55 protein-coding genes and 1 tRNA gene (1 of these 56 only partly in view) are annotated in these 56,607 nt (G+C 47.3%); 35 read left to right on the top strand and 21 right to left on the bottom strand.

The window, feature by feature from the left end:
• Window positions 1–152: 152 nt before the first annotated feature.
• Window positions 153–228 (top strand) — tRNA-Thr (locus ACSHX2_RS12790).
• Window positions 229–594: 366 nt separating this feature from the next.
• Here ACSHX2_RS12790 and ACSHX2_RS12795 read toward each other — a convergent pair.
• The 3 genes from ACSHX2_RS12795 to ACSHX2_RS12805 form a co-directional block, all read right to left on the bottom strand.
• The gene (locus ACSHX2_RS12795) at window positions 595–894 is read right to left on the bottom strand and encodes a hypothetical protein (protein WP_435693339.1); all 300 of its coding nucleotides are present in this window, start codon (window positions 892–894) and stop codon (window positions 595–597) included.
• 358 nt (window positions 895–1,252) lie between these two features.
• Window positions 1,253–1,717 carry a CYTH domain-containing protein gene (locus ACSHX2_RS12800; protein ID WP_435693340.1) on the bottom strand — a complete coding sequence of 155 codons (465 nt, stop codon included), beginning with the start codon at window positions 1,715–1,717 and terminating at the stop codon, window positions 1,253–1,255.
• A 439-nt stretch (window positions 1,718–2,156) separates the two neighbouring features.
• The gene (locus ACSHX2_RS12805) at window positions 2,157–2,582 is read right to left on the bottom strand and encodes a hypothetical protein (RefSeq protein WP_435693341.1); all 426 of its coding nucleotides are present in this window, start codon (window positions 2,580–2,582) and stop codon (window positions 2,157–2,159) included.
• Window positions 2,583–2,888: 306 nt separating this feature from the next.
• On the opposite strand from ACSHX2_RS12805, the gene ACSHX2_RS12810 reads away from it, so the two are divergent.
• The 8 genes from ACSHX2_RS12810 to ACSHX2_RS12845 all read left to right on the top strand — a co-directional run bounded on the left by ACSHX2_RS12810 (window position 2,889) and on the right by ACSHX2_RS12845 (window position 8,062).
• On the top strand, window positions 2,889–3,437 hold the full coding sequence (locus tag ACSHX2_RS12810) for a hypothetical protein (protein WP_435693342.1): 549 nt from the start codon (window positions 2,889–2,891) through the stop codon (window positions 3,435–3,437).
• Window positions 3,438–3,548: 111 nt separating this feature from the next.
• Entirely contained in the window at window positions 3,549–4,025 is a 477-nt protein-coding gene (locus tag ACSHX2_RS12815; RefSeq protein ID WP_435693343.1) for a hypothetical protein, read from the top strand.
• A gap of 69 nt (window positions 4,026–4,094) precedes the next feature.
• Window positions 4,095–4,619 (top strand): NADH-quinone oxidoreductase subunit NuoB, encoded by a 525-nt coding sequence (gene nuoB / locus ACSHX2_RS12820; protein WP_435693344.1) that lies wholly within the window; start codon window positions 4,095–4,097, stop codon window positions 4,617–4,619.
• A 4-nt stretch (window positions 4,620–4,623) separates the two neighbouring features.
• Complete coding sequence (locus ACSHX2_RS12825; RefSeq protein WP_435693345.1) at window positions 4,624–5,187, top strand: NADH-quinone oxidoreductase subunit C; 564 nt, start codon at window positions 4,624–4,626, stop codon at window positions 5,185–5,187.
• A 63-nt stretch (window positions 5,188–5,250) separates the two neighbouring features.
• Complete coding sequence (locus ACSHX2_RS12830; RefSeq protein ID WP_435693346.1) at window positions 5,251–5,877, top strand: rhomboid family intramembrane serine protease; 627 nt, start codon at window positions 5,251–5,253, stop codon at window positions 5,875–5,877.
• Window positions 5,878–5,934: 57 nt separating this feature from the next.
• Window positions 5,935–6,234 (top strand): Dabb family protein, encoded by a 300-nt coding sequence (locus ACSHX2_RS12835; RefSeq protein ID WP_435693347.1) that lies wholly within the window; start codon window positions 5,935–5,937, stop codon window positions 6,232–6,234.
• Between the two features lie 15 nt (window positions 6,235–6,249).
• Window positions 6,250–6,783, top strand: a complete 534-nt coding sequence (locus tag ACSHX2_RS12840) for a cob(I)yrinic acid a,c-diamide adenosyltransferase (protein WP_435693348.1) — start codon at window positions 6,250–6,252, stop codon at window positions 6,781–6,783.
• A 529-nt stretch (window positions 6,784–7,312) separates the two neighbouring features.
• A complete protein-coding gene (locus tag ACSHX2_RS12845) occupies window positions 7,313–8,062 on the top strand; it encodes a PEP-CTERM sorting domain-containing protein (protein WP_435693349.1) in 750 nt (249 codons plus the stop codon).
• A 91-nt stretch (window positions 8,063–8,153) separates the two neighbouring features.
• On the opposite strand, the gene ACSHX2_RS12850 is transcribed toward ACSHX2_RS12845, so the two are convergent.
• The 5 genes from ACSHX2_RS12850 to ACSHX2_RS12870 all read right to left on the bottom strand — a co-directional run bounded on the left by ACSHX2_RS12850 (window position 8,154) and on the right by ACSHX2_RS12870 (window position 14,060).
• Window positions 8,154–10,664, bottom strand: coding sequence for a M16 family metallopeptidase (locus ACSHX2_RS12850; protein WP_435693350.1), 2,511 nt, complete (start codon window positions 10,662–10,664; stop codon window positions 8,154–8,156).
• A 150-nt stretch (window positions 10,665–10,814) separates the two neighbouring features.
• Window positions 10,815–11,231, bottom strand: a complete 417-nt coding sequence (locus ACSHX2_RS12855; protein ID WP_435693351.1) for a YHS domain-containing (seleno)protein — start codon at window positions 11,229–11,231, stop codon at window positions 10,815–10,817.
• Between the two features lie 124 nt (window positions 11,232–11,355).
• The gene (gene arsJ, locus ACSHX2_RS12860; RefSeq protein ID WP_435693352.1) at window positions 11,356–12,588 is read right to left on the bottom strand and encodes an organoarsenical effux MFS transporter ArsJ; all 1,233 of its coding nucleotides are present in this window, start codon (window positions 12,586–12,588) and stop codon (window positions 11,356–11,358) included.
• A 120-nt stretch (window positions 12,589–12,708) separates the two neighbouring features.
• On the bottom strand, window positions 12,709–13,710 hold the full coding sequence (locus ACSHX2_RS12865) for an ArsJ-associated glyceraldehyde-3-phosphate dehydrogenase (RefSeq protein ID WP_435693353.1): 1,002 nt from the start codon (window positions 13,708–13,710) through the stop codon (window positions 12,709–12,711).
• Window positions 13,711–13,739: 29 nt separating this feature from the next.
• The gene (locus ACSHX2_RS12870) at window positions 13,740–14,060 is read right to left on the bottom strand and encodes an ArsR/SmtB family transcription factor (protein WP_435693354.1); all 321 of its coding nucleotides are present in this window, start codon (window positions 14,058–14,060) and stop codon (window positions 13,740–13,742) included.
• Window positions 14,061–14,181: 121 nt separating this feature from the next.
• Between ACSHX2_RS12870 and ACSHX2_RS12875 the strand changes: the two genes are divergently transcribed.
• Complete coding sequence (locus ACSHX2_RS12875) at window positions 14,182–14,706, top strand: hypothetical protein (protein ID WP_435693355.1); 525 nt, start codon at window positions 14,182–14,184, stop codon at window positions 14,704–14,706.
• On the opposite strand, the gene ACSHX2_RS12880 is transcribed toward ACSHX2_RS12875, so the two are convergent.
• From ACSHX2_RS12880 to xylA, 3 genes are all read right to left on the bottom strand, one after another.
• A complete protein-coding gene (locus ACSHX2_RS12880) occupies window positions 14,703–16,013 on the bottom strand; it encodes an MATE family efflux transporter (RefSeq protein WP_435693356.1) in 1,311 nt (436 codons plus the stop codon). The two genes, ACSHX2_RS12875 and ACSHX2_RS12880, sit on opposite strands and share 4 nt — an antisense overlap.
• A gap of 119 nt (window positions 16,014–16,132) precedes the next feature.
• A complete protein-coding gene (locus ACSHX2_RS12885) occupies window positions 16,133–17,692 on the bottom strand; it encodes a xylulokinase (protein ID WP_435693357.1) in 1,560 nt (519 codons plus the stop codon).
• Between the two features lie 88 nt (window positions 17,693–17,780).
• Window positions 17,781–19,094: a xylose isomerase gene (xylA, locus tag ACSHX2_RS12890; RefSeq protein WP_435693358.1), complete on the bottom strand. Its 1,314-nt coding sequence runs from the start codon at window positions 19,092–19,094 to the stop codon at window positions 17,781–17,783.
• A gap of 159 nt (window positions 19,095–19,253) precedes the next feature.
• Here xylA and ACSHX2_RS12895 point away from each other — a divergent pair, with 159 nt between their 5' ends.
• The gene (locus tag ACSHX2_RS12895; RefSeq protein WP_435693359.1) at window positions 19,254–20,381 is read left to right on the top strand and encodes a substrate-binding domain-containing protein; all 1,128 of its coding nucleotides are present in this window, start codon (window positions 19,254–19,256) and stop codon (window positions 20,379–20,381) included.
• Here ACSHX2_RS12895 and ACSHX2_RS12900 read toward each other — a convergent pair.
• Entirely contained in the window at window positions 20,378–21,589 is a 1,212-nt protein-coding gene (locus tag ACSHX2_RS12900) for an efflux RND transporter periplasmic adaptor subunit (protein WP_435693360.1), read from the bottom strand. The genes ACSHX2_RS12895 and ACSHX2_RS12900 overlap by 4 nt on opposite strands.
• Before the next feature lie 175 nt (window positions 21,590–21,764).
• On the opposite strand from ACSHX2_RS12900, the gene ACSHX2_RS12905 reads away from it, so the two are divergent.
• From ACSHX2_RS12905 to ACSHX2_RS12935, 7 genes are all read left to right on the top strand, one after another.
• Window positions 21,765–22,829 carry a phosphate acyltransferase gene (locus ACSHX2_RS12905; protein WP_435693361.1) on the top strand — a complete coding sequence of 355 codons (1,065 nt, stop codon included), beginning with the start codon at window positions 21,765–21,767 and terminating at the stop codon, window positions 22,827–22,829.
• A 15-nt stretch (window positions 22,830–22,844) separates the two neighbouring features.
• Window positions 22,845–23,273, top strand: a complete 429-nt coding sequence (locus tag ACSHX2_RS12910; protein ID WP_435693362.1) for a MauE/DoxX family redox-associated membrane protein — start codon at window positions 22,845–22,847, stop codon at window positions 23,271–23,273.
• Window positions 23,274–23,349: 76 nt separating this feature from the next.
• A complete protein-coding gene (locus ACSHX2_RS12915; RefSeq protein ID WP_435693363.1) occupies window positions 23,350–24,171 on the top strand; it encodes an undecaprenyl-diphosphate phosphatase in 822 nt (273 codons plus the stop codon).
• A gap of 55 nt (window positions 24,172–24,226) precedes the next feature.
• Window positions 24,227–24,829, top strand: a complete 603-nt coding sequence (locus tag ACSHX2_RS12920) for a murein hydrolase activator EnvC family protein (RefSeq protein WP_435693364.1) — start codon at window positions 24,227–24,229, stop codon at window positions 24,827–24,829.
• Between the two features lie 482 nt (window positions 24,830–25,311).
• A complete protein-coding gene (locus ACSHX2_RS12925) occupies window positions 25,312–25,959 on the top strand; it encodes a thermonuclease family protein (protein ID WP_435693365.1) in 648 nt (215 codons plus the stop codon).
• A gap of 42 nt (window positions 25,960–26,001) precedes the next feature.
• Entirely contained in the window at window positions 26,002–26,775 is a 774-nt protein-coding gene (hisF, locus tag ACSHX2_RS12930) for an imidazole glycerol phosphate synthase subunit HisF (RefSeq protein ID WP_435693366.1), read from the top strand.
• 576 nt (window positions 26,776–27,351) lie between these two features.
• The gene (locus tag ACSHX2_RS12935; protein ID WP_435693367.1) at window positions 27,352–27,768 is read left to right on the top strand and encodes a DUF2721 domain-containing protein; all 417 of its coding nucleotides are present in this window, start codon (window positions 27,352–27,354) and stop codon (window positions 27,766–27,768) included.
• Window positions 27,769–27,783: 15 nt separating this feature from the next.
• Here ACSHX2_RS12935 and asnS read toward each other — a convergent pair whose 3' ends face one another.
• From asnS to ACSHX2_RS12975, 8 genes are all read right to left on the bottom strand, one after another.
• The gene (gene asnS, locus ACSHX2_RS12940; protein WP_435693368.1) at window positions 27,784–29,139 is read right to left on the bottom strand and encodes an asparagine--tRNA ligase; all 1,356 of its coding nucleotides are present in this window, start codon (window positions 29,137–29,139) and stop codon (window positions 27,784–27,786) included.
• Between the two features lie 92 nt (window positions 29,140–29,231).
• Window positions 29,232–30,599, bottom strand: coding sequence for an arylsulfatase (locus tag ACSHX2_RS12945; protein ID WP_435693369.1), 1,368 nt, complete (start codon window positions 30,597–30,599; stop codon window positions 29,232–29,234).
• A gap of 104 nt (window positions 30,600–30,703) precedes the next feature.
• Entirely contained in the window at window positions 30,704–33,856 is a 3,153-nt protein-coding gene (locus ACSHX2_RS12950; RefSeq protein ID WP_435693370.1) for a PVC-type heme-binding CxxCH protein, read from the bottom strand.
• A gap of 112 nt (window positions 33,857–33,968) precedes the next feature.
• Window positions 33,969–35,174: a Tm-1-like ATP-binding domain-containing protein gene (locus tag ACSHX2_RS12955; RefSeq protein WP_435693371.1), complete on the bottom strand. Its 1,206-nt coding sequence runs from the start codon at window positions 35,172–35,174 to the stop codon at window positions 33,969–33,971.
• 87 nt (window positions 35,175–35,261) lie between these two features.
• Window positions 35,262–35,582, bottom strand: coding sequence for a Dabb family protein (locus ACSHX2_RS12960; RefSeq protein WP_435693372.1), 321 nt, complete (start codon window positions 35,580–35,582; stop codon window positions 35,262–35,264).
• Window positions 35,583–35,602: 20 nt separating this feature from the next.
• A complete protein-coding gene (locus ACSHX2_RS12965) occupies window positions 35,603–36,472 on the bottom strand; it encodes a phosphoenolpyruvate hydrolase family protein (RefSeq protein WP_435693373.1) in 870 nt (289 codons plus the stop codon).
• Between the two features lie 198 nt (window positions 36,473–36,670).
• Complete coding sequence (thrC, locus tag ACSHX2_RS12970; RefSeq protein ID WP_435693374.1) at window positions 36,671–37,960, bottom strand: threonine synthase; 1,290 nt, start codon at window positions 37,958–37,960, stop codon at window positions 36,671–36,673.
• 50 nt (window positions 37,961–38,010) lie between these two features.
• The gene (locus ACSHX2_RS12975; RefSeq protein WP_435693375.1) at window positions 38,011–38,970 is read right to left on the bottom strand and encodes a homoserine kinase; all 960 of its coding nucleotides are present in this window, start codon (window positions 38,968–38,970) and stop codon (window positions 38,011–38,013) included.
• 311 nt (window positions 38,971–39,281) lie between these two features.
• Between ACSHX2_RS12975 and ACSHX2_RS12980 the strand changes: the two genes are divergently transcribed.
• The 12 genes from ACSHX2_RS12980 (at window position 39,282) to ACSHX2_RS13035 (ending at window position 50,760) form a co-directional block, all read left to right on the top strand.
• Entirely contained in the window at window positions 39,282–40,838 is a 1,557-nt protein-coding gene (locus ACSHX2_RS12980) for a YHYH protein (protein WP_435693376.1), read from the top strand.
• Window positions 40,839–40,963: 125 nt separating this feature from the next.
• A complete protein-coding gene (locus ACSHX2_RS12985; RefSeq protein ID WP_435693377.1) occupies window positions 40,964–41,479 on the top strand; it encodes a peroxiredoxin in 516 nt (171 codons plus the stop codon).
• A 148-nt stretch (window positions 41,480–41,627) separates the two neighbouring features.
• Window positions 41,628–43,265, top strand: a complete 1,638-nt coding sequence (locus ACSHX2_RS12990) for a hypothetical protein (RefSeq protein ID WP_435693378.1) — start codon at window positions 41,628–41,630, stop codon at window positions 43,263–43,265.
• Window positions 43,266–43,311: 46 nt separating this feature from the next.
• Window positions 43,312–44,106, top strand: coding sequence for a class D beta-lactamase (blaOXA, locus tag ACSHX2_RS12995; protein ID WP_435693379.1), 795 nt, complete (start codon window positions 43,312–43,314; stop codon window positions 44,104–44,106).
• A gap of 86 nt (window positions 44,107–44,192) precedes the next feature.
• On the top strand, window positions 44,193–45,278 hold the full coding sequence (locus tag ACSHX2_RS13000) for a YHYH protein (protein WP_435693380.1): 1,086 nt from the start codon (window positions 44,193–44,195) through the stop codon (window positions 45,276–45,278).
• Window positions 45,279–45,457: 179 nt separating this feature from the next.
• Window positions 45,458–46,123, top strand: a complete 666-nt coding sequence (locus ACSHX2_RS13005) for a peroxiredoxin-like family protein (protein ID WP_435693381.1) — start codon at window positions 45,458–45,460, stop codon at window positions 46,121–46,123.
• 173 nt (window positions 46,124–46,296) lie between these two features.
• A complete protein-coding gene (locus tag ACSHX2_RS13010; RefSeq protein WP_435693382.1) occupies window positions 46,297–46,515 on the top strand; it encodes a hypothetical protein in 219 nt (72 codons plus the stop codon).
• Window position 46,516: 1 nt separating this feature from the next.
• Window positions 46,517–46,666, top strand: coding sequence for a DUF1328 domain-containing protein (locus ACSHX2_RS13015; RefSeq protein WP_435693383.1), 150 nt, complete (start codon window positions 46,517–46,519; stop codon window positions 46,664–46,666).
• 199 nt (window positions 46,667–46,865) lie between these two features.
• Window positions 46,866–48,116 (top strand): DUF2254 domain-containing protein, encoded by a 1,251-nt coding sequence (locus ACSHX2_RS13020; RefSeq protein ID WP_435693384.1) that lies wholly within the window; start codon window positions 46,866–46,868, stop codon window positions 48,114–48,116.
• Between the two features lie 62 nt (window positions 48,117–48,178).
• The gene (locus ACSHX2_RS13025) at window positions 48,179–48,907 is read left to right on the top strand and encodes a DUF6250 domain-containing protein (protein WP_435693385.1); all 729 of its coding nucleotides are present in this window, start codon (window positions 48,179–48,181) and stop codon (window positions 48,905–48,907) included.
• A gap of 99 nt (window positions 48,908–49,006) precedes the next feature.
• Window positions 49,007–50,380 carry a protein-transmembrane prediction gene (locus ACSHX2_RS13030; protein ID WP_435693386.1) on the top strand — a complete coding sequence of 458 codons (1,374 nt, stop codon included), beginning with the start codon at window positions 49,007–49,009 and terminating at the stop codon, window positions 50,378–50,380.
• 41 nt (window positions 50,381–50,421) lie between these two features.
• Window positions 50,422–50,760, top strand: a complete 339-nt coding sequence (locus ACSHX2_RS13035; RefSeq protein WP_435693387.1) for a tRNA-binding protein — start codon at window positions 50,422–50,424, stop codon at window positions 50,758–50,760.
• Between the two features lie 25 nt (window positions 50,761–50,785).
• Here ACSHX2_RS13035 and ACSHX2_RS13040 read toward each other — a convergent pair whose 3' ends face one another.
• A complete protein-coding gene (locus ACSHX2_RS13040) occupies window positions 50,786–51,295 on the bottom strand; it encodes a septal ring lytic transglycosylase RlpA family protein (protein ID WP_435693388.1) in 510 nt (169 codons plus the stop codon).
• An 89-nt stretch (window positions 51,296–51,384) separates the two neighbouring features.
• Here ACSHX2_RS13040 and ACSHX2_RS13045 point away from each other — a divergent pair, with 89 nt between their 5' ends.
• From ACSHX2_RS13045 to ACSHX2_RS13065, 5 genes are all read left to right on the top strand, one after another.
• Window positions 51,385–52,014 (top strand): hypothetical protein, encoded by a 630-nt coding sequence (locus ACSHX2_RS13045; RefSeq protein ID WP_435693389.1) that lies wholly within the window; start codon window positions 51,385–51,387, stop codon window positions 52,012–52,014.
• Window positions 52,011–53,021 carry an NAD(P)/FAD-dependent oxidoreductase gene (locus ACSHX2_RS13050; protein WP_435693390.1) on the top strand — a complete coding sequence of 337 codons (1,011 nt, stop codon included), beginning with the start codon at window positions 52,011–52,013 and terminating at the stop codon, window positions 53,019–53,021. Before ACSHX2_RS13045 ends, ACSHX2_RS13050 begins: the two co-directional genes overlap by 4 nt.
• Window positions 53,018–54,037 carry a type III polyketide synthase gene (locus ACSHX2_RS13055; protein WP_435693391.1) on the top strand — a complete coding sequence of 340 codons (1,020 nt, stop codon included), beginning with the start codon at window positions 53,018–53,020 and terminating at the stop codon, window positions 54,035–54,037. The genes ACSHX2_RS13050 and ACSHX2_RS13055 overlap by 4 nt, the downstream gene beginning before the upstream one ends.
• Before the next feature lie 166 nt (window positions 54,038–54,203).
• Complete coding sequence (locus ACSHX2_RS13060) at window positions 54,204–55,658, top strand: efflux transporter outer membrane subunit (RefSeq protein ID WP_435693392.1); 1,455 nt, start codon at window positions 54,204–54,206, stop codon at window positions 55,656–55,658.
• Window positions 55,655–56,607: the 5' portion of an efflux RND transporter periplasmic adaptor subunit gene (locus tag ACSHX2_RS13065; RefSeq protein WP_435693393.1), read on the top strand. The gene runs 202 nt beyond the window's last position; the window shows 953 of its 1,155 coding nt (coding positions 1–953); its start codon is at window positions 55,655–55,657; the stop codon falls past the right edge of the window. Before ACSHX2_RS13060 ends, ACSHX2_RS13065 begins: the two co-directional genes overlap by 4 nt.

The following is a 56,607-nucleotide window of genomic DNA, read 5'->3' on the forward strand; positions in this document are numbered from 1 at the left end:
CCGCTTTAGCTCAGTTGGTAGAGCAGTTGATTTGTAATCATCAGGTCGTCAGTTCGAGTCTGACAAGCGGCTCCATTTTCTTTCTTCACCAAAAGAGAGACTTTGGAGTAGATCTCTATTAAACATAAATGATTGAACCGTAAGGTTTAAAAGCCGCTTTAGCTCAGTTGGTAGAGCAGTTGATTTGTAATCATCAGGTCGTCAGTTCGAGTCTGACAAGCGGCTCCATTCAATCCCTGGATTTCTTTTGAAATCAGGGATTTGTTGTTTTAGGGGGGGGAGTGTTTCTAGTTGTTACAGAACACTGTTACACATGAACTAAATCACATACCGAGAAAAATCGATTGTGCGCATATTCGCAACGGTAATCAGAGGGTGCCTTGGTAAGTTCGTGTGAAAGCCCTCTTAACCAAACTACTCCGACGCTGCTAGGAAGTTACGTGGTAGCTACTCTGATAGGAATGCGGCCAACATAAAAGCGTTATGGGCTTCCACAGGCTGGCGTGTGAAAGCTACATTCAACGTTCTCCTCTAAATTCTCCATGATGCAGGGAATGGCGTGGGGCGCTCGCAGTCTATCTAGGAAGTGGACTTTTAAGTTCTCACGTTTTTACAGCCTTCTAGCCATTCGGTGAAAAAGGGTCCACTGATTTCAATGCTTCTTTCCCCATTATCAGAAGCTTCTAAGGATGGAATGGCAATGCGATTTTCACCATTATCGAGACACCAACCAGTCAATCCATTGGTTAAGACATCGAGACGCGTCTCTAATAAGAGCGATAGCTTAGTCTGAAATTCTATTTGTTTGGTTTGGTCGTGAGCTTCTTTAATGGTGCAGAGCGAGATTCTGATTATGTCGTGCTTAGGTGATCGTAAGCTTATTTGCTTGGGCATCTAATCAGTATGGCAGGGGTAGAGAAAAGTTGAAAGATGAATGAGTTCTTTAGGGGGAAGCTCTCTAGTGATTCCTTATGTTTCAAAGTAGAGAGAGGGTTATTATATTCTGTCTGCTAGTGCTTGGATAAAGATCTCTCAGAAAAACACGCTTTTCCAGATATAGGAATTGAGAGTAATTGGTGATAAACGGGACTGAAAATGGGTAATAGATGGCTATACAGTCAGTTTAGAGAAAGAGGCGTAACCCTTATGAAATCATGAGCTGAGCGTCACATTGATAGCTCCGAGATCTGGTTTCCAATCTCGTTTTTTTGCTTTCACCCTCTTGAGTATTGAGGAGAGTGAACACTGACGGCTACTTCCAGCCGGAATAGGGGTTTTCTGAGAGGTGGGAGTTGGCATAGCGGAAGTCATGAGAGACTTCAGCTCCGACCCATAAAGGTTTCTCGAATGCTTCATTTTCCGAGCTGAGTTCAATTTCTGCGACGATAAGCCCCTGATTACTCCCGTGGAATTCATCAATCTCCCAAGTGTGCGAGTCAATCACGAGGAGGTGACGGGTTTTCTCAATCGGAGGAGTGAGGCAAAGTGGTAGAAGTTCGCGTGCATGATCTATCGAAATGTTGAACTCGACCTCGGTTCTAGATATTCCACTGGCGCGGCCTTTTATTGTCAAAAATGCCTTATCATTATGAATCCGTACGCGAACAGTGCGATCAGGGTCACTTGATAGATACCCTTGTACGATATGTGTCGGTTTAGCGTCTGCTTTCCAGTCGTCAGAAGTGACTAAGAATTTACGTTCAATTTCGGTGGCCATGTTAGTGAGTAAACTTAAGGTTATTACTAAAGATAATGCAAGGTTCGCGCCAGTCTTGAGCAAGTCGGGCTATTTACCTGTTGCCTCATAAATAGAGCACACCCAAGCTCTTGATCAGTCTCGATAGGGTTGTCTCATAATTAGGACACTCTAAGCTTCGTTGTTTTTGGGTTAATTGTTGCCACGGAAGGCTGGGCGGAGCGTAGCGGAGTGCGGCCTTCCGTGGCAAGCGATTCGTTATACTCCTGTTTGATGAGTTGGTCTCGTTTCGTCCAAAAGTCGTCTTCTTTCTTTCGGATTTAGGATCTCATTTTAAATGGATCATTCGCCAACAATTGGTGCTCGATGTAGCTAATATTATCTTCTGATAATTTGCCGCTCATCAGCAATCACTGAGCCTCCGCAATGAGGTGCCGTATCAACTTCAGTCCATCCAGGCTCACAAGTGGACCAGCTTTCCGCCTGAACTTCGACCAGACTTTTGACTCCTGAGGCTGGTTTTGGTGGGCTCACTTTTTTTGCCAGGTGTCACCTTAGAATTCTTCAATGATCGATCGATGCTAGCCGCACTGATCGTCTTTAATTGCTGCTGAACTTCGTCTGACACTTCAAGATAGGAAACCCAAATGAGTAACATGTCTTTCATGCGTTTGGCACATGGCTGATCCATGACGAGCCAGCAGCTTTTTAGAGCCTCTATGGCGGCTCCATTATATTGTGCTGGGGCTCCTCGCTCTGACATTCTTTTCTGTCCAAGGATCACTTTATTGGCATGCTTTCGCTCCCAGCCAGTCACCTCCACGAACTCGTCTAGCAATTTAGTTTTGGCTCTGCGACCAGTCATGCGGATATATCGCTCCCGCATTTTTATCGTGTATTCTTCAATGCTTTTTTTTTTTCATAGCCTTGATTGGGCTAGAGTGTCCTCATTTATGAGGCAACGGGAGCTATTCGGAGCGGAATCAATATTTTTTTGGTATCCTTTTCAATAAGGCAACACGCGTCCAAAATCAATCTACAACTAGAGTTTGCGTACCACATGTACGGTAGTAATATGGGTACGCTTTCTGTCGATGTGTCTAGTGGTGGAGTGTGGAATAATTCGGTTTGGTAGATTTCTGGGCAGCACCAGTTTTCGGGGGCAGAAGACTGGCGTCGGCTAGTCATTGATTTGAGCGACTACGATGAGGTGAGTGATGCTACAATTAGTTTTAGAGGGCTGACAGGTCCCAGTTTCCGAAGCGATATGGCGGTGGATTCGATAAAGCTCTTAGGAGCTGATACTCCGTCTCAAGCTAGTTTTGCAAGCTGGAGCTCTGAGCAATCTCTCAGTGGGGAGAATACCGATGCGCTAGCTTCTCCAGAGGGGGATGGTATCGTGAATCTACTGAAGTATGCATTCAACATGAGTGTGCCTTCGTCTGGGCCGCGTGTTCTTATCCCCAGGACAGGGACTTCAGGCCTACCTTACTTTAAGTTCCCTACGCAAGATGGGGAGCGGTTGACTGTGGAGTATCTCCGAAATAATTCAGCGAGTGACTTGAGTTATCAGGTGGTCTTTTCGGATGATCTATCAGAGTCAGCAGATATTTCTAGTGGAGTGGAAACTTCTGTGACCGCGATCGACTCAGACTGGGACTGGGTGATAGTAGAGGATGATATTGGAGTGAATGAGGCTGACCGGCGCTTTGGGAGAGTTCTTGTTGAAATAGAAGAGTAGGATCACAGAGAATAGAGGTAAATGAAGAGCTTGAGGAGTGGATAGGTCGAATCATTTAGGTCGCTGAACTTACCACTTGAAAAGTCGGACGCTAGCTGTGAGTTTCTGAGCATGAATTCTGAGAAACGCGCCTTATTTATCTGCACTGGAAATACTTGTCGCAGCCCTATGGCTGAAGGCATTTTTCGCAAAGCGGTAAAGGATAAAGAAAATATGGTAAGCCTAGGCTCTGCTGGAGTATCAGCTTTCGATGGTGATCGGATCAGCCCAGATACAGATAAGGAGTTAAAGCAACGTGGTGCGGCATTAGAAAATTTCAAGAGCCGTTCGGTTACAAAGGAAATGTTAGCGGAAGCTAGCCATGTGTTCGCGATGACGAACTCTCACTTGGGTATGTTGGTTGGCAGCTTCCCTGAGTATGCTGATAAATGCTATTTGGTGTGTGATTTTTTGGAGATAGATGGCGAGGCTGGTCTCGATGTTCCCGACCCAATAGGAATGGGACCACGCGCCTATAAACAAGTAGGTGAGGTGTTTGAGCACGCGATTCCATCGTTGATTGCGTTCATGGAATCCGAGGAAGAGTAAAAGATTCAATATTTGGAGCTTGTAGCGAAATAGTTGCTTACTAGAGTGCTAAATAATTCTAAAAATCCTATGCTAGATCCTAACAATACCGACTTCGCCTACGATTCTAAAATCGAAGGTAATGTGGTTTTCACTCAGCTTGATTCAGCCATTAACTGGATGCGTAAGAACTCACTTTGGCCGATGCCCATGGGACTTGCGTGTTGTGCTATCGAGCTTATGGCGACAGCGTCTTCACGTTTTGATATTTCGCGCTTTGGTGCAGAAGTGATGCGCTTTTCACCGCGCCAGGCAGATGTAATGATAGTGGCGGGAACTGTGACCTATAAAATGGCACTTGCTGTGAAGCGTATTTGGGACCAGATGCCTGAGCCTAAATGGTGTATCGCTATGGGAGCCTGTGCTTCTTCTGGTGGCATGTATCGTTCTTACGCTACGCTTCAGGGGATCGATCGCTTGATTCCAGTAGATGTCTATATCTCTGGTTGCCCTCCGCGCCCCGAAGCCCTGATCGAAGGCCTGATGAAGCTCCAAGCAAAGATTGAGCAAGAAGAGTCAGCGAAAGATCTTAAGAAAGAACCTGTAAGAGTCTAAGTATATGGGAGCATTTATTTCAAAAATAGAGGAAACCTTCGGTGAGAAGGTGTTAGGTTCTAAAGTGTTTCGTGGAGAGGAAACTGTGTTGGTCGAGCTAGGCTCGCTGCACGAGGTGATGAAGCATTGTAAAGAGAATCTGGGGTTCGACTTCTTGATTGATATTTGCAGTGTGGACCACGAGTCAGTACATCCAAGGTTTGAGATGGTGTATGAGTTGGCGTCTCTAGATGATTCACAGCATCTTCGCGTAAAAGCACCTGTCGCTGAAGATGAGGATGTGCCATCAGTGGTGGATCTCTGGAAAACAGCTGACTGGCATGAGCGTGAGGTCTACGATATGATGGGGATTAAATTTACTAATCACCCTAATCTTAAACGTATTTTGATGTGGGAGGGGTATCCTTACCACCCTTTACGTAAGGAATTTCCACTTGCTGGGAAGCCGACTGAAATGCCTGATGTCGCATTTACTGGGGTGGCTCCGATGGAAGGTGGACCATTTGTGACGAGTTCTTCCGCAAAGGACACTGTTTCAGGTGAGCCAAGAGCGAAGGGCGAGAGCTAAGCTCGAAGAGAAAACCATTTGTACTCCGAGTCGAAGCCATTAGCTTTGCTCGGAGTTTTTTTTATGAAAGTTTTCAGTCTAACACTCGTCCTCATTTATGTGGGGCTGAGCTTATCAGGCCAGTACCTGAATGCTATTTACGAAATCTTTGGGCTTAGTCTCGAGGGTATAGAGAGTGGACGAGTCTGGCAGCTTTTGAGTTACGGGGTTCTACATGGAAGTTGGTGGCATTTAGGGGTAAATGTTGCTCTGTTGCTTTTGTTGGGAATTAAGCTACAGCATATTTTAGGTTGGAAGAAGGCTCTGGTTGTAACCGGCTTGGGTGTGTTTGTGGGGGGGCTCTGCCACTTATTATTAAATGTTTTTTTGCCAGTAGATCAGCAAGGAGTGTTAGTCGGGGTTTCGGGTGGAATGATGGCATTACTCATCTGTCTAACAACACTTGATCCGGATTATAGTAATGGGATCACACGTATTCGGGCGAGGCATCTAGGCATGGGTTTTTTTATCAGTTCCCTGATACTAACATTGTTGACTCCCAGTCTCGGAATCGTCGGCCTATCTCGTTTAGGTGAGTCGCTAGGAGGGGTTTTTGGGTATGAGATGTTTTATGTGTCACACGCCTGCCATTTTGGTGGAGGGATAGCGGGGCTCATCTATGGGCGCTATATTTTGCGAATGATCCGTTAGATGCGTTTGTCTAAAATTTTTCTTGGATTACAGAGGGGGGAAGGGCAAAACACTTCCATGCAACATCACGTATATTTTTGGATCAAGGAAGAGCATAAAAATGCTGAGACTCTCGCAGCTTTTGAAAAGGGCCTCGAAACAATGACGAATGTGGTTCATACCGCATCTGGTGGATGGGGTAAGCCTGCTAAAACTCTCGTACGTCCAGTGAGTGATAACACTTTTGATTACGCTCTCTACATCACATTCGACTCTCTCGAGAAGCATGATGCTTATCAAGTAGATCCTGATCACGATGTATTCGTCGATTCCTTTAAGGAAATTTGGGGAAATGTGCGCGTTTCTGACGTAGAATAGTAATTAACTTTTCCCATGAGCATTAGCACTCGTAGAGGAGACTCAGGAGAAACAGATTTACTGTTTAGTAAACGCGTACCGAAGAATCACCCTCGAGTCGCCTGCTGTGGTGCAGTGGACGAGCTCAATGCGCAGCTCGGAGTTGTTCGGGCTGCAGAGGTCTCTGAAGAGTTGAGTGAATGCATAGATAGCATTCAGTCTCGACTCGTGGGATTGATGGGCGAAGTAGCAACCGATACTGATGACCATCAAAAATATCAGGAGAAAGGCTACCAAGGCATTGCGGAGGCTGATGTCGAATGGCTAGACTCTATTGTTAGAGAACTAGAAGAGGAGAAGGGGCATCGTTTTCGTGGGTGGTCACGTCCAGGGAAAGCTGGGGCTTTGGCAGGAGCCTATCTAGATGTCGCTAGAACTACCAGCCGTAGAGCTGAGTTAGCGAGTTGGGAGATCGATGATGAGTATCTTACGATAGCTCGCCAATTTTTAAATCGCCTCTCAGATGTACTTTGGTTGTTAGCCCGAGCAAGAGAAGCGGACGGCGTGTAGCTTCATGGCAATACTGTCACTAGTAATTAGCATAGATTTGTTGATAAATTTCAATATATACGCAGTATAATAGTTGTGTTGAAAAAAATACCGACTGACTGGATTATCATTACATTTGTTGCCGTTATTGGCGTGTCATGCCTCATAGCATCGCATGAGCTGAAGGAACAGGTGGTAATGGTGGGACAGAAGAACGCTGCAAAGTAAAATCAAACCACTCTGTTGAGAGGTTTAGACAAGGTGTTGAACTAAAGTAAACGTGCGAAGTGAGCTTACTCACTTCGCTTTTTATTTTTTAGAGGGTAGTAAGATCTTAGGAAAAGATAGAGTGCCGCACCTTTTCTAAAAATGATCGCTCGGTTTTTTCCATGCGTTTTTCATCCTATTGGGAATTTTAGTATTATTCACCGCATGTTGATGATGAATATCTTAATATAAGGGTTGGCATGTTGTTTGCTCTATTTTTATTACGACCGCCGCCGTCATGTTGAAGCCATGGTAAGGCGTCTAAAGCTAAATTCTTTTAAAAATGAAAAAACTATTAATTCCCCTTCTGGCGCTAGCTGCAACAATGCCGTCTTATGGGTCACTCGTCCTCGATTTCAGTAACTTTGATGCAAATACCTCAGTAGTTACCTCAGGTGGGGTGGATACAGTAAGCTATGGTATCGTCGCAACTGATGGTGAAGGTACTGATATCTACGCGCGTCTTGTTTCTAACGCGAATGCCTCTTACTACGCTGCTGAATCTAATTTTAGTGAGATAAGAATGCCTGTTGATAATAGCATTACTTTCACACTATCGCTATATGGAGATTCGAGCTACAACAATCTTTATGATCCAGCAGCACTCTTTGACTGGTCACTCATGTTCGCTGACATTGAAGGAGGAGGTGCTGGTTCGGCTTATGAGAAACTAACGATTGCTACAGCAGGGACATACACATTGGCTAGTAATACGTTCTTAGCGGTAACTGTTGATGGGAATGGCACTACCTTTGATGCTCAGGGACAAGCGATTATCGACAATCCTACTAGTAGTACTACCTCTTTGACTGAATCTCAATCCCAAGGTGCAATTCGTTACAGTATCATTGATTCAGCTGAAATTGAATTTACATATACGGCCATAGACAACGCTCGTAGTGCATTTGTCTATGGTGGAAATTTGGCTTTCTTTTCAGAAGGCACCACTACAACAACTGCGGTTCCAGAGCCTAGCTCTACAGCACTGCTAGGACTAGGTGGACTCGCATTAATCATGCGTCGCCGCAAGTAAGCGGTAATTACACTTCAATAAGTTTTCGATACCTTAAAGCCCTCGCATTTTATGCGAGGGCTTTTTTATTATAAAATTCTGTAAATTGGTTTTATGGGGTGACTGTGACGACGGTTGGCTGTTGGTCGCTGAAGTATTTCTTGGCGGTTGCTAAGATGTCTTTGGTGCTCACAGCTTTAATTTTTTCTGAGGTTTCTTTACGGTGGGTGGGGGAGAAACCTAGAGCAGTATCCACTGAGCAAAGTCGTGCCATGGCGCTGTTCGATTGATTAGCGAGTGCTTGCTTTGAGAGCCAAGAATTCTTGACCGATGTGAGGGTGGTCTCGTCGATACCATCGGTAGCGATGGTTTGGATAGTTTTGAGGAGTTCGTCTTTTGCGAGTTCTAATTGCTCGGGTGAAGTACCTAGGTAGAAGCCAAAGAGGCCGGTGTCGTGGCCGTGGAACTGAGTGGCGCTGCAGTAATAGGCTAGGCCGAGTTCCTCGCGGATACGGGTGAAAAGTGGTCCTGCCATGTCTGCGCACCAAGCGTGAAGCAGGTCGAGAGCATGGATGTCATCAGCATGGATGGAGGCGCCTTGGTAGCCGAGCGCGAGAACGGCTTGTTGCTTGTCTAGATGGAGCTGGATTTCTTTTGCATCACCTAGAGCTTGAGTTGAGCTTTTGTGGGGAGTGCCTGAGCGGAGTTTGCTCAAGTACTTTTCTGCGAGGGCGATGACTTCGTCTTTATTGATGTCTCCGAAGATCGAGATTTTGGTATTTGCTGCAGTATAGTAGAGCGAGTGATGGGCGCTGAGAGCTAGACGAGTGATAGAGTTAAGCGACTTTTCAGTTCCGATACGGTTTATTCCGTAGCCTTGTTCCGCGAATAGGTTCGATCGCATGGTGCGGAATGCTAGTGATACAGGGTCTTCGTCTTGTTCTAACAATGCTGTAAGCTGAGTTTTACGTTCGAAGTCGATGTTCTCTTGGTGGAACGATGGGTTAGCGAATGCGTCTGCAAAAATTTCTAAGACAGTATCTAGATCTGGGCTGAGGCAACTGGCGGCGACAGCTGAGGTGTTGTTGCCAGAGTTTGCACTGAGGCTGGCACCGAGACTTTCTAATTCCGTGGCAATTTCAGCTCCGCTGCGAGAGCTCGTTCCTTTGGTGAGGAGAGCTGAGAGAAGAGTGGAAATACCAGCGGATTCTGGTGTCTCAGCAGTTAGTCCGCCGAGTACGGCCGCTTGGATGGAAACCATCGGCAGGCGTGGGTCCGAGCAGAGGTGTAGTTCGAGTCCATTACTCAGTGTGTGGCTAGTGATCTCTTTGTTCGAGCTGCTATGTTCTTTTTCAGAAGATACTTCGACCGTTCCTTCTGGATCGAGCGAGGTTACCGTGAGTTTACTGTGGTCTAGCAAGTATTTCTGACAGACGCGTCGGATGTCAGCTTCGGTGATGTTTTCGATGCTGGAGATGAAATCTTTAGTGAAGTTGAGGTTCCGTGATTCGTGCCAATTGCTGGCTAAGTCAGAGGCTCTACCAGATGCAGTAGTGAGGGTTTTGAACTGCGAAACCAGGGTCATGCGTTTGGCCTTTTTAATTTCCTCATCGAGTTGTGCGCCACAGAGCTTCTTAATTTCTAGATAGATAGATTGCTCTAATTCGTCACGTTGCTCGTTCGGAACTTCTGCTGAAACGCTGAAGAGGCCGGTGCCGTGTTTCGTGATCCACGCCCAGGAGGCAATGTGGAGGCAGAGACCTTGTTGCTCACGGATGCTCTGATAGAGGCGTGATGAGCGACCGCCACCGAGAATGGTAGAGAGTAGTTCTAGTGCTGGGGCGTCTGGGTGGCTGAGTCCAGGGACTTGCCAAGCGAGTGTGAGTTGGCTTGCAGGCACTGCAAAAGTGGCGCGTTGGAGGCGCTTACCTAATTGCGGTGGTTCTTCGCTGATCTGTGGCTGGTGAGTGAAGTTTCTCGGAATGCTGCCGACGAGTTTCTCTAGAGTCTCGAGGATCTCGGTCTTATCGAAGTCACCTGAGATGGAAATAAAGCAGTTCTCTGTGGTATAGCGCGCTTGGTGGTAGGACACCATGTCGGCGTGTGTGATCTTATTGAAGAGTTCTAAATGACCAATCACTGGTTGAGCTCTGCCATCGTTTGCGAGAGCTGTTGAGAAAAGCTGACGGGATCCACGGCTGTCAGGGTCATCAAGGCCCATATCGATTTCGCGACGAATGACATCTTTCTCTTTTTCGAATTCGTCTTCAGGGAAAGTGGGCTTGAATACCATTTCTGAAACAGCTTTAAGAAATGTCTCAGCAGATTCTTTCGGTCCATCGATATAGTAAACAGTTCTGTCGAAAGTAGTGTAGGCGTTCCATTGGCCGCCAGCAGCTTGGACCACTTGAGACAGTTCTTCACCGGTGTAGGACTCGGTTCCTTTGAAGACCATGTGCTCTAACAAGTGTGATATGCCTGCGCCCATCCAGTCGCCTTCATGGATGCTGCCGGATTCCACCCAGACTTGGGTTGAAATGACGGGGGCTGAGGAGTCGGCGTCGAGAATTATTTTGAGGCCGTTATCGAGAGTGTGGAGAGTTGCAGTAGTGTCAGGGAACATATTATTGTGAGGCGATTTATGCGCATGTATAATCGAATTACGATGAGAAAAAAACGATGAGAATACTTTTTGCCGTCTGAATATCATACTAAAAAAGCCATGGTCATCTGGGTGATGAACCATGGCTTATAGATAATTAGTAAAGTACGCTTATCTAGTGATATTTGGCCACTCTTTGTCGGCTTGTGTGATGAACCCTGCTTGGTCTTTGTTAAATTTCTCACCAACTTCTTCGTTGTAATTCAGGTAAAGCTTACCATTTATTACGCTGAAAACAGTTGGGTCGGATTTAAATTTCTTTCCTTTTGCGATTCCATAAGCACACCAGCCGTCATATTGGGGGAGCCATTTAGTAGGTTCTTTATCGAACATGGCTTTTACATCTTCGCTTACGAAGTAGTAGGTTTTACCTTTGTATTCAGAAGTGATTTCAGGGTTCCCTTTATTGGCTTTTCCTGCAGCTATGTAGCATACTGGGCAGTAGCCTTCGAGGGCGAGGGTCTTTGGTGCAGCGTGGAGGCTAGTGATGAGAGCTATGAGTACTGTGAATAGTGTTAGAATTTTCATAATGATGTTCTGTTGATATAGGATTTGTGAGTAATACATCTTACTTACATCCAACAAGAGCTCGTCAGGATAGAAACTATTCCAACTTTTTAAGATAAAGTTTTATGGGAATAAGTGGAGTAGATTAGCCCTCATTTGCAGAATTTTTAAGCTTCAATGAGCTTATTGCCGCAATGAATGTGAGCGCTGTTGCAGCCCAAAGGCAAGCTGGTAAACCAGCCAGTAAGTAGACGGTTCCGGAGAGTAAGGTTCCTAGTAGGCGTCCACAGGCATTTGCCATGTAGTAGAACCCTACGTTGAGTGAAACACTGTCTTCGTCTGTGTAGGCGAGGATGAGGTAAGAGTGGAGCGATGAGTTCACTGCGAAGATGAATCCAAAGACACAGAGTCCGCCCAAGAGGGTGATGGTAAGGTGATAATCGGCTGACACGGCAATTGCCATAGTGGCGCAGAGTCCACTGAGGGCGAAGATCCAGACTTTAGCTGATTTGACACACTGGGCGAGCGAGTCGGCGCTTTTTTGTGAGGGTTTGATTCCAGTGACTTTGGGAGCGAATGCTTGCACGAATCCATAGCCGATTACCCAGAAGGCCATGAATCCACCGACTTTCCAAAAGTCCCAGTGAAGAACATCATGTAGGAAGATGGGTAAGCCTACTACGAACCAGACATCGCGGGACGCAAAGAGAAATGCACGGGCGAAGGAAAGCCGATTAATAGCAGGACTTTTTGAGAAAAGCTGGGTGAACTTAGTTTGTTGTTTGGACTTTCCAAAGTCCCCCTTTACCCAAATGAGGCTGATGATAAGCACCACGATGAGCATGGCTGCTAGCCAGTAGAGTGCGTTATCGAAACCCTGAGTGGAGAGAAGCAGACTTCCGAGGAAGAAGCCGATGCCTTTGAGCGCATTCTTAGAACCAGTCAGTGCAGCGACCCATTTGAAGAGTTTTCCTTCGTTGTTTTCACTGTCATTGACAATGATTTTCACCGCACTCTTGGAGCTCATTTTTGTGAGATCCTTTGCGACGCCAGCTAGTGCCTGCACTGCCATGACAAAACCGACCGCAACAAATGGCTGCCACGTTATGTCAACAAAGGTGAGCGATGTGAGTGCAATGATCTGTAGAGTGAGACCTATGAACAGAGTTCTTCTGAGACCGTATTTAGAACCGACCCAGCCGCCTACTAGGTTGGTTACGATACCAGCGCACTCGTAGAGTAGGAAGAGAAATGCCAGCTGAATGGGGGAATAGCCGAGCTCATGAAAGTGCAAGAGCACGATCATGCGCAGGGCTCCGTCAGTGAGCATAAATGCCCAATAGGCAAACGTGACGAGTGCGTAGGTTCCTTTAGTCACAGTGTTAGAGTTGTAGGAATGATTTTGATTTACCGTGAAATGTTCGAAATTGGGGACTGATTCTATTACAGAAAATGTCTACACGATTTCGCGCATTTGCGGTTTTGTTAGTGGGGTCTGTTAGGAAATGGATTTCGCGACGATGGAGACGAGGTCCATGAGACGGTTCGCATAGCCGACTTCGTTGTCATACCAGACGTAGAGTTTGAGCATGGTGCCGTCGATCACCATGGTGGATGGAGCATCGATGATGCCCGAGCGGGGTTCGTTGGTGTAATCTGCTGAGACGAGAGGTTTTTCTTCGTAACCTAGAATTCCTTTAAGTTCGCCTTCTGCTGCTTCTTTGAGGAGAGCATTTACTTCTTCTACAGTGACCTTGCGTTTGAGTTCGAACACACAGTCGGTGAGTGACGCATTGAGAAGAGGAACACGCACAGCATGACCGTTGAGTTTTCCTTTGAGTTCAGGGTAGATCACCGTGATCGCAGTGGCTGAGCCCGTGGTAGTAGGGATCAGTGAGTTGACTGCTGAGCGTGCTCGGCGCAAATCTTTGTGCGGCGCATCGACAATGACCTGCGTGTTGGTGAGGTCATGAAGTGTGGTGATTGTTCCTCGCTCGATACCAATCTTTTCATGCACTACTTTGATTGCCGGTGCGATACAGTTGGTGGTGCAGGAGGCCGCGGTGACGATGCGGTGTTTCGCTGGATCGTAGAGATCGTCGTTACAGCCGATGACGACGTTGAGAACTTCGTCTTCTTTGACTGGCGCAGCGACTACAACTTTTTTTACTCCTTGAGCGAAGTAGGGTTCTAACTGTTCAACGGTTTTGAAAACGCCCGTGGCTTCAATGACGATGTCACAATCTGACCAATCTGTATCCTCGATTCTAGCATTTTGGCTAAATGCTATTTTCTGGCCGTCGACAGTGATAGAGCCCTCGCAGGAGCTGATGTCTCGAGCCCAGCGGCCGTGGACGGTATCATACTCTAGCAGGTGAGCCGCAGTTGCAGCAGGTCCGCCGAGTTCGTTGATCTGAGTGATGGTGTACTCTTCGCTGTCGAATCCAGCGCGGAAGCCGAGCCTCCCCATGCGGCCGAAGCCATTGATTCCAATTTTCATAAATGTTGTGGTGTTTTCAGGGTAAATATTTAGCAGCAATCGCTGTTAGGATTACAGAGTTCTGGACGGCCTTGGCAGCAGTCTTCTGTGAGAAACTGGATGAGGGTGCGCATGCCTGTGACGTTGAGGCTGTATATTATGCTGCGTCCTTGGCGCTCGCTCTGGATGAGTCCAGCAGAGGTGAGTTCTTTGAGGTGGAAGGAGAGAGTGTTTGGCTGAATTTGCATTTGTTCAGCAATATCTCCAGCGCTGATGCGTTGCTCACCTAGGCGCACGAGTAAGCGGAAGATCTCGAGTCGAGACTCCTGAGAGAGTGCTCCAAGTTTCACTACGGCTTCTTGCGTTTTCATATTTCGATAAATATTGAAATGAATAGTGAAAAGCAATGGCTAGTTTGTGACAAAATTGCCGAGGAAGGAATTGTAGAGAATTCAGTTTGAAGCAATCGGCGGAAAAGGGCTAATTACAGGTGTGGAATTTGAAGCGCGTATTTTATGGCACTCAGCAAGGTGGCTTTCTTTTATTAAGTGGCCGTCCTCGAACGAAGTCGACTTTGGTGACTTTGTTGTGAAATTCGATTTCAGCAAAGGTGTTGCTGAAAAAGTCTACGTCGGGGGGCGTAGAGAAAGTTTGGCGACGTATGCGCCTGTGGAGTCGAAGCAAGGGCTGTTAGGAATACGAGGAGCAATAGAGGTGAAGAATCACGTCCTTGAATTTCAGTTAAAAGAGGATGAGAGTGGTATCGAGCGTTGTGTGATCTCTGAGATATCAGATCCCGCAACGAGAGAGCAGTTAGAAGAAGTGTGGGTGGGTAAAGAGCGTTTTTTTCGTTTCAAAGAGCGCCTTATGATCACTCCAAGAAATGAAGCAGGCAGAGTTATTTTAAGTGCTCAGTGTGAAGAGAGTTATGCTTATCTGGCGATCGTATTAGCGTGCTTTTTGGTTTTCAATCGCTATGTGGAAGATGTGCCGCCAGCTGGTGGTGAGTTTGACTAAGCCGTTTTTTTCCAGACACGTGCGGAGAGAAAGATGCTAGCGACCCCTAATCCTGTGGCAAGTCCCCACCAGATGCCGCGTGCTTCCATGCCAAAGTGATGTGCAAAGATGTAACCTGAGGGGATGCCTATCACCCAGTAGGATAGAATGGCGATGGTAGCTGGAGTGCGAGTGTCGTGGAGTCCGCGGAGTAGACCTGTGGAAGCAACTTGGAGTCCGTCGACGATCTGGAAAACACCTGAGACGACGAGGAGTGATGCGGCTAGGCTGATGATGCCTTTGTTATCGATAAACCAGCTGGATACTGTGGTTCCTGCAAAAATAAAAATGGCTGCGGTGGTGCAGGAAGAAATGAGTGTGAGGACCCAGCCGGTGGTGACAATACTGCGCTGGCGATGGGTTTCCTTTGCTGTTTCGCCAATACGCACAGTGAGAGCCATGGAGATACCTAGTGGAATCATGAATGCCATGCCTGATGACTGAAGTGCGATTTGGTGTGCTGCGAGAGCTTCGGCGCCGAAGACACCAATCATGAGTCCTGCTGCAGCAAAGGTACTGACTTCTGCCAAAGTCTGTAAGCCGGCAGGGAAGCCTAGTTTGAGAAGAGTACCGATTTCTTTCCAGTCTGGTTTCTTGATCCAGCGTGCTGGTGTCCATTGCTGAAGGCTACGGTCTTTTGAAAGCCACCAGATCATGCCAGCGACGATGAAGATACGTGCAACGAATGTAGAAATTCCTGCACCTTCAAGACCAAGTTCTGGGAAGCCCCAGAGTCCGAAAATGAGTACAGCATTTAGCAGGATATTGAGTCCTACACCGCCCATGAAAATCCAGAATGCAGGCCAAGGTCGATCAAGGGCGTCGGCATGATTTTTGAGAGCTAGTGACATGATACAGGGAATCAACGATAGCATGATGATAAGGTAGTAGTTCCCAGAGCGTGCAACGACATCGGCTGGTTGCTTGAGTTGATCAAGAAAGGGAAAGGCGGCTAACGAGATGAGAAACATCACGATACCGACGAGGGTGCCGAGGTAGAGCCCATTGCGGCAGACATTTCGCGCCAGCGCGGGTTCTTTATTTCCTCGCGCAGAAGAGGTGTGCATAGAAACGCAGGTGAGAATACCGATGGCGAAAACGAAGGGGACGATCCAGAGACTATTGGCGAAACTGAGAGCGGCGAGGTCAAGGACGCCGACTTTTCCGACCATGATGGTGTCGACCACGCCTAAGAGCATTTGTCCTAACTGGCCGATGACAAGAGGGACGGCTAGCGTGAGTATACTTTTAGTTTCGCGGATATTCATGAGAATGGGCGTAGCCTCACTTAGTGCGTGTCAGAATGCAAAGAATAAACCCCAAAAACTCATTGCGAATTCTTGGGGTTTAGTCGAAGAGAGTGAATGTTTATTTACTGAGCTATTTTCTAGCTAGAATACTCAGAAATGAGCTGGGTTATTACTGAGCTGAGCTCAGGTTTAGCAGCCGTGTAGATATCCGAATTAGCTTCTGGATTGATGCAGGATTGTGGATCTGCTGGGCAGAATTTCTCGACTAGTGTCGGGTAGTCAAATCCTTGATCGATGGCAGCTAGGAATGCTCCACCGAGAGCGACCGAGCTCGAGACGTCGAGGCGCATGGTTTGCGCTTGGAAGACATTTGACGCACATTGGGCAATACCGGTGTTCTTGGAGGCTCCGCCAGTGAGAAGAACTGTGTCAGGGCTGAGTTCGAGCCATTCGGTGTTATAGCGAATATTGAGGAATTGCCCTTCGAGTACTGCGCGAACTTTTGTGGAGCTGTCTGCTACTTCAAACTCCCAAAAATTTGTCACCACCTTATTAGGTGAGACGCGTGGTGTGATTTCTGGAGTGAAAAATGGGAGGGCGAACTTGCCGTTATTGCCAACTGGTTGAGCTGCGATGGCTTCTCTTTCGAAGTCGTCCCAGCTAAGTTCGTAGTTATTTTTCACAGTTTCGCGAGCGAGCGAGCCATTGGCGAAACAGGTGAGAGTCATGAAACCGCCGAGCGGATTTCCGAAGACGTGACCGAAGCCGTTAGGATCGGTCAGAGCTTCAGGCATTGCTGCGAAAAGTGTGTCGCTGGTGCCGAGACTGATGATGAGTTTTCCTGGCTGTGCAGCCCCCATTCCGACGAGGCTGGCAGGGTTGTCGCCCGTCCAGCTTAGGGAGCGGCAGCTAGCGGAGAACCCGTATTTCTCGACAAAGTAGGAAGAGATTGTGGATACGAAGGTAGCTGATGGCTCGAGCTTCGGTAGCTTTTGCGCAAGATCAGGAGCTGTAGCATCGAGCAGTGCTTGATTCCAGCTTTCTGTAGCTAGCTCCATGAGGTTCATTCCAGCACCGTCACCAAAATCGATAGAGGATGATTTTCCGGCGAGAACGGAGGCGAAGAAAGATGAGTTGAGGTGAACAGTCGCAGTACTGGCATATCCAGCTGGGTCATTTTTTGAAAACTTGCGGATTTGTGGTCCAGAGAAGCGCTGTGTGGCATTCGATCCCGAGAGTGCGCAGACTTTGTCTTCGCCTCCGAGAGATACTGCGATTTCAGCACATTCCACAGCGGTCGAGCTATCCATCCATATAGGGGAAGTTCTGCGGGATAAGGTTCCTACGATTTGCTCGGAGAGCGACTTGTTAGAATCAAGGTTCGCGAGTGCGTGTTCGAATGAATCGTTAAGGTAGACTGTGGCGTGTTGTTGGCCGGCGCCTGAGATAGCAGTAATTTGAGAGAGATCGGATTGTTGCTGGAGCTGGCTGAGGAGGAGTTCGAGCGCGTCTAGCCACATGAGTGGGTTCGCGTGAACAACACCGTCTGTGTTGATTGGGATAAATCCAGAAGGGGCGTTGTACGTTGGTAAAGCTTTGCCAAAATTGACGCTCGATTCAGCGACAACGATTCCGGTAGCTGGATCAATGATCATGCCAGAAACGGATTGGGTAGAGGCGTCTAGTCCTAGAAACATAGTAGTATGAATGGTTGTGAAACAAAGGAGGGCAACTTATTTTACAATAAGTTGCCCCTTAGTAATCAGGATCGAGGTGTGGTCTTGATTAAGAGATGTAGTCGTTGAGAAGATTCTCAAGCATTTCCTGGCGGCCAGAAGTGAGTACTGGTGCTTCGATGGTCTTAGCGTAGGCGTCGAGGCTATCGAGCGAGGTCTTGCCTGCTTCCACGTCTGCTCCAATGCCGGAGTCGAAGGATGAGTAACGCTGAGCAACGAGTTCGTCGAAGCGTCCATCAGCAACAATTTTGGAAGCGATCTTGAGGCCACGTGCGAAGGTGTCCATGCCACCGATGTGTGCGTGGAATAGGTCTTCTAGTTCGTGAGACTCACGACGGCGCTTAGCATCGAAGTTAAGACCACCTGTGGTCAATCCGCCCATTTTCAGAATGCGAATCATGACATGTGTCGCCATGTAGATGTCTGTTGGGAACTGATCTGTGTCCCAACCGATAAGTTCGTCACCCTGGTTAGCATCGATGGAGCCGAGTGCGTTAGCTCCGAGAGCTACGTCCATTTCGTGTTGCATGGTGTGACCTGCAAGTGTGGCGTGATTTGTTTCAAGGTTGAGCTTGAAGTGGTCTAAGAGGTTGTATTCACGCAGGAAGTTAAGACAGGCAGCCGAGTCGGAGTCGTACTGATGTGTGGATGGCTCCATTGGCTTAGGCTCGATGTAGAATTGGCCTTTGAATCCAATTTTCTTGGCGTGGTCGACAGCCATGTGGAAGAATGCTGCGAGGTGGTCTAGCTCACGCTTCATGTCGGTGTTGAGTAGCGTAGCGTAACCTTCACGGCCACCCCAGAAAGTGTAGCCTTCACCACCGAGACGGTGAGTTTGCTCGAGAGCGTGCTTCACATTGGATGCAGCATAGGCGTAGACATCAGCATTTGGGCTGGTCGCAGCACCTTGGGAATAGCGTGGATGAGTGAAGAGGCTTGAAGTCCCCCAGAGAAGTTTGACTCCAGTAGCTTTCTGTTGTGCTTCGAGAGCGTCACAGACTGCAGCGAGGTTTGAGTGTGATTCTTCTAGAGTGGCACCTTCTGGAGCGATGTCACGGTCGTGCCAGCAGTAGTAGTCGATGCCAATTTTTTCGAGAAACTCGAAGAATACTGGCACGCGGTTGAGTGCGTTTTGGAGAGAATCAGATTGGTCGTCCCAAGGCATAAGCGCTGTGCCTGAACCGAATGGATCAGAGAGGTCATTGCGCATGACGTGCCAGTATGGAGCTGCGAAACGAAGCCATTCTTTCATGGACTTACCCGAGATGATTTCCTCTGGGTTGTAGTGGCGGAATGCAAAAGGATTGCTGGTGCCAGTACCTTCGTACTGAATTTTCGGGATGTTAGAAAAGTAGTTAGACATAAGACTGTTTCTTGATGAGGGGTAAGGTAGGTTGTAAATTGCAGTTTGTCCTGCTCATGTGCGTAGCAGTTTGGATATATTGCGGAAAATTGATTTGCCTAGAGTCGGAAAGTGTTTAGGTTCAGCTCTGTGAAAAAATTCTATCGCATAGGCATCTTTATGGAGAAAAATATAGGTTTCAATCGAAATGTGATTGAAGGCATCTATGCATTTAGCCAAAAAAAGAAAAATTGGGTGTTTTACGATACTTCACCAGATGCTGATCTTGAGCAAACTTGTAAGCATTGGAAGCTTGATGCAGCGATATGCCATATCAATACAGATGAAGTAGCCAAGGTAGCGGAGGAGTTAGCAATCCCGATAGTCAATACAACTGACTCATTAGTAGGTTGCAAATTGCCTCTGGTGGATGTGAATCATTTTAAAGTGGGTGAGATGGCTGGAATTTACCTGAAAAATTTAGGGGTGAAGAGTTTTGGATATTTAGGTCATCCGACATTGCAGTATTCAAAGCAGCGTCAGAGCGCATTTTTAGAAACTGTGAGTGATGTCAGTGAGGCGCATGTGTGCCATGTGGGATACACTCCTACTATTAAGAGTATGGAGGAGGCTCAGCAGGCGAGGGAAACCATGAAAAAGTGGATTCAGAGATTGCCAAAGCCGACAGCTGTTTTCTGCTCGAATGATATTCCTGCGAGGGATTTAGCTGATGTGTGTCTTGAAATGGGGGTTTCAGTTCCGAAAGATATTAGCATCTTAGGTGTGGATAATGACTTTGTAGAATGCAGACTTTCCCGTCCACCGCTCTCCAGTATTGATATTCCAGCCGCACGGGTTGGATATGCTGCAGCGGAGATGATCGATGATATGCTGCAAGGAAATACTCCTCGCTACGATGGACATTATTCGCCAGACCCAGTGAGGGTTGTTGAGCGTGAGTCGACTACACTCAATGCAGTGGAAGATGAGAATGTCAGGAAAGTGTTAGACTACATTGACTCTCATATTGGCGATGTTCAAAAAGTAGAACAGCTGGTGGCACTGGTACCTTTATCGAGAAGAAGTCTCGAGCTGCGAGTGCAGTCGTGTCTGGGTCGATCCTTATGGGACATTGTACTTGAGAAGCGTATTAACTACGCTCGCATTTTATTACAGCAAAATGAGCTCAGCTTACAGCAAGTTTCTGATGCATGCGGCTTTGCTAGCTCTAGGCGCTTTTATGCCATTTTCCGTAAGTACTGCGGCTGTAACCCAACTGCATTCCGTAAAATGAAAAACCTCAGTTAGGGTGATTTTGTGACGGTGACTGTAGGTTCGATGATACGCACAGCTGAGCCCTCTGGGGCGTAAGGTAGCTTTGTGGTCGAGAGCTGAGAGCTATCTAGACCATCAGTGTCGGTAATGACGCTATCGAGGGTAGACCAGACGATATTTATCGTTTGGCGTTGAATTACATTATCCGTAACCAAAATAATTTCGTCTTTGCCGTAGAGTGCTGAACGTGGGACTTCGACTACATTTCTTAAGGTGTTGGCCTTAATGTATGCGGTAACTGGCTGGTTCATCCGTAATGGTATTTTACGGTCTTTTTGTTCCATGCCGAATGGGTCTTCTATACGCGCAACGACAAACAATTCACGAGAATTTGGGTCGAGTTCACCTTCGACTCGGACGATCTTTGCAGTCCAGCTGATTTCATTGTTCGAGTTGATGGCATCATGTAGTTCGACTGGGATATATTCGAAATCGATTTCATTGATGTCGATTTGGCTAAGCTGGCGAATGGAGAGAGGGAGGCGAACTTCCGCATAGGAAGTAGCGTAGACCTCGCCCAGCGTGGTTCCTGTTCCAACAGTTTGACCAAGACCGATGTCGCGTGAGCGAACACGACCAGTGTACGGAGCTTTGATTTTAGTACGCTCTAGGTTACGCAACGCACGTTCTAGGTCTGCCTTTTGTGCTGCGACACTTGCTTCAGATTCTTTGAGTTGTGGTTTACGTAAGACGAGGTCGTTTGGTTTGTCTTCGAAGCCGATGTCTTGCCAGTTGCGCAGAGCTTGTGCTGCACGGGCCTTTTCTTGGATTAGTAAAGCTTCAGCACGCGCGAGGGCAGCCTCGGCGCTCGAGATCTGAGATTGGAAATCACTTGGGTCGAGTTCCACTAGGATTTCTCCTTTTTCAATAAAAGAGCCATTCTCAAAATGGCGGGAAATCTTAGTAATAATTCCAGCCACTTGAGGGGTGAGAGAGGTGATAGAGGGTGGCTGAACGATTCCGTGAGACTCGAGACGAATTGGGAAGTCTTTAGATTTTAGCTTCAGAACACTGGTTTGCTGTGCATTCTTGAGCTTTTTATCACGAAGCTCTTTTCCGCTGAGTTTTGGTTTTTTGAGTGCTTTCGCATCTGCGTCTTTATTAGAAATAAAGTGATTCCAGCCCCAGACTCCTGCTGCCAAGATAAGGATTGCTGGTAAGATACGTAAGAGTTTTTTCATGAAAGTGGTGTACTGTAACTCTATATAACGGATGCGAAAGTGCGAATTTTACGCAATATTGTAATTTTGTTACGTTTTTTTTGTGAGAGCAATTTGTTGGATCTTTTTCTTTTAGGATTGCGAGGTAAGAGATCTTTGTCTTAGTTATCCAACTGCACCTAGCGCAGCATTTTTTATGACGACACCAGATATTTCTTTCCCTGAAGCTAATGAATTAACTAAGCATCTTTTTGAGGTGCTAAAGAGACATCCCAAGAGGATCGTGTTCACTGAAGGGCAGGATGAGCGAGTGATTCGTGTGGCTGCAAAATTGGTGGAAATGGAGATCGTGGCTCCGATTTTGCTAGGTGACAGAAACCGTATTCGCGCAATGGCAGCAAGTATGGGGGTGTCACTAAAATTCGTGAATGTGCTAGATCCTAGGACAGCAAGTGATTTGGACTTGTTCTGTCGCAGATTAGAAAAGGTGGAGCGCTATAGAGGTCGTGAGGTGGCTGATGCGCGAGAAATGATGGCTCGTCCACATAACTTTGCGGCGATGATGATTCAGTATAGTCAAGCCGATGGTATGGTGTCAGGGAATCAGGCGAATCCAGCAACTATCTATCGCTCGTTGATGAATTTTGTGAAGCCTAACCCAGATGTGTCTAAACTGTACTCTGTGGTGGCGATGGTGGCTCCGCATTTGAAACATTTCGGAAGTGAAGGGATGTTATTCCTTACTGATTGTGGAGTGAACCCGGAACCTAGTGTGGACGAATTAGCCAGTTTTGCAGTGGAAACTGGAAAATTAGCCGAGCATTTTATGGGGCACCCTCCGCGCATAGCGATGCTGAGTCATTCTACTCATGGTTCCATGCCTACAGCTTCCGCGAAAAAGGTGGCAGCCGCAGCAGCCTTAGCTCGCGAGTTGGCTAAAAAACAGCGCCTCGAATATGAAATCGATGGTGAAGTGCAAGCAGATGTGGCACTCGACCTAGCCGCAGCTGAAGTGAAACTACGTGATACTCGTGCTGAAAAAAGTGCTGATGTTCTCGTATTTCCTAATCTCGATGCTGCAAATATTTCTTTCAAACTACTTGAACACGTGGCTGGAGCTCAAGTTTATGGGCACCTGCTCTGTGGACTTACCCGGCCGGCTGCTCAGGTTCCAAAGACGGTGACTGTAGAAAGTCTCCTTGGGACTGCAGCTTTAGTAGGTGTAGAAGCGATCAAGTACCGTCATCTTCACCCGGATTAGATAATCTATAGAATTATGGTTCTGACTTTGCTAAGAGTTTTACTAGCATTGGTTTTCCTCCTGTTTGGTGGGGCTAAGCTTTTTGATGTGCAGAACTTTGTGCAAAATGTGGCAAACTTTCAGATCGCCCCGTTTGATGCGGTTCCTTATGATATGTGGTTGGCCTATTTCCTGCCGCCTCTAGAGGTGATCGTCGGTATCTGTTTACTCGCCAAGTTTTGGTTGAGAGGGGCTCTTCTTATTAGTCTCGGAATGACTCTCGCATTTATGGTGGGGATTGGGTCAGTTTGGGCGAGAGGACTGAATATTGATTGTGGGTGTACTGGAGGTAGTGTTTCGCTCGGCGGATACGGAACCCATATGTTCATTTTGGCGACAATGCTCGGAGTGGGAGTTTACTTGGTAATCGACACAATCTTTCCGAGTGAGAAAACGATTAGTTAACTGAGCCATAAATTCATTCTAAACGCTTGATCGTTTGTTTTCAGAAACTAGGGTGCGTGCTCTACCTCTTAGAACTATGGAAATTTGGAAGGCTGTTATTGTTGGAATCGTACAGGGATTGGCGGAGTTTTTGCCAATCTCGTCAAGTGGTCACATTGTGTTGGCTCAGTATCTTTTAGGAATTCGTGAGGTAGGCGCAAGTCATCAGCCTGATTTAGCCTTCGAAATTATTTTACACTTAGGAACTTTGGTTAGTGTCTTATTGTTTTTTCGTAAATCCCTGTGGATGCTTGTTCAGTCACTTTATACCAAAGACATGGTAGCGGAACGAAAGAAAATACTTTTCCTTGCTCTAGCTACTGTTCCTGCAGTGATTGCTGCGCTCTTGTTTAAAGACTTTTTTGATGCGGCTCCAGGTAACCCAATATTAGTGTCGGGCTTACTTATTGTGACGGGCTTGGTCTTATTCGTACCACGTTTCGTCAAAAGCGGATCAAAAGAAGTTGGTGTGAAAGGTGCGGTAGCAATGGGCGTTGGGCAAGCGTTTGCCATTCTTCCGGGTATTTCTAGATCTGGGTCCACCATTGCTGCGGGCTTGGTCAGTGGGGTGAAGGCAGAAAAGGCCGCGGAGTTTTCGTTTCTTATGTCGATTCCAGCTATTGCTGGAGGGTTTGTTTTGACCATGAAAGACAAAATCGAGCATACGGGCTCAGTCTCTGAAGCATTTGCAGCATGTTTTAATACTCCATATCTAGCGGGTGCCCTGGCGGCGGCTATTGTGGGTTTATTGGCAATTTATCTGGTAATGGGAGCAGTGAAAAAGGGACGCTTAGAATACTTTTCCTACTATTGCTTTGTGGCTGGTATTACTGGAATGGTTTACTTTTCGATGAACTAAGAATATAAATTTTAGAATGAGAGTGCTTGGACTTATAGGTATCGCGATGTTGGCTATGATGAACCTTAGTCTCCTAGGAGGAAGTGTTAGGGTAGAGCTGGCTGATGGTTTTGATTTTCCAGTAGGGAAGCCGAATGCTGAGGGGTACTATAAAGCACGTGGGCTACGTCTGAGATCTCCACGCCATTTTGGCGAGGATTGGAACGGTAAAGGTGGAGGAGATTCTGATTTACATGATCCTATATATGCCATTGCTAATGGAGTAGTCACTTTTGCATACGATGTCCACCAGGGCTGGGGCAGGGTGATTATTATTCGCCATGCTTACCGCGACCCAAAAACAGGTAAAGTGAATTACTGTGATTCGCTGTATGGTCACAATCGCACGATGATGGTCAAAGTAGGACAAAAAGTGAAACGCGGACAACAAATTGCTACGATGGGAAACAACCGTGGAATGTACAGCGCACACCTTCATTTTGAAATACGCCACAACATTAAAATAGGTATGCAGCGAGAGTCTTGCGATGCGAATTTTGAAAACTGGGCAGACCCTTCCGCATTTATAAAAAAATACCGGAAACTTAAGAGTGAAATGTTAGGTCATGCTGTGCCGACTGATACGTACAAAGAGTACCGAGGGTATAAGGGCCTTTAAGGAGTTAAAGGGAATTGAGGACTGTCAAAATTTCTTTATGGGGAGAGCTTCCTATCCATGAGCAATTTAGGCTGTGGAATCTTATCTCGACTTAGTTTGTTTCAAGTTTGATAGATAAATTTCCTTCTAAACGTTAGATTTTTCACGGGGTTTTATATCTTTTAACTTACTGTGTCTAACTGGCTGTGGAGCTGTGTTTGACGATGTGTGTAGAATTCTATCATCTGTGGTAGAGCGGGTTAAGTTTATTTTGGGTGGGGTACTTACTTGTTGTTGTTTTGCGATAAGTAGCTGAGCTGTGGTTTATATGTTCTTGGATTCAAATTGGAAGTGCACCGTGTGCATTATCCTGTGAACTCTACTAATTGGGCTGACCCTACTGCATTTATTAAAAAGTACCGTCGACTCAAAGCTGAGTCTATGGCACAAGCAGTCTCAACTCGCACATACTGATCTTGGCGAGGCAAAAGAGGTCTTTAAGTATGGCGAAAAAAAAGTCGATTAAGAACACGTTGGTTCTATTAGTTATTCTCGGAGTTTACTTCATTTTTAAATATGACGACTCCGAATCCAGTTTATCACAGTCTGAGCTAACCACACCTGAGATAGTAGATGATAGATACTCTGTGTTAGAGGGCTGCACCTTAATTTCAAATCGTCGAAACGATGGAGATAGTTTTTTCGTAAAGCACCCGAAGGGTGAGACTGAGTTCCGTCTCTATTTCGTGGATACTCCAGAGAGCGCGTATAAGGAGTATTGGAATGGTGAAAACAATGGTAAGCGGCTTGATGACCAAGCTGAGTACTTTGGTATTGATCGGGAAAGTGCGATTACTGCAGGGGTTGAAGCAAAGGACTTGATGCATCATCTTTTAGAAAACGAGACGTTCACGGTCGTGACCAAGTGGGAAAATGTATACAGCCCAGAGAGAAAATATGCCTTTGTGATCACCGAACTCACTGGGAAGAAGGCATACTTTCACGAGGTGTTGGTGCAACATGGTTTAGCGAGAATTCATACTAAGCCAGCCGATTTGCCGAGTGGGGTAAGTTCTCATACTCAACTAAAGAAGTTAAGATCGATGGAGAGTCAAGCGAAGGAGCTGAGGCTTGGTGCATGGTCTCAGTGATATCGCATTGACCAAAGTACGATTCGCGCTTTAAGTCGGCGCATGCTCGCTAAGCGGATTATACCTTGTTTGGATGTGACGAATGGTCGCGTGGTTAAGGGAACAAATTTTGTCGACCTTCGTGATGCTGGTGACCCAGTGGAGTGTGCGATAGCGTACAACGCACAAGAAGCTGATGAACTCGTTTTTCTTGATATTACGGCATCGTCAGATGGCCGTGACACAATGGTGGATGTGGTACGTCGCACCGCAGAGCATTGTTTTATTCCTCTCACAGTGGGTGGTGGAATTCGCAAGGTCGAAGATATGCGTGAAATGCTTTTGGCTGGTGCAGATAAAGTCGGCGTGAATACTGCCGCCATCATTAATCCTCAGCTTATCGATGAAGGCGCAACTGCCTTTGGTAGTCAGTGCATTGTTTGTGCGATTGATGCGAAAAAAGAAGGTCCAGGAAAGTGGGGTATTTATACTCACGGTGGTCGCAAGCCTATGGGGATTGATGCAGTGGAATGGGCTAAAGAAGTTTATAACCGTGGCGCTGGTGAAATCCTTCTCACTAGTATGGATGCAGACGGTACAAAGGATGGATACGATATTGAGCTTACCTCTGCTGTGAGTGAAGCAGTGGGGATTCCAGTGATTGCTAGTGGTGGAGCAGGTAGCCTCCAACACATGGTTGATGTGTTAGAAGAGGGAAAGGCTGACGCCGTTCTTGCGGCAAGTATTTTCCACTTCGGTCAGCACACGGTTGGCGAAGCAAAGGATTACTTCGCGGAGCGCAACATTCCTGTGCGCCCTAAGTCACTTTATCATTAGTCGATTATATGGAAGAGCCCCACTACTAAGGTAGTGAGACTCTCTTGGTTTGAAATTCTCCCCCCGAAGAATTCCAAAAATCTGTATAAATTTAATGTGAGTGTTTATGCTTGTTGGTTAATGCAGTCTTCTCTTTTTATGGAGACAGGTGTGCAGCCTAATGTAAGTGTTAGAGGTTTTGGGTCACAAGCATGATGTGAGCAAAGAGGGACGACTTGATCAGATTCATATTGAGGGTTATGTAAATGAGAGGCTTTTGAAGCTTGGTTGTTACAACCTAAAACTGAGCAATAATGGGGCCAAACTTGGTTACCATATTTGATCCAATGCTTCTTCCAATTTATACTAGCAGAGGAACAAGAGGTGCCACCAACGTTATTAACCCACCGAGTGGTAATTATAATAGACATAGGGGTATCTTGAGGAATTTTTTAAACGACAATAGTTACACTACCATAAATTTAAAGTTATGGTCAATTAGTTTCCTTTGAACAAACTTGCTATAAATTTTATATAGAAGATGCGTAGCTAGGTTGTGCTATGAAATAGGGAGAACTATAACAATAGCATCTAACAATGACGATAGACCTATCTACACCAGCTCTGCTCTTCCCTGCAGTGAGCTTACTCTTTCTGAGCTACACGAATCGCTTTTTGGCGCTTTCGTCATTGATACGTAAATTACACACAGACTGGATCAATACGCCGGAGCATTGTGATTCGGCTTTGTTGGCTCAAATCACGAACCTAAGGCATCGTCTAAAGCTGATTCGCTGGATGCAGGTAAGTGGCGCGTTGAGCCTATTCCTCTGCGTAATATCAATGGGCTCCATGCTTTTTGATTTAGTGATACTAGGAACCATTTTTTTCACGATTGCCCTTCTATTAATGGCGGTGTCGCTCTGTGCCTTGGTCCGCGAGGCTAGTGTGTCGGGTGGGGCTCTGAATATCTTGCTAGATGAGACTGGTAAGCCTTCTTCTCTACACAAGTGAGATGATACCAATGTGCTAGAACTCGCAGTGTCCGGGAGTGCGGGCGAAAGGGATCACATCACGGATGTTTTTCATACCAGTGATGAACATAAGCATACGCTCGAATCCTAGTCCGAAACCAGCATGTGGGCAGCTGCCGTATTTACGTAGGTCGAGGTACCACCAGTAATCCTCTTTATTGAGGCCGTGCTCTTCCATATTTGCCTCTAACACATCGAGACGCTCTTCGCGTTGCGCTCCTCCGATAATTTCACCGATGCCTGGAACTAGGAGGTCCATAGCGGTAACAGTTTTTCCATCGTCATTGGTACGCATGTAAAATGGCTTCACTGACTTTGGATAGTTATAGACAGTCGTTGGGCATTTAAAGTGTTCTTCAGTGAGGTAGCGCTCGTGCTCAGACTGGAGGTTCACTCCCCACTCGACAGGGTACTCAAATTGTTGGCCAGAAGCTTGGAGGATTTCTACCGCTTCGGTATAGGAAACTCGCTGGAAAGGTCGCTCTGCGACGAACTCGAGACGCTGGCGGAGTTCTTTGTCGACAAACTTGCAGAAGATATCTAGATCGCCTTCGTTGTTCTCTAGAGCATCTTGAACTAGGTATTTCACGAATTCTTCAGCAAGATCCATGTCACCTTCAAGATCACAGAATGCCATTTCAGGTTCGATCATCCAGAACTCAGAAGCGTGGCGAGTGGTATGAGAGTTCTCTGCACGAAAAGTTGGGCCGAAGGTGTAAATGTTAGAGAGTGCTGTAGCGAAAGCTTCACCCTCGAGCTGACCGGAAACAGTTAGGTAGGTGTTTTTCCCAAAGAAGTCCTCTTCTGGTTTAGAGCTGTTTTCTTGGGTGGTGACACGGAACATTTCGCCAGCTCCTTCACAATCTGAAGAGGTAATGATGGGTGTGTGGACGAGGGTGAAGTCACGCTCATCAAAGAATCTGTGAACTGCGTTAGATAAACGTGAACGCATACGAAAGACTGCGCCGTAGAGGTTTGCTCGTGGCCGGAGGTGAGAAATGGAACGGAGGAACTCTGGTGTGTGACCCTTTTTCTGTAGGGGGAAGTCTGAGGGAGCTTCACCGATGAGTTCTAGTGCTGTGGCTTGGATTTCCCAATTCTGTCCTTTTCCCTGAGATTCGATGAGTTTACCGGTGATTCCAATGGCTGCACCAGTGCTCATTTTTTGGATGTCAGCATATCCAATGATGTCGGCATCGGCAATGCACTGGAGGTTCGCGAGACAGGATCCATCATTAAGCTCGATGAAGGAAAATTCTTTAGAATCTCTCCGCGTGCGGACCCAGCCTTTGACGGTGATAGAGTCCTGTGGGTGGGCGCTGTGAAGTGCGTGCTTAATGAGTGTGCGCATAGTGGAATAACTAGCAGCTACTAGTGTGAAATCAAGCATGCTGTCATATCTTGTTAGGTAGAATGTTGTCTATTTGAGTTAATCCCCAATTTCTAAAAATTCCATTTGGCAACAGAGCTTTTAGCGTGTGCTTGATTGGCGGCTTTCACCATTTCGCTGAGTATCTCTGGGTGGTTTTTTGCGAGATCCTTCTTTTCGGATTGGTCGTCTTTAAGATTATAGAGTTCCCATTGTCCTTTGTTGCTTTTGGCTTCATATTTAACGATTTTCCAATCGCCTTGGCGGAGAGCGATTCTGCCGCCTCGTTCGTGGAATTCCCAGTAGAGTGACTTATGTTTCTTTTGTTCGCCTTCCCCTAGAAGTGTGGGGAGAAATGAAATTCCTTGAATGTCTTGAGGAGCGTCTATTTCTACAATTTCTGAGAGAGTAGGGAGCACATCCCAGAATGCGCAAATATGGTCTGAAGTAGTGTTCGCTGTGATTTTAGCCGGCCACTTGACTATGAAAGGGACGCGGATGCCTCCTTCGTACATGTCTCGCTTTGTGCCACGATAGACTCCATTTGAGTCGAACATATCAGTGTGGTAGCCACCTTCGACAGAGGGACCGTTGTCAGAGGTGAAGCTAATGATTGTGTTTTCGCTGAGACCAAGTTCATCAAGTTTAGAAACAAGTTCACCAATTTTCTGATCCATACGCTGGATCATGCCTGCGTAACTTGCTTGGATATTAGGTGAGCCAGAGTAGCCATTTCCTTTCGAAGGAACTTTTTTTCCGTTTGGAAATTTTTCTAACAGTGGATTGAGAGTGTCTTCAGGAACAATGATGTCGGCATGTGGGACACTGAAGGAGAGCAAGAGGAAGAAGGGGTTTTCTTTTTCACGTTCGATAAATTCGATCGCTTTTTCGGTGTAAATGTCGGTGCTGTAATGGGTTCCACCTTTTTGACCTTTGTTTCCTTCGAGTTTGATCTTCTCTTGGTTTTCATAGACAAAAAATGGATACTGGCGATGAGCGTCTTTGTGAGAGAGGACTCCGTAAAAATAGTCAAACCCAGCTGTGAAAGGAGCCTCTGTGTTTTGCGTGTTGCCGTTGACGCAGGATTTTCCAACCATACCATTACGGTAGCCAGCTTTCTTGAGCGCATGAGCGATCGTGTAATCTTTTGCAGTGAGTTCGTATTCTCCATTGCCACGAATAGTTGCGTGGCCTTGGTCTTCACCGGTCATCAGAGAGCAACGGGAAGGAGCGCACACCGTGCTTCCTGAATAGTGTGTGGTGAAGCGGATTCCATCAGCGGCCAGTTTGTCTATGTTTGGTGTATTGATACGTTTTTGTCCGTAGCAAGATATGTCGGCGTAGCCGAGGTCGTCGGCAATGATGTAAATAATATTGGGTTGCTCTGCTGCTAGTGCTGGCAAGCAAAGGCTGAGAGTGAGGATTATATATTTTGAAATCATGAAACTATGAAATTGTACGTCGTGTAGAAGCTGATTGTTGCACACAAAAAAGAGGCGCCTGTGTGAAGGCGCCTCTTAAATACATTTATTTCTATCTGAGTAGTTTAGTTCAGAGTGCGGATGTGCGCCATTATGTCTTCGATGACGTTGTCAGGAAGCATGTCGAATAAGCCGGATGGCATGAAGGAGCGCGAGCCAGCGAACTCTTCTTTGCGGACATATTTACGTGGGATGAACACGGTGCCGCCTCCTTGGAAACCAACGGTGACGCCAGAAGTGTCAGATTTCATCTTCATGCCTTCGTGGATGGTGCCGTCTTTCTCTGTGACTCGGAAGAGGACGTAGGCGCCTTCAGCTGCTTCATCTGGGAGAAAGAGAGCTGTGAGCAGAGCTTCTGGTTCACGCTGGGCTGAACCATCGAGTGCTGGACCGATGCCAGCACCTTCGGTGCCGACTACGTGGCAGCTGAGGCACATGCCAGTGAAGATCGCTTTGCCAGCAGCGGGGTTGCCACCTTGTGCTTCAGCTTTCTGAATGAGACCAGGAATACGCGCCTTGGCTTTTTCGCTAGCGGCGAGCTGTTTTGCTTCTGCTGCCTCAAAAATACGAGTCGCCACTGGATGTGGGATCTGTCTTCTCTTTCTCACTTGTTTAAGAGCGTCGACCATTCTGTCCGCTGTGGAAAAATCGATGTCATCGTTACTAAGAACTCCCGTCTTGACGAGCTCTGAGAGCAGAAGAAGACCTTGCTCAGACTTTCCTAGGGTGTTGATGATATCGAGTTTTCGCCCTGGGTTTTCTTTAAGTAGCGCAGTTACGGCTGCCGCATTTTTGGCGCGAACTGGGGCCTTGGCTGAGCGGCTGAGGGAGTAGATCGCTTGTTTGGTGAAATCGAAGGAGAGCTTCTTGTCTGCAAGGACAGACTCGAAGAGTGGGATGTAAGCGTCGCGGTTAATGTCGAGCGCCTTGAGGGCTGCGAGTTTGACAGCAGTGTCAGAGCTTTGCTGGAATAGTTCGGCAGCTTTTGGCGTGGAGGCCGTGGCTCTTAAAGTTGCAATGGCATCGAGGGCTTTGATCTGCTGTTTTGGCTCTGAGGAATTGAGCAAATTATCGATCGATAGGCTGATCAGTGCGTTGAAACTCTCTGATTGGACTTGCTGCAAGTTAGCAAGTGACAGGTCGACGAACTTTTCAGCGTTAGCTGGGTCGGCGAACATCGGCTTGATCGTCGCTGCGATATTTTTCTTATTCGCAAAGCTAGCAAGGACGACGAAGGTGGAGTCGTCGATCGGGTTAGCTTTGATATTTTCCCAAATCGCAAGGAATGCTTCTTGGCCGCCATCTGGTAGAGCTTGCGTCGCCCAGAGGAGGTTGGTTGGTGAAATAGAAGCTCCTTCTGGAGTCGCAAGGAATGCCTCGAGTTCTACAGGATATTGTTCGAGTGCTTTGCGAGCGAGGAATCGCTCAAACTTGCGTTCGTACGCACCACCTAGTTCGAAGCCTGGAAGGTCTTCTTTACAGGCATTAACGAGGATTTTGATGGTTGCTTGGTTAGCTGCATTGATGTCACTGAGGGTACGCAGAGTTTGCGAACGGATCATGGCGTTGTCACTTACTTCGAAGCCATTGAGCAGCTCTGCTGTTTTCGCAGCACCGAGATTGTGATTCGCGAGTGAGCGGATGGTTTCACGCACGAGTTCGTCTTGGTCTGACTGGAGGAGTGAGGTGACGAGCGCTTCATCGAAGTGCTGAATGTCTTCCAGCGACCAAACGGCGAGGATGCGTGTGGTGAGGTCTGCTGAAGTGTCAGAAGCGAGTTGAACAAGCGCTGGAGCAAGTGATTGAGTTTGCTCGATTGGGCGGTCAGCAATCTGATGCCACGCTGCACGTTTCTCCCAGAGAATCGGGGATTTTAGGTGATCGACGAGTTTGTCTGTGGCAGTAGTGATGAGGTTAGGGATCTGCTGCGGTTTCTGGGATTCGTGGCGAATTCTCCAAATGCGGCCGTGTGACTTATCGCGGTCCGGGTGGGTGGTTGGCAGTTCGTTATGTGAGACGATTTTGTTGTACCAATCGACCACGTAGAGGCAACCATCTGGGCCAAATTTGAGATGCACAGGACGGAACCAGTCGTCTTCGGATTTGAGCAGTGGTTCAAGTAGCTCAGCATCGATCGAACCATCAGCCTGGCGCTTGATGCGAACACAGACGAGCTCGGAGGTGATAGGGTCAGCCATGATGGCGACGTCTTTCCATTTCGCAGGGAAGCCAGAGGTTCCGTCTTCCGAGAACGCGAGGCCTGAGATGCCAGTGCCGCCGACGCGGAAATCGTGGAGTGCCGGCATCCATGGCTGGTATGGACGGAGACTTTCATTGCCTATGCCCTTGTAGCCAGTTTGCTCTTCCATAGGAACAACCGACCAGCCGAGGTCATTGGCTTCTGTACCAAACCATTGGCCATTGGCCTGAATGGTGTAGCCCCAGATGTTTTGGAGGCCGGAGTTGATGAGTTCGATCTTTTTACCGTCGAGGGATACTTTCGCATTTTTTGAGAAATCCATGCGGATGCTATCGCCTGAGTTGACTGCTGTGATCTTGCCTTTATTGAGGGCGCCTTGACTGAAATGAAGCCATCCGCCAGGGCCGCGCTCGAGACAGTGTGCCATGGTGTGGGTGTCGGTGAAGCCGAAGCCTGTAACGACTGGGGTACGCTTGTCAGATTTTCCATCGTTATCGGTGTCCTGTAGGTAGAAAAATTCTGAACCTTGAGCGACGAAGACGCCATTGCGGTAAGGCATGACGGATTGCGGGATAGCGAGGCCATCAGCAAAGGTGTCTACTGATGCTTTTTTACCAGAGTAAAGATCTGAGAGGACGAGGATCTCGTCAGTGCCTTTTACTTTACCTTCATACAAGTCTTTGATGCGCTTGAAATCTGCTTGTTTATCCTGAGCCTTGGGGTCATCCAGGAGTTTCATGAGCTGAGTCCACTTGATGTTCTTGGTGGGATCCATCGGGTACATGCGGGCTGTCTGAGTCCACATGCGGCCGGCATCATCGAAGGAAATGTGGATCGGATTGATCACGCCATCTTTTTCAGATGCCACGAGTTCGATGACGAAGCCTTTTTGGAGTTCAAAGCCAGCGAGCTCTTGCTCTGGTGAATAGGCTTCGGTGCGGCCGGATTGCATTTTCTTCGCTTCTAGACTGAGCTGCAGAACTAAAGAAAGACCGAGTATGGGTGTGAAAAATTTCATGGGTGAGTGTGATGAATGAAGAAGCTTCTCTGATGTTACGTGAGAAATAAAGGATTCTTAGCAGCGGGTAATGAACAAGAGCATATGTGAAATACACATTTTGAGCGAGGCTCTAATTCGCTGCCTTGATTAGCTCTAGGAGCTTACTGGCGGCGGCTTCGGCGAAGACTGTGCTGTTGATCTCTTCGTCGTAGTCGATGACTTCGACTGTGGCATTGGCATGAATGGCATCGAATAATGCCTTATCCGCTGCTGGATCATAGAAGGGTTGGCCTTTCGCTGAAATGATGCTCACTGTTTTTAGAGGGTTTAAGATAGCTGTTGGTGCGCTGTTGGCATTGGCTTTTTCAGCGATAATTTTACCTAGCTGCGCGCATTCCTCTGCATTGGTGCGCAGGAGAGTGACCTGTGGGTTATGGATATAAATAGTACGGCCTTCGAATTTTGCTGGCAGTGTTTCGCGCTCGCCGTAGTTCGCCATATCGAGGCAACCTGGTGCGATAACGGCAGGAATCTTAGCCTTAGTCATCGCGTCCATGCGCGTGGGGCCAGCAGAAAGTGTGGCACCGAGGAGTTCGTCAGCCCACTCAGTGGTCGTGAGATCGAGCACGCCAGCGACCATGCCGCTTTCGATGAGGCTTTCCATGGTCTTTCCGCCCATTCCTGTGGCGTGGAAAATGAGAACCTCATAACCCGCGTTTTCGAGGACTTTAGCAGCGTGGTTGATGCAGTCAGTGGTATTACCGAACATGCTAGCAACGATGAGTGGCTTGGATTCTTCTTCGTCTTGCTGACTTGAGTCAACCATGCCGCAGATCGCTCCTGCTGCTTGTCTGAAAATGGTTTTAGAAATACGGTTGAGCCCTGCGACGTCGACGATAGATGGTATCATCACAATGTCCTTAGTGCCTACATAGTGAGCAGTATTGCCGCTCGCGAGAGTGGAGACCATCACCTTTGGAAAGCCAATAGGAAGCTCGCGCATGACTGAGGTGCCAAGCGCTGTACCTCCGCCACCGCCGAGTGATATGATGCCGTCGATCTTTCCATCAGCCACGAGTTGAGAGATGAAAACGGGTGCAGCCTTCGACATAGCTACGACGCATTCGCCACGGTCTTGGCGGTCGATGAGAGCCTGAAGGTCTGTGCTGTTAGCTGCAGCAACTTGAAAGCGGGTAAAGTCTGGTGTGACTTGTGGATCTGAACCCGTACCGAGGTCAATGAGGATTGGCGTGTGGCCTTTTGCTTTGATTTGCTCAGCTACGAATGCGTGTTCGTGGCCTTTAGAATCGAGTGTTCCAACTACTGCGATATTCATAGAGTAAGGTTGTTAGGTTTATTTAGATGTTTAGTAAAAAGAAAAAGCCCCACATGGGAATCATGTGAGGCTTTTGAAATGAATAGCTTAAAGCGATTTTGTGTTTTCGCTTTTCACTTCAAAGTCGAGAACGACGAGGCGTTCGAGCTTAGGTGAAATAAGAGCTACGCGCTCTTGGTGCACTGGGTGAGGAAGGTAGGCGTCGCGTGATTCGAATGAATCAAATGTCATGCAGAATGCGTGGGTGAATCCATCATCGAGTCCTTCATCGGACTGGTGAGGGCCGTGCTCAACTTTGAGCAGTCCTGGAACTTGGCCAACCATTGTGCAGAGTTCTGCGAAGCAATGCTTGATCTCGTCTTCGGTGATTTCGGGCTTAAACTGGAATACTCCTAAGTGTCTGATCATATCGTTAGAATAGTATAGAATTACTTGATGCGTTTTACAGGGATGGACTTGAACTCACGTGTGAGGTCGGTGATGGACTGCTCAACAGCGAGACGTTCGATGGAGGACGCTCCAACGAAACCAACGGTGTCAGTGTGTTCATTGACATAGGCCGCTTCTGCAGGTCCTACGATGGGTCCACCGTGGGAAAGGACGAAGGTGTTCTTATTCACTGAGTGAACGGCTTCACAGATAGCTTGGGTAGCCTGAGCTGCTTGTTCGAGGCCAAGGGACGCATCGCTAACTCCGATAGATCCACCGACAGTACAGCCTACGTGTGCGATCACTGCATCAGCGCCTGCTTCAGCCATTTTCTTAGCTTCTTCAGGGGTTGCAACGTAAGTGATGGAGAAAATGTCCATCTTGTTTGCGAGAGCTACGGTATCGATCTCTTTCTGAACGCCCATGCCTGTTTCTTCGATAGATTGACCAAACTGACCATCGACGATGGTGTGAGTCGGGAAGTTATTGATCCCAGAGAAGCCCATGTCCTTCACCTGCTGAAGCCAATGCCACATGCGGCGACGTGGGTCAGATGCGTGAACGCCACAGATGACGGGGATTTCTTGTACTACTGGGAGTACTTCGTGCTCACCAATGTCCATGGCGATAGCGTTAGCATCACCGTAGGCCATCATGCCTGCGATAGAGCCAGCACCAGCCATGCGGAAGCGGCCGGATGCGTAAATGATGATCATGTCAGCACCACCTTTTTCAATGAATTTGGCGGAGATGCCAGTGCCAGCACCGGCTACGATGAGAGATTCACCTCTTGAGAGTGTGTTATTGAATCGTTCAATAACTTCAGCGCGTGTGTATGGGTTTCCTACCCCTGTCCATGGATTTGGCATATGATTCTTATGTTTGTCGTAAATTTAAAATGTGTATGACACCTTTCCTAAGCTTGATTCATCGATCTGAAAAGGAAAAGTGTACCACAACAAGCTATGTGGAATCCACTTCGTCGAATGAGCTCGTGGATAATAATAAGAAAAGCTCAGAGCGAGACACTCTGAGCTTTTGCTGAATAGTTGATTAATTCGGGTGAATTAAAGGAATTTCAGAATCTCTTTTGGGTCATTGGTGACCTTGTGTGCTTCCTTTGGTAAATCTGCGAGACAGGCGAGGCGCTCAGGAATTTCTACGCTGCCTTTACCTAGTTCTTCTTCCATAGTTGGAAGGAACTTAGACGGGTGAGCAGTTTCAAGAATGATGCACTCGTCATCGGGTGAGGCCTGGTGCCAAGCTTCTGCTGCTAGGACACCAACTGCGCCATGTGGGTCAATAGTGTAGCCTGTGTATTCTTTGACTTCCCTGATAGTTTGGCGTGTCTCCTCATCGTCAAATGCTAGACCGGAGATATTTTCGCGCATGGCTTCCCAGTCATCGCAGAAGAGGTCCTTCATACGTGCGAAGTTAGATGGAGCACCTACATCCATTGCATTGGAGATTGTTGGGCTAGATGGGAGTGGCTCGTAGTTTCCGTCTGCGAGGTAGCGCGGAACTGTGTCGTTGATGTTTGTTGCTGCGACCCAGTGGCGAACAGGTAGGCCAAGCTTTTGTGCTAGGAGGCCTGCGGTAAGATTGCCGAAGTTTCCAGATGGAATCACGAAAACAGGTTCTTTGCCTTCTTCTAGCTGGCGCGCAGCATCGAAGTAATAGAATGTCTGTGGGATGAGGCGTGAGATGTTGATCGAGTTTGCACTGGTGAGGTTGTACTTCTCCATGAGATCACGGTCTAGGAAGTTAGCTTTCACCATCGCTTGGCAATCATCGAAGCTACCTTCGACTTCCAGAGCTGTGATGTTGCCACCGAGGGTAGTGAGTTGCTTTTCCTGTAGATCAGAAACGCCACCTTTAGGGTAGAGAATGATTACGCGTGTGCCTTCTACATTATGGAACGCGGAGGCGACTGCACCACCAGTGTCACCGGAAGTAGCCACAAGCACTGTAAGCATGCTGTCATCATCTCTATTTAGGTAAGCCATGGTGCGAGCCATGAAGCGAGCGCCGAAGTCTTTGAATGCGAGAGTCGGTCCGTGGAAAAGCTCGAGCACGTGAGTGTGGTCAGCGATCTTTACGACTGGAGCATCGAATGAGATAGCTTGATTTACAATATCGCGGAGTGCGTCTTCAGGAATGCTGTCACCGAGGATTTGCTTAGCGACATGAAAGCCTAGTTCAGGAAGTGACATTTCACGCCATTTTGCCCAGAAAGAAGCTGGAAGGGGAGTGATGGTTTCAGGCATGTAGAGACCATTGTCGGCTGGAAGTGAGCGGATCACCGCTTCTTTTAGATCAACACGGAGCTCTTTATTGTTAGTAGAGTAAAATTGCATGGGAAGTAGGATCTATGATTGAAAAATTTGAATTCAGAAATGATCTGAGACTAGATGACGTGTACGCCTTGAGTGTTGATTCTAGAGACGTGGATTTGGTTGCCAAAGTTATTGTCCGTGAAGACTTTTGAAATGGAGGCTGCGACCTTGTTCGCGTTTTCTTCGCCTTCACAGAGAGCGAAAACGGATGGGCCTGCACCTGAGATAGAGAAACCGAGAGCACCGTGGGAGAGGGCTTCTTGCTTGGCTTTGTAAAATTCAGGGATGAGCTTCTGGCGGTGTGGTTCAGCGATCACATCGTGAAGTGAGCGACCAACGAGTCCAAGATCGTTGTTATAGAGTCCACAGATGAAGCCTCCGAGGTTCCCCATTTGCTGAGTCGCAGTACTGATAGGAATTTCCTTGGGAAGAATGTCGCGTGCTACTTTGGTGAGGATTTCGATATCAGGGTGAACCACTGCAGCCCAGAGGTTTTCTGGGACTGGGAGTTGTGTGATGTCGAGTTCTTCGTTTGAACGAATGAAAGTAATGCCACCTAGCAGAGATGGGCCGACGTTGTCGGCGTGGTAGGCTCCATCGGCGCTTGCTTCACCAGTCATTGCGAATGGCAGAAGTTGTTTTTTAGTGAGTGGTTCGCCAAGCAGTATGTTGACGGCGTAAACGCCAGCCACTGCGGAAGCTGCAGAAGATCCTAGGCCTGAGCCGAAGGGCATTTTTTTATGGATCTCCATTTCAATGCCTTTGTCAGTGAGACCGAGGTGACGGAGTAAGTCGAGAGCTGCGACACCAGCTGTGTTACCTTCGACAGTTTTTGGTAATTTGCCGCTGTCTCCAGTTATATTGGTAATTCGGAGACCTGGCTTATCGGAAAATCTGACTACGACTTCGTCACCAGGGGCATCGATGGCGAAGCCAAGGACGTCATATCCACATGCTACGTTTGCGACTGTAGCTGGTGCGAAAACGCGGACTTCTTTAGGTTCTTCTGTTACCATAGTGCCGCCGCTCATAGCAGAGAAATGCCCCACGGCCTAGCGCAATTTGAGTCATGTTAAATTTCCTTAGTGAACATCATTTCATGAAAGTTAAAACGACTATTGATAGTGTTATTGAGCTTTGGAATTCCTGAAATGGTTACACGGATTGAAAAGTCCAAGGGAGGTTAAACTCCCATAAAAATTACAACTATTGGCGGATACAGGTGTTACCATCAGTAATGACGACAAGATTTAAAGTAATGTGTTGCGCCTTGATCGTGGGAGGTGGTGTGGTTTCTGCGCATGAGCGAGGCGGCGCTGCGCACAATCATGGACCTAAGATTATGAAGCCTCAGATATCAGATACTGTGCCCGCAACAGTGTATGCTGATAATTGGTTTAAGCTGTATATCAACGGCAACTTGGTGGCGGTGGACTCGATTTCCTTTATTCCGCACAACGTGGTCAGCGTCGATATCCTTCCGGAATACCCTCTCACCATCGCGGTAATGGCCAAGGACAACGCCGATCCCAAAACAGGCCTTGAATATAACAACAGCAAGATCGGTGACGGAGGTTTCATCCTGAAATTCGGCGATGGCACAGTAACGGATGCCAGCTGGAAGGCGAAGAGTTTCTTCCGTGGGCCCGTGAATGGCAAGGTGGATGGAGCGACAACCGAGCATCTGGATATTCCCAACGACTGGATGGAGGCGGGCTTTGACGATTCGAAGTGGGGCCTAGCAGTGGAGCATAGTGAGAAGGCTGTGTCGCCAAAAGCTCCTTACTATGAAAATGATTTCGAAGGCGCCAAATGGATTTGGACGGACGATCTGGCGCTCGATAATACCGTGATTTTCCGAAAGGTGGTGGAAAGCCCGCCTAATGGAAATCCAGTTCCGCAGAAGTGGCCACGCGGTGTGATCGATGCGAGTGAAAAGGAAAGTTCGGCGAAGACTTTTTCTGAAGAAAGTCATGAGACTTCGAAAGTGAATGTGAAGCCATTTGCCGCTCATTTTCCAGGTAAGTTCACTCTGGAGTCAGCCACAGAGGTTCCCGAGATGGTGAAGGCATTTCTTCCCTATAAAGACCAAGTTGGGATTTCGTGGGATGAAGATTATGTTTACATTGAGGGCAATGGCTTGCCTATGCATCCTATGATGAAGGGGATTAAGGCATGGCAACAGCAAGTGCCACTTCCTCATGACTTTACTGGGGAGCATCGCTTCAAACTTCCATTGACCCCCAAGGTGACAGAAGGCACGCCACAGGAGTTGACGCTCAAAGGACCTATTGCCTTGGCTGTGAACGGTGTGCCGATTTTTCATGCACTGACTCAGAGTGGTAACGACGCTTATGCCGCGGGTGAGCTGGATGAGTGGGGCGGGCACTGTGGTAGAGCGGATGACTATCACTATCATATAGCTCCAGCGCATTTGGAGGAGACTGTGGGAAAGGGGAATCCAGTGGCTTTTGGGATGGATGGCCATCCCGTCTATTTGGCTAATCCGTCGATTGATAAGCCCTTGGATAGTTGCCATGGGTATTTCGACTCTGAAGGGCAGTACCGATACATTGGGAATTTAAAACCACCCTACGTGATGGCGTATTTCCGAGGTGAGGCAGATCTAGCTGATCGTCCACGGACCATTCCAGTTCGGCCATTTTTACGGCCACTACGTGGTGCCACGATCACGGAATTTAGCGGGAGTTTAGAGGATGGGTTTTCTCTGAGGTATTCTGTTGATGGAAAAGAGGGTGAGGTTGATTACAAGGTGACTGAAAAGGGAGCGGACTTTGTATTTAAAAAGCCCAATGGCGAGGTGAGTGAGGAGTCGTATGAGAGGTATAAGAAAAATCCTACCTCAAACAAATTCCCACTTGAATTTGAAGTCAGATAGCGAGCCGGAAGATTTCAATATATATATCTGAGTGTGCACTTGGAAATGTGGTTTTGTGTGTATTCTTGATTCTCAAATCCCAACTACTTTCTTGCAGGGAGTGGCAAGGAATGTGATTAGTAGGCATGATCTGTAAACTACTGCGTTATATATTACCGAGTTCGTTGTGTGCTTCGATGGCTTTGGCTGCACCATTAAGTGTGGGGAATGCTCTTCCTGAAGTTTCATGCCAGGATCAAGATGGGAAGGTCGTTACGCTCAGTGAGTATAAAGATTCGGAGTGGGTGTTAGTTTATTTTTATCCTAAATCTGACACTCCAGGATGTACGAAACAGGCATGCTCGTTGCGTGATTCCTATGAGGTTCTTACTGATAAAGGCGTGGTAGTTTTTGGTGTATCTAAAAACTCTGTGGCTGACCAAAAGGCTTTTGCTGAAAAGTATAAGCTGCCGTTTACTTTACTCGCGGATAAAGAAACGAAGGTGATTAAAGCCTTTGGCGTCCCACAATTCCCTGGAGTAGGCTTGGCGAAGCGTCAGGCGTATCTTTTTAAGGATGGCAAATTGGTGTGGAAGGATGAGAAGGCCTCAACGTCTAAGCAAGCTGCTGATATTCTAGAACAGTTAGAGGACTCTGAATAAGGGAATGGAGAGAGGGGGAAAGCTCTCCTTTAAAATGAAACAGCCTCGGTAGTTCCATAGCCGAGGCTTTTTTTGTGAAGAATTAGGCGAGTTACGCCGTCGTGGGGGTTGCTTCGGTGGTAGGCTTAGTTTATGAAATCAAATCACAATGGCTAAACTTCTCGTCATTCTTTCCCGTTGGTTCGGGCAGAAGCTGCTTATTTTTTTAGTGATTCTAGCGATATTGCTCGTTGGAAACTGGCTGCGAGTGGAGTGGGATCGACTGGCTGAAGACCGTGCATTACTTGATAAAAAAGAGCAGGTCTTTGAGCGTCTTAAAGCATCAGAGCAAGAGCTCACGCTGGAGATGGCTCCGCAGATTGACGAGTGGAATCGGCTGCGCGCGCTGAAAGTACAGGCAGCTAAGTCTGAGGTGGCGAGGCTCGAGGCGGATATCGAAAAAATTGGCAAGGAGTGGAGCCTTGAATTCGATAAATACGACAGTTCAGAGAAAGCTAAAAATGCGACATATGAGTCCTATCGTGCGGCTCAGAAGCGGGAGGACGAGTTAAGTAAGCTTGTCGGCTGGTGGCAGAAGGGTGGGTATTGGCTTTCTCAGGAAAATCGACGAAAAGTGAATGCCTACGAAAGAGCTAAGGCTGAAACTGCGGTGAAGAAGAGCGCGTACGCTACGGCGGAGAGAGCACACAAGACGTTAGGCAAGATTTTAGACAGCTCCCCGATCAAAGCACTGCAGGAACAATATCGTGTTAAGAGTGAAGCAATGGACTCTGCAAAGTTGGTGCGATCGGCGGATGAGACGCGTTGGTTGGAAGAGCGTGAGCAAAAGCAAGGTGAGATTCAGGAGCTAGCTAAGATGATTGAGGGTGAGAGAGAGCGGGTCGCCAGCAATCCACGGGAACGCTTTATCGCCGCAGTCCAGAAACATTTGCCGACAGCGCTGTGGATTTTATTGGGGATTATTTTGACACCAACGGCGATCAAGTTGGTGTTTTATTACGTACTCGCTCCCATCGCGTCGCGTTTTCCGCCGATTCGTATTTTGGAAGATCAATATTCACCGAGCCCGATTGTTCGCGACTCGTCGGTATCTATTTCTTTTGAAATTGAAGAAGGGTCTGAGATCTTAGTGCATCCTGACTTTTTGCAGAGCAGTAGCCAATTAGCTAGCAAGCACACGCAATGGTTTCTGAATCACTATTTACCCTTCAGCAGTATTACTTCTGGCATGTGCATGCTGACGCGAATTCGGCCAAATGATGGGAAAACGGCGCGCGTGATCGTGTCGTCACAGAATGACGCATTTGGCGAAATAGGGGCGATTCATCTGCCGGCTGGAGCTTCGATGGTGGTACAGCCGCGCTCGTTGGCTGGAGTGGTGAAAAAGTCAGATGAAGCGCTGCACATATCACGGCATTGGCGGCTCGGAAGCCTGCACGCTTGGCTCACGCTGCAGCTCAGGTTTTTGGTGTTTCATGGCCCCTGTGACTTGATCGTAAAAGGATGTCGCGGAGTGCGTGCTGACACGCCTGATCCCGAAAGCCCGCGCATGATCAATCAAGCCTCGACTATCGGATTCAGTGCCAACCTCGATTATCATAACACCCGCTGCGAAACCTTTATTTCCTATTGGCGCGGGAAAGAGGATTTATTTAACGATCTCTTTGGTGGTGAAAATGGAGTGTTTGTCTATGAAGAGATGCCAGCAGGTGGCCGCAAGGCTGGACTCTCAGGTAGAGGGCTAGAGGGTGTAGTGGACACAGCTCTGAAAGTCTTTGGAATTTAAGGTTCCTCCGCCTCTCTCATATACTACCCATAAACGATTTTTAACTATGACTCATCTTCACCGTTTTCTCACCATCGCGCTGCTTTTGATACCTAGTTATCAAGCGGTCGCTCAGGACTCCATTATCGATCGCCAAGAATGGCAGGCTATTTTTTCTCAATTTGATGCTGAGGGAACACTGGTTGTAGTTGATGAACGTGAGGGAAGCCGAGGGACTTTTGTGTTTAATAAAGAACGCGCGGAGAAAAGAGTTTCACCAGCTTCGACCTTTAAGATTCCTCACGCATTGTTCGCGATAGATGCGGGTGTTGTGCTGGATGAATTTCAAGTCATTCCCTGGGATGGCAAGAAGCGATCTTACGAGGTGTGGAACCATGACCAGACTCTTCGTTCGTCGGTGCGGAATTCAGTGGTCTGGGTCTATGAGGTTTTCGAGGGCGAAATAGGAGAGGAGCGTGAGCGCGAGTACATGGAAGAGATTCATTACGGAAATGCGGATCCAACGGGTGACTCACCATTCTGGGTCGAAGGAAATCTTCAGATCTCTGCATTGGAGCAGATTAGTTTTCTTCAGCAGCTATACAGAAATACGCTTCCTTTCAGTGCGAATTCTCAACGCTTAGTGAAAGACGTGATGATTAACGAGGCTGGGAAGGACTGGATTCTCCGAGCCAAGACTGGCTGGAGCGGAACGATCGGCTGGTGGGTAGGCTGGGTGGAGCATCCCACCGGAGCCGTATTTTTTGCGCTAAATATCGACACGCCGAACAGGACTGATGATCTCTTTAAACGCGAGGCGATCGTGCGCGAGGTGCTACAGTCGATGAAGGCGCTTCCGTAAATTATAGCGTTGTTAGAAGCGTGCCGAAGTTTCGAGTCGCTTCGATGTTGGTATGCTTTACACTAAGATCAATCTACTTTTGTCTTATGAAATATTTCTGTTTAGCCTCTGTCTCTCTCGTTTTTGTTAGTATTTTAAATGTGTCTTGTTCGAAGGAGACTGTAGAAACGAATCAAGAAACAGAGCGGAGCATGCGCGTAGTGGAGGTCGATCCATCGTATTTTATCCCAGAAGCTCTCGTTGGGAAAATTCTTAAAGAGGAGAGAACTCTGTCTGATGGATCAAAAGCATTGTGTTATGTGATCCAGACCAACTCCAAGCCGATTGAACATGCGATGGGGCCGTGGGCTCCGAAAACGATTACGGATGGAAAAGAGGCGGGAGGTATTTGGTTTGATGATGGAGAGGTCTATGATGTCGACGGGCCATTTGTGAAAAATGTCGCGAAGTTCTACAATGATCCTGAATGGAAGTTGTATAATGACGATGGGACGGTGCGGGTGACTGATACGGTAGAAGCTTTTGAGGCCGCAGCCCGACCAGATGTTGACCCTCGCTACAATAATTACGTGGTTGAAGGCCAGCCCGAGTGGGTAGCGGATAAGGTGACTACCTATGTCATTCCTGTGACACCCATTTTTAGAGAAGAACCTTTGGTTTTTGGTGGCGGAGGTCCCGGTGGACCACCACGCCCAGATGCACTCAATGCGCACTCGCATCACGGCGGTGAAGCACACAGCCACCATCATGGGCCTCCGCGTGGTGGTGCGTCAAGAGTTGGCCAAGGTGGTATTGGGCTAGCGTTTAATGGTGTGAATTTTGACCCACCTGCGCCAGTGCATGCGATTCTGGCTGCCCATACTTTAGCTCCTTTCGATGATGCCGGTGGCCACATCAATCCACACGAAGGCTATCACTATCACGCAGCAACTGGGCACACCAAAGAGATAGCTCAAACCGACGGGCACGCTCCGATGATAGGCTATGCGCTCGATGGCTTTGGTCTTTACGCGCATCGCGACGAGGAAGGTGAGGCCGCGACTGACTTGGACGAATGTGGCGGCCATACCGATACAACACGAGGCTACCATTACCATGTAGGATCAGCTGGAAGTAATCAGATTATCAGGGCATTCCGTGGAGTGCCTGGCACTGTTAGTGTGAAAGAGTAGAGTGCTCATTAGTTGCATAGCAGGAAATCCCGAGGATAGGAGGTGGCTGCTTTTTCTGGTTTATTTTGGAATAGCAGGAGCTTTTGAAGCTCCTATGATAGTCTATAGATTGATCAAACTCTCTAGACATTTTCATTATGAAATTAAGAAATATCTCACTAGCCTTAGCATTTACCACCATGAGCATTTCAGCAGAAAATCTTCAAGTTGAACTCGATCAGAGAAAAGACCAATTCACAAAATCCGCCCCTAAGGAGACTATCGTAGAGTACGATAAAGGAATCAAAGCAGTACAAGATTCGGGTGTTTTGGATACTGCACTTAATGTAGGTGATACAGCTCCAGACTTCACTCTGAAAAATGCGGTTGGTAAGGATGTCACTCTCTCCACACTGCTCACAGATGGTCCAGTGATCCTCACTTGGTATCGCGGTTCTTGGTGTCCTTATTGCAATATTGCATTACGTAACTACCAAGAGAACCTTGGGGCATTTAAAGAAGCGGGCGCTCAATTCGTGGCTCTATCACCTGAGCTTCCAGATCAGTCTTTACCAACTAAAGAGAAGCATGCGCTGGAGTTTGAGGTTCTTACCGACCAGAACAGCGACGTGGCTAAAAAGTTTGGGATCGTATTCTCCATGACCAAGTGGGTGGAAGACGCAATGCGTGATTATGCTGACCTCAAAAAGTATAATGGTGATAAGTACGATGATACGACGCTGCCACTGAGTGCGACGTATATCATTCAGCCCAATGGTGAAATTAGTTATGCCTTTTTAGATGCTGAATACCGTAACCGTGCGACTGCAGATCAAATCTTAGCAGCTCTCAAAAAATCTAAGTAACATCCACCAAAGGTAAATGAAGTCCATGCCAATAGCTTTTATACTGAGGTTCTTGGTGATACCCATTCCGGTTGTGAATAGTGTTTTTAGATCACTTCTTTACTCGATATGGTGAATTCGTTAGAACGGTAGTTGTCAGTTTTTATTGCTGATGAATCCAAGATAACAATATCATGAAATTATATAAAATCATTGGGCTTCTCTTACCGTTAGCTGCATTCACAGCGTGTGAGAAGCAGGAGTCCACATCTGAAAAGCTAGAAGACACTGTCGAGGATGCTCTTGACCAACGTCCAGCTGAAGACCTTAAAGATGCTGGCGAAGATATTAAAGACACAGTCGAGGATGCGGCTGAAGATACTAAGGAGTCAATCAAGGAGGCTGTAGAATAGTATGTTACGTTACGCCATTATTTTTCTAGTTGTCGCGCTGATTGCTGCTGTTCTCGGATTTGGTGGTATTGCTGGTACTGCAGCAGGGATTGCAAAAATTTGCTTTGTTGTATTTTTAGTACTGGCAGTGATTTCCTTCGTGAAGAAGTAGTCAGTGCTAGATTTTACCTCTCCTGATAGAGGTGAGGATACATCCTCCCTATATACTTTTTCCAGTTAGTCCATGAGGCTAGCAATGTAATAGTGACAGACGATGTCTATTAACATCTCAATTAAGGCTCTACCTTTTACTTTAAAGGTAGAGTTTTTTTATCGTTTATTGAAATGCTGGAAGGTTAAGATGAAGCTTCATGTATGACTGGCTTTTATTCCTATACCATCGACTGAGAGAACAGCTTTGGGTGAAACCTACGGCTATCTGCTTTATATCGGTAGTCGCAGTTTTTGCTGCGAAAGAAGCGAATCAGTTCACATGGTTAGAGAGAGTTCCTAACATCACAGTAGAGTCGTTAGAAACCTTATTACAGGTGATCGCAGCAAGTATGTTGGTCATGGCAACCTTCGCTGTAGGTTCCATGGTGTCGGCTTATGCGTCAGCTAGTACCGACGCAACACCTCGGACTTTTCCGTTGATCATCTCAGATGACGTTTCACAGAATGCACTTACGGCATTTGTAGGCGCATTTATGTTTAGCATTGTGGGTTTATTCGCATTGCAGAATGGTTACTATGAACGGGCGGGGCGCTTCACTTTATTGTTGATGACTTTTGGTGTGTTCGCCGTTGTCATTATGACATTTGTCTGGTGGGTAGATCGGATTGCACGTCTTGGGAGGATGGGGACAACGGTTGAAAAAGTGGAAACTACTACCGCTGCCGCTTTGAAGCGAAGGATAAGATCACCGAGACTAGGAGGAAAGGAAGTGGGGGCTCGGAGTAGTGGTGCGACCGCAATTTATAGTGAAACGATTGGTTATGTTCAAATGGTGAAAATGGGTGACCTGCAGAGTCTTGCTGAAAAATACGATGTGGAAATTGAGGTGTCAGCGTTGCCGGGAACCTTTGCTTCACCCGCACAACCATTAGCTTATATCGAGAGTAGTGTGCGTGATTGGGAAGGCTTCAAAGATGCATTTACAGCCGCTTTTGTCATTGGTCGAGATCGAACCTTTGAAGATGACCCTCGCTTTGGTCTCGTGGTTTTATCTGAAATCGCGGGTCGTGCATTGTCTCCTGGAATCAATGATTCAGGTACTGCGATTGCAGTGATAGGAGCTCTCGTTCGCTTGTTGATTCTATGGGCCAAGCCCACGGATGATGAGGCTTCTGAAATAGCGTTCGATCGTGTGGCTGTACCTGAATTACACTACGTTGATATGTTTGATGATGCATTTAGGATGATCGGACGCGATGGGGCTGGAGCTGTGGAGGTGATGGTGCGCTTACAGAAAGGTTTCTGTGCGATTGCTGCTGTCGGTAATGAGGGCGCGAGCGAAGTGGCTAGGGAGTATAGCCGCTTGTCAGTAGAGAGAGCTGAAGGAGCTATCCAGTCCTCACAGGATTTAGCGGAAGTCAAAGAAGCCGCTCAATTTACTGAGTGAGAAGGTGCTGAGAGGCGAGCCGACGCGGTGGATCACATTTAGGATTTATAGAGACTAAGAGTATGTATGTTTTTAATGTTGGAAATTTAATCACCACTCTATTTGGAGTCTTGTGTCTGAGCTGCCCGCCGGTTGTGCTTGCAGGCGATATGGTGAGTTCTGAGAGAGTTTTAATTTACCAAGATGATTTCGATGCTGATTTATCGCAATGGGTAGTGGAGCAGGCGGAGGGAGGCTCGGTGGAGCAGCATGGGGGAGAGTTAGTGATAGATGACGCGAAGGGCTGTACCGTCTGGTTTAAGGAAAAGCTGAAAGGGGCTATTGTGATTGAGTTTGAAGTCACCATGGTGCAAGCGGGTGGGAAGAATGACCGCGTGAGTGACTTGAATTGTTTTTGGATGGCTATAGACCCGAAGCATCCAGAGAACCTTTTCGGGAACAAGAATCGTGGTGGGATTTTTCGCAACTACGATTCCTTGCGCCTTTATTATGTCGGCTATGGAGCGAATAAAAACACGACTACTCGCTTTCGGAGATATCCAGGCGATGGTACGCGACCGTGTCTACCTGAGCATGACTTTAAAATAGGTGAATTTCAAAATACGCCACACGAAGTGGTGAAAGTTCAGATTACTTCTGATGGTGAAACTATCGAGTATAAGCATGGCGATATAGTGGTTTTTCAAATCAAAGATGAAGAACCTTTCACTGCAGGATGGTTTGGGTTGCGGACGGTTCGCAACCATATGCGCATCGATAACTTTAGAGTGTATGCACTTGCTAAAAATTAAGGTGCGTTGTCTGTATGCATGTTGATGTCTGAATTACTGTTGTGGGTTTAGTGTCTTGCTAGTGATTGAATATTAGTGATTTATACTGCCTTCTATTTTATGAACACCATCAGTCCACCGATTAACAAGTTCCGTATGCGCTCTCTGCTTCAACTGTTAGCAATACTCTTTTCTCTGCTCGCTTTGACCTCATGGCTTGAGGCTCAGACCAAACGTAGGGTGGCGAGTTTAGAAGAATTGCAAGAAGTCGTGAAACAGAGTGATCAAGCGATTGTGATGAAGCCTGGGAGCTATAATTTGACTGATCTACCAGAAAAAACGCGAGTCTTGGAGTGCTCTGGGTCGGAGAATACTATCGATCTAACAGGGGTTCATTTGATTGCTCAGGTCGGTGCAACACGCAGAGGCTATATACGTATTTCTGGTGATGAAAATGTGTTTCGTGGTCTTACTGTAGAAGACGTGTATCAGAGTGGTTTAAAGGAAGTAGCAGATTTTAGCGCGTATAATCAGGATCGCTCCAACTTGGCTCGAGGCTTAAAAGGCGAAGCGGTATTGGCTGTGACTGGGGATAATAATACGATCAAAGACACCAAGCTTACGGTGCGTGGTTCGTTTCCCTTTGGCTATGGAAGTATCTATGGAATCGGATCCGACAATGTGTTTGGTCTTGATAAACGCTGCGGCATTCAAATCCGAGGTGAGAATAATTTAGTAGAAGGCTGCGAAGTTCAGCAACGAGCATTCGGTCATGGGATTTACATTCAAGAGCCCTCGGATAATACCACTGTGCGTGATTGTTTGGTGGAGGGAGTGATGCGTGCATCTGAGGAATTGTACAAAGAAACAGACCCAAATGATCTACCTGTTAGGTCGAGGTACAAGTTGCCTCTCAGTGAAGATAAACCTATTCCGAAGGACATCATGTTACCTTTGTCTGAGGATGGCATAAGAGTCTATAATAGGGGCGGGAGTGTTCTAGTGGAGAACTGTACAGTTAAGAAAATGCGTGGCGGGATCAGAGTTTACCTGGCTAGTAAAGCATTGGTGAAAAATTCAGTGGCGGTCGACTGTGGTCACACGAATTTCAATTTGCCGAAAGGCGGTAAGGTTTTCGCGAGTTCTGGCAATTTTGCCTATGCACCTTTGAGTGATTTCCGATTATCTCGTTCGGGGCAGAAAATAGAGCTTACAGTGTTACCATCACCTCATGCCATTGGCTCTCACAACCTCGCTGATGTGTTAGGGAATAATCACTCGATCATTTTACGCAGGAGTCCAGGGCCGATTGATACGAATCTTCGACCCATTGTCGTGGAGGGAGATAACTCTACGATTAGAAATGAAACTGAATATCCGATCATTCTCGAGAAGTCGTCGAGTGGAAATACGGTGACGAGTTTCGGACCAGTGACAGATCATGGTGAGGATAATGATGTGTCTCAAATCAAAGGAGCCTTGAAGACACGATGATTGAGGCTGTTACTTGTGAGTTTTTTTACTAGAAAAAGTGTATGCAAGAGATTGATTGGGATGACTTCCAAAAAGTGGATATCCGTGTGGGCACTATCATTGAAGCTGAAGACTTCCCTGAAGCGCGCCGTCCCGCATTTAAGTTGAAGGTTGATTTTGGCGCTGAGATAGGAATCAAAAAATCGAGTGCGCAAGTTACTGATCTATACACCAAGGAGGCGCTTGAGGGTAAGCAAGTGCTAGCGGTAGTAAATTTTCCACCTAAGCAAATCGGGCCAATCATGTCTGAATGCTTAGTGACAGGACTCCACCGTCCAGATGGATCAGTGGTGCTCTCCACAGTAGACATGAAGCTACCTAATGGGACTAGGTTGGCCTAGCGATATAAAGGCCTAGGACTGGATGTTAGAAAAATAGAAAACGCTTTTTGCGTTTGGCCTTTCGTTTGTGTTTTCCATCGCCGACGGAGATGACTTCTACTTTTACTTTAGTGAGGCCGTCCTTATGAAAATCTAATTTTTTAGCTGCACGTGGGGTGACATCGATGATGCGTCCGGGGATGAAGGGGCCACGGTCATTGAGTCGCATTTTGAGGGATTTACCATTGTCTAGGTTAGTGACTTTAACTTCGCAGGGGAGTGGAAGGGTTTTGTGAGCGCCTGAGATATGCCAAGGTTGAACTTTTTCTCCGAGCGATGTGTTACCGCGCTTTAGGCCAAACCAGCTGGATTCGTCATACCAAGAGGCTGTTCCGACTTCGGAGTGGTGGAGTGCTTGGTCGACTGACATCGGGCTATAGTGTTGGCCACGTATAGTGTACGGACGAGTCAAGTAGCCATTGTGACCTGAGGGTGAGGCACAGGATGAAAGAAAGGTGATGCTAATAAGGGCTGCAAAAAGAGCTAAAGTACGCATGTGGGCAAGCTAGTAAAATGCTATTGATCTGTCACATCGAAACTTTCATTTGCGTTTTTCTGGGCAACGGGAATGATGTGTTAGAATTGATGCAACGAAAAGTAGAACCTGAAATTTTAGATGACTTGCCGAGCGATGATCCAGAAGCGGTTCGTAGTCGGGCTGACCTACGAGTGTTGAATCGATTGATCGGTGGTGAAAGGTGGATTCTGCGGGAGCTTGCTCAGCTGAGTGGAGTGAGACGAGTTATTGAACTCGGAGCTGGCGAGGGATTGCTAACGATGAAGGTTAAGGAAATTCTACCGGACGTGGAGGTGTGTGCTGTGGATTTAGTGGATAAGCCAGGTGAGGTGCCGGAGTCGATACGCTGGCTTCAGACAAATGTGTTAGAAGAAGACCTTACGGTGGATGATGCTACAGTAATCATTGTGAATTTATTTCTTCATCACCTTCAAGCAGATCAGCTCAAAATTTTAGGGCAAAAAATAAATGGCGCGAAAGCGTTGTTATTTGCTGAACCCGCGAGGTTTCCGTACGCAATGTTACTAGGCTATCTGGCGTATCCTTTTGTCGGAAGGGTGACGAAACATGATATGATGGTGAGTATTCGTGCTGGCTTTGTGGTGGGAGAACTCAATGCGTATTTTTCTGAAAATTTTGAATGGAGTGAAGAGGCTCATTGGATGGGAGGCTTGCGTAGCAAGGCGGTGAGGGAGTGAGAGAGATCAAGATTATTGGTGGCGGGCTGGCTGGTCTTTCCTTAGGTATAGCGCTGCGGAAACGCGGTATTCCTGTACGCATTATAGAGAGAGGTAGTTACCCACAGCATAAGGTTTGCGGGGAATTTATTAGCGGGGTAGAAGATGAGACGTTGGAGTTCCTAGGCATCATGTCTGAGTTAGGTGATGCACAGTTGATAAATCAGATGTCGTGGTGGATAGCTGGGAAAGAGGTGACTGAAGAGAAGCTACCTAGTCTGGCGCGTGGGATATCAAGAGATGTTTTAGATCAGCGTTTGGCTGAGCTTTTTGTTAGGTTAGGAGGTGACTTGGAAACTCGCTCCTCATGGCGTGGTGAGCTGGTTGATGGTCTGGTAAAAGCTTCAGGGAAAAGGAAGGGTGGGAGTAAACGCTGGATTGGCCTAAAGGTTCATTATGCAGGTGTAAATATTGCAGGTTTGGAAATGCACAGTGGTGGAGGGGGCTACGCTGGAGTGGCGGCTATAGAGGGCAATAAGGTCAATGTCTGCGCTCTATTTGAGCTGAATAAGGAGATCAAAGGTGAGAAGTTACTTGAGCAATACATGCGCACAAATGGCTTAGGGTATTTGGCTGCAAAGTTAGAGACCGCTGATCGATTAGACGAGAGTAGCTCAGCGATTGCTGGATTTAGCTTTGGGTCACAAGATGACGATGGTAGTTTTTCGGTAGGAGACGCGCAGTACAGCATTCCGCCATTTACAGGAAATGGTATGAGCATGGCTTTGGAATCCAGTGCGATCGCTGTACCCTTTCTTCAATCTTATGCTGAAGGTCAGGCGAGCTGGGAGGATACATGTTTGAAGTACCGAAAAGGGAAGAAAGCATATTTTCAAAAGCGTTGCCATCTAGCTGCGGGACTACACCCGCTCTTTTTTAATTCACTCAGCCAATCTTTGCTGAGTCAACTCGGTAAACGTTCGCTTTTCCCCACTTCCTTTCTCTTTGAACAATTACGCACACCATGAAACTTAATTCTGTCGCAAGCGCTTTTCCTCCCTATGCCTATTCACAATTAGAATGCTTAGAAGCGATGCGAGGAGCGCCCTTTTGGGAGGGGCTTAGTGCGCGATCTCGTTTAGTGTTAGAGAAGGTTCTCTCTGGAAATAGTGGCATTGAGAAACGTCATTTTTGCGTCGACAGTTTAGAGGCTGCATGGAGCAGAAATGCTCAGGAACTGAACGAAGCGTATGAACGTGAAGCACCAAAGCTGGCAGCAGAGGCAGTGAGGAAAGCAATCGCGAAGTCTGGTCATGCGCCTGCAGAGATTGACGCTTTGTTCCTTTGTTCTTGTACTGGTTTCTTGTGCCCTGGTGTAAGCTCTTATGTGGCTGAGGAACTAGGCTTGCGCGCTGATGTTTTCTTACAAGACATGACTGGTTTAGGCTGTGGAGCGGGAGTTCCTTTGTTGCGAGTCGCTAAGGGTGTCATGGCTGATAATCCAGACGCTGTGGTTGTTACCGTAGCAGTGGAGGTATGCTCAGCAGCATTTTATGTAGAAGATGATTTCGGGGTGCTGATTAGCACCTGTATTTTTGGTGATGGTGCTGCAGCTGCGGTATGGACAGGGGAGCAAGGAGGCTGGCAGTTAGATCATTTTCAGTCGCTGCATTTGCCGGAACATAGAGAGAAGATTCGTTTTACCAATGCAGGAGGGAAGCTGCGTAACCAGTTAGAAAAATCTGTGCCTAAGTTAGCTGGATTAGCAGTAAAGGAACTCTATGCGAAACGCAGAATCCAGAATCCAGACGCATGGGTTACTCATGGTGGAGGCCGAGATGTATTAGAAGAACTAGATCTAGTCTTGCCTGATGTGTCACTAGCCCGGTCCGTGATGAATGAGTATGGAAATCTGAGTAGCCCTTCGGTTTTAGTAGCATTGGAGCGCTTCATCGAAAATCAAGGAGATGAGTTTGCTAGTGCATGGCTCTGTGCCTTTGGAGCTGGATTTTCGGCACATAGTTGTGAGTTGACTCTCGAATGAGACTTATTTGTGAAACGAAAATTAAAATTGTTATTTAAATTGTCTATTGGGTGGTTATAAAAGTACTCATATTCAGTGTGCTACGAGTGCTAGATCCTTTTAATTTAATTGATTGTTTAGAGAATTGATTTTGCGAGATACAGTTAGGTTGTTTAAAGATAAACCGGTGAAAAACCCCTCTAAACTTAGTGACAATCAGAGTCGAGCGAAACGTATTATCGTTCGAGCGAGTATGGTTGCTACTAGCTTTTGGTTGATGAGCTGTGCAGCAAAGGCGCCTGAGTCTCAGATGCTCAAAGTCGAGCAGATGGCGCCAGATAGTTGGTCTGCTACCAAAGAAGGGAAAGCGGGGGTCGATCGTGACTGGGTTTCTAGTTTTGGTGATTCTCGTTTAAACCATTTGGTCGACGAGGCTTTAGAACGAAATCCTGATATGCGGGTTCAGGTTGAGAGGGTCTATCAAGCTCGCCGGACGGCCTATGTAGCTGGAGCAATGGCGAGACCGCAGATGGTGGCTAATGTCAATGGGAACCGAAGTAAGCAGCAGTTTGTAGGACTGCCCTATGGTGGTTCACAAACTTCAAATGGGAGCATTGCTGATCTGACGGTCAATTGGGAGTTAGACTTGTGGGGCAGAATAAGAATGGGTCAGATGGCTGCCATTTCTGATGCTCAGGCTGCAGAACTCGACCAGAAAGCTGCAGAGACAGCTTTGGCTGGTGAGGTCTGTAAGGCGTGGTTTGGTCTCGGAGAGGCGTGGGAGCAGTTAAGTCTGGCGCAAGAAGTGGTACGCATAAGAAAGAGCTCTGTGGAGTCTATCGCAGATCGCTTTGAGAATAATTTAGCGGGAGATGGAGGCTCAGCGAGTCAACTGCGTTTAGCGCAGACTGATCTAGCCACAGCGGAAGCATTGATTGCGCAGCGAATGGGGGATGTTGAGCTCGCTGAGAGACGCTTGGAATTACTCTGTGGTCGCTATCCTAAGGGTACATTGAGCGGTAGCAAGAAACTGAGTAAAATGCCAAAACGTCCACCGAGTGGAGTGCCTTCGGGCTTGTTACAGAGACGGCCAGATGTAGTGGCTGCTGAACGCAGATATGCAGCATCTGTGGCTCGGGTAAAGGAAGCGAACCGAGCGATATTTCCTATTATTAGTCTCACTGGTTCGACTGGAACGGCAAGTGATGCTCTAGAGCAGTTGTTAAATAATGATTTTTCTACCTGGTCACTAGGCGTTCAACTGACACAGAATTTATTGACTGGTGGCCAAGTTAAAGGAGAGCAGGACATCCGGGGCTCGAGGGAGCGTGCTGAATTAGCCAATCTCGAAGGTGTCGTGCTAAAAGCGTTCGGTGAGGTGGAGACGGCCTTAGTTCTTGAAGAATGGTTGCAGAAGCGGGTGGTTCAAACCGACAAGGCATTTACATTTGCTAAAGATGCCGCAGAGGCTGCAAATGATGATTTTCTGGATGGAAATGGTGATGTGCTCACTTTATTGCAGGCGCAGAGTCGTGCTGTCGATATTGGGTCGTCGCTGCTGACATTGAAACGTGTTAGGTTAGATAACCGTGTGGATTTACATTTAGCACTCGGTGGAGAATTTCGATTTAAAGGCAAATGAGTGAGAATGGAATACGGCAGAAGGTTCGCCCAGTAATCAAGTTGGTGATAGTCATTGTTGTCTTGGTTATTGGTGTGGGAGTGATGCAGATGTTGATGGAATCACCTGTGAAAGCTCCAGCAGAGGCCAAGCAAAGTTTTGTGCCGAAGGTGAGATTGCTACAAGTAAAGGCTGAGTCCTTGAAAGTGGAGTTGAGTGCTCAAGGTATGGTCGAAGCCGTGACTCAGACCATGCTTCTCAGTGAGGTAGGTGGAGCGATCGAATGGGTGTCTCCTGAGCTTAAGCCTGGTGGATATTTAAAAAAGGGCGCAGTGCTGCTGAAGGTGAACAAAGCTGACTATGAGTCAAGATTAGCTCAGGCTCTAGCTAATGTGGCGAATGCAGAATTACAAATTGAACAAGAACGTGCTCGAGCAGAACAGGCCTTACGTGATTGGAAAAAATTAGGGCGTGGTGGAGAACCTAGCAGCTTAGTTAGACGTGAACCTCAACTCAACAGTGCTCGAGCTGGATTAGAGGCAGCCAAAGCAGCTGTAGTACAAGCTCAGCGAGATCTAGAAAAGACCGAGCTTATCGCTCCTTATGATTGTTTGGTGCGCAGCTCACATGTGGACATTGGTGGGTATTTGACTCCAGCTGCTAGAGTAGCGGAACTTTATGAAGCGGATAAGGTCCAAGTACGATTACCTTTGAGTCTAGAGGACGTGACATATCTACCTGAGGGACTAGTAGGCGTTCCGGTGAAGCTCACGGTTGAAATCGGTCAGGTCAAACGAGAGTGGGAAGGTCAGATCGTGCGGACTGAAGGCGTGGTCGATCGAGCTACGATGACGATGATGACCGTGGTAGAGGTCACTGCGGCAGATGTCGGTGGGATGTTTGAACTTCCACCCTTTGGTTTATTTGTTGAAGGGCATTTTTTAGGGAATGAGCTAGTAGATGTGATTCG

It is taken from the genome of Rubritalea sp., assembly GCF_051252225.1.
Classification (GTDB): Bacteria; Verrucomicrobiota; Verrucomicrobiia; order Verrucomicrobiales; family Akkermansiaceae; genus Rubritalea.

Excerpts from the sequence above, each read along its gene's own strand:
- ACSHX2_RS12795 (WP_435693339.1), bottom strand. The coding sequence starts at position 894 with ATGCCCAAGCAAATAAGCTTACGATCACCTAAGCACGACATAATCAGA.
- ACSHX2_RS12800 (WP_435693340.1), bottom strand. The coding sequence starts at position 1,717 with ATGGCCACCGAAATTGAACGTAAATTCTTAGTCACTTCTGACGACTGG.
- ACSHX2_RS12805 (WP_435693341.1), bottom strand. The coding sequence starts at position 2,582 with ATGCGGGAGCGATATATCCGCATGACTGGTCGCAGAGCCAAAACTAAA.
- ACSHX2_RS12815 (WP_435693343.1), top strand. The coding sequence starts at position 3,549 with ATGAATTCTGAGAAACGCGCCTTATTTATCTGCACTGGAAATACTTGT.
- nuoB (WP_435693344.1), top strand. The coding sequence starts at position 4,095 with ATGCTAGATCCTAACAATACCGACTTCGCCTACGATTCTAAAATCGAA.
- ACSHX2_RS12825 (WP_435693345.1), top strand. The coding sequence starts at position 4,624 with ATGGGAGCATTTATTTCAAAAATAGAGGAAACCTTCGGTGAGAAGGTG.
- ACSHX2_RS12830 (WP_435693346.1), top strand. The coding sequence starts at position 5,251 with ATGAAAGTTTTCAGTCTAACACTCGTCCTCATTTATGTGGGGCTGAGC.
- ACSHX2_RS12835 (WP_435693347.1), top strand. The coding sequence starts at position 5,935 with ATGCAACATCACGTATATTTTTGGATCAAGGAAGAGCATAAAAATGCT.
- ACSHX2_RS12840 (WP_435693348.1), top strand. The coding sequence starts at position 6,250 with ATGAGCATTAGCACTCGTAGAGGAGACTCAGGAGAAACAGATTTACTG.
- ACSHX2_RS12845 (WP_435693349.1), top strand. The coding sequence starts at position 7,313 with ATGAAAAAACTATTAATTCCCCTTCTGGCGCTAGCTGCAACAATGCCG.
- ACSHX2_RS12850 (WP_435693350.1), bottom strand. The coding sequence starts at position 10,664 with ATGTTCCCTGACACTACTGCAACTCTCCACACTCTCGATAACGGCCTC.
- ACSHX2_RS12855 (WP_435693351.1), bottom strand. The coding sequence starts at position 11,231 with ATGAAAATTCTAACACTATTCACAGTACTCATAGCTCTCATCACTAGC.
- ACSHX2_RS12865 (WP_435693353.1), bottom strand. The coding sequence starts at position 13,710 with ATGAAAATTGGAATCAATGGCTTCGGCCGCATGGGGAGGCTCGGCTTC.
- ACSHX2_RS12870 (WP_435693354.1), bottom strand. The coding sequence starts at position 14,060 with ATGAAAACGCAAGAAGCCGTAGTGAAACTTGGAGCACTCTCTCAGGAG.
- ACSHX2_RS12880 (WP_435693356.1), bottom strand. The coding sequence starts at position 16,013 with ATGAATATCCGCGAAACTAAAAGTATACTCACGCTAGCCGTCCCTCTT.
- ACSHX2_RS12885 (WP_435693357.1), bottom strand. The coding sequence starts at position 17,692 with ATGTTTCTAGGACTAGACGCCTCTACCCAATCCGTTTCTGGCATGATC.
- xylA (WP_435693358.1), bottom strand. The coding sequence starts at position 19,094 with ATGTCTAACTACTTTTCTAACATCCCGAAAATTCAGTACGAAGGTACT.
- ACSHX2_RS12895 (WP_435693359.1), top strand. The coding sequence starts at position 19,254 with ATGGAGAAAAATATAGGTTTCAATCGAAATGTGATTGAAGGCATCTAT.
- ACSHX2_RS12900 (WP_435693360.1), bottom strand. The coding sequence starts at position 21,589 with ATGAAAAAACTCTTACGTATCTTACCAGCAATCCTTATCTTGGCAGCA.
- ACSHX2_RS12905 (WP_435693361.1), top strand. The coding sequence starts at position 21,765 with ATGACGACACCAGATATTTCTTTCCCTGAAGCTAATGAATTAACTAAG.
- ACSHX2_RS12910 (WP_435693362.1), top strand. The coding sequence starts at position 22,845 with ATGGTTCTGACTTTGCTAAGAGTTTTACTAGCATTGGTTTTCCTCCTG.
- ACSHX2_RS12915 (WP_435693363.1), top strand. The coding sequence starts at position 23,350 with ATGGAAATTTGGAAGGCTGTTATTGTTGGAATCGTACAGGGATTGGCG.
- ACSHX2_RS12920 (WP_435693364.1), top strand. The coding sequence starts at position 24,227 with ATGATGAACCTTAGTCTCCTAGGAGGAAGTGTTAGGGTAGAGCTGGCT.
- ACSHX2_RS12925 (WP_435693365.1), top strand. The coding sequence starts at position 25,312 with ATGGCGAAAAAAAAGTCGATTAAGAACACGTTGGTTCTATTAGTTATT.
- hisF (WP_435693366.1), top strand. The coding sequence starts at position 26,002 with ATGCTCGCTAAGCGGATTATACCTTGTTTGGATGTGACGAATGGTCGC.
- ACSHX2_RS12935 (WP_435693367.1), top strand. The coding sequence starts at position 27,352 with ATGACGATAGACCTATCTACACCAGCTCTGCTCTTCCCTGCAGTGAGC.
- asnS (WP_435693368.1), bottom strand. The coding sequence starts at position 29,139 with ATGCGCACACTCATTAAGCACGCACTTCACAGCGCCCACCCACAGGAC.
- ACSHX2_RS12945 (WP_435693369.1), bottom strand. The coding sequence starts at position 30,599 with ATGATTTCAAAATATATAATCCTCACTCTCAGCCTTTGCTTGCCAGCA.
- ACSHX2_RS12950 (WP_435693370.1), bottom strand. The coding sequence starts at position 33,856 with ATGAAATTTTTCACACCCATACTCGGTCTTTCTTTAGTTCTGCAGCTC.
- ACSHX2_RS12955 (WP_435693371.1), bottom strand. The coding sequence starts at position 35,174 with ATGAATATCGCAGTAGTTGGAACACTCGATTCTAAAGGCCACGAACAC.
- ACSHX2_RS12960 (WP_435693372.1), bottom strand. The coding sequence starts at position 35,582 with ATGATCAGACACTTAGGAGTATTCCAGTTTAAGCCCGAAATCACCGAA.
- ACSHX2_RS12965 (WP_435693373.1), bottom strand. The coding sequence starts at position 36,472 with ATGCCAAATCCATGGACAGGGGTAGGAAACCCATACACACGCGCTGAA.
- thrC (WP_435693374.1), bottom strand. The coding sequence starts at position 37,960 with ATGCAATTTTACTCTACTAACAATAAAGAGCTCCGTGTTGATCTAAAA.
- ACSHX2_RS12975 (WP_435693375.1), bottom strand. The coding sequence starts at position 38,970 with ATGAGCGGCGGCACTATGGTAACAGAAGAACCTAAAGAAGTCCGCGTT.
- ACSHX2_RS12980 (WP_435693376.1), top strand. The coding sequence starts at position 39,282 with ATGAAGCCTCAGATATCAGATACTGTGCCCGCAACAGTGTATGCTGAT.
- ACSHX2_RS12985 (WP_435693377.1), top strand. The coding sequence starts at position 40,964 with ATGATCTGTAAACTACTGCGTTATATATTACCGAGTTCGTTGTGTGCT.
- ACSHX2_RS12990 (WP_435693378.1), top strand. The coding sequence starts at position 41,628 with ATGGCTAAACTTCTCGTCATTCTTTCCCGTTGGTTCGGGCAGAAGCTG.
- blaOXA (WP_435693379.1), top strand. The coding sequence starts at position 43,312 with ATGACTCATCTTCACCGTTTTCTCACCATCGCGCTGCTTTTGATACCT.
- ACSHX2_RS13000 (WP_435693380.1), top strand. The coding sequence starts at position 44,193 with ATGAAATATTTCTGTTTAGCCTCTGTCTCTCTCGTTTTTGTTAGTATT.
- ACSHX2_RS13005 (WP_435693381.1), top strand. The coding sequence starts at position 45,458 with ATGAGCATTTCAGCAGAAAATCTTCAAGTTGAACTCGATCAGAGAAAA.
- ACSHX2_RS13010 (WP_435693382.1), top strand. The coding sequence starts at position 46,297 with ATGAAATTATATAAAATCATTGGGCTTCTCTTACCGTTAGCTGCATTC.
- ACSHX2_RS13015 (WP_435693383.1), top strand. The coding sequence starts at position 46,517 with ATGTTACGTTACGCCATTATTTTTCTAGTTGTCGCGCTGATTGCTGCT.
- ACSHX2_RS13020 (WP_435693384.1), top strand. The coding sequence starts at position 46,866 with ATGTATGACTGGCTTTTATTCCTATACCATCGACTGAGAGAACAGCTT.
- ACSHX2_RS13025 (WP_435693385.1), top strand. The coding sequence starts at position 48,179 with ATGTATGTTTTTAATGTTGGAAATTTAATCACCACTCTATTTGGAGTC.
- ACSHX2_RS13030 (WP_435693386.1), top strand. The coding sequence starts at position 49,007 with ATGAACACCATCAGTCCACCGATTAACAAGTTCCGTATGCGCTCTCTG.
- ACSHX2_RS13035 (WP_435693387.1), top strand. The coding sequence starts at position 50,422 with ATGCAAGAGATTGATTGGGATGACTTCCAAAAAGTGGATATCCGTGTG.
- ACSHX2_RS13040 (WP_435693388.1), bottom strand. The coding sequence starts at position 51,295 with ATGCGTACTTTAGCTCTTTTTGCAGCCCTTATTAGCATCACCTTTCTT.
- ACSHX2_RS13045 (WP_435693389.1), top strand. The coding sequence starts at position 51,385 with ATGCAACGAAAAGTAGAACCTGAAATTTTAGATGACTTGCCGAGCGAT.
- ACSHX2_RS13055 (WP_435693391.1), top strand. The coding sequence starts at position 53,018 with ATGAAACTTAATTCTGTCGCAAGCGCTTTTCCTCCCTATGCCTATTCA.